A 57,128-nucleotide genomic window follows, 5' to 3' on the forward strand; every position below is an offset into this window, starting at 1 on the left:
AAAATGGAGCAGGGTTTCGACCGGGTCAAAGCGGCGAGTTATGCCTGGACCAGTACCGCGTTCCCGATGCTCACTGGTACGCTGATCACCGCGGCCGGCTTCCTGCCGATTGCCACGGCGCAATCGGGCACTGGCGAATACACCCGTTCGATCTTCGAGGTGGTCACCATCGCGTTGTTGGCGTCGTGGGTGGCCGCGGTGGTGTTCGTGCCGTACCTCGGGGAAAAACTCCTGCCGGACCTGGCGAAGATTCACGCCGCCAAGCACGGTGCCGGCCAGCCCGATCCGTATGCCACGCCGTTCTACCAGCGCGTCCGGCGTCTGGTGGAGTGGTGCGTGCGCTGGCGCAAAACCGTGATCCTGGCGACCGTATTGTTGTTCATTGGCTCCATCGTGCTGTTCCGCTTTGTGCCGCAGCAGTTCTTCCCGGCATCGGGTCGCCTGGAGTTGATGGTCGACCTGAAACTGGCCGAAGGCGCTTCGCTGAGCAACACCGCCGACGAGGTCAAACGCCTCGAAACGCTGCTCAAGGACAAGGCCGGGATCGACAATTACGTGGCCTACGTCGGTACCGGTTCGCCGCGTTTCTACCTGCCGCTGGATCAACAACTGCCGGCGGCGAGCTTCGCCCAGTTTGTCGTCCTGGCGAAAACCATCGAAGAACGGGAAGCCCTGCGCACCTGGTTGATCGCAACCCTCAACGAGCAATTCCCGGTGCTGCGTTCGCGGGTCACGCGCCTGGAAAATGGTCCGCCGGTTGGCTATCCGGTGCAGTTCCGCGTGACCGGGGAGCACATCGAGGAAGTGCGGGCGCTGGCGCGCAAAGTCGCGGCCAAGGTTCGCGAGAACCCGCATGTGGTCAACGTCCACCTGGATTGGGAAGAGCCGAGCAAGGTGGTGTACCTGAACATCGATCAGGACCGTGCGCGGGCGCTGGGCGTGAGCACGGCGAACCTGTCGAGGTTCCTGCAAAGCTCCCTGACCGGTTCCAGTGTCAGCCAGTACCGTGAAGACAACGAGTTGATCGAGATCCTGTTACGCGGCACCTTGCATGAGCGCACCGAGTTGTCGTTGCTGCCGAGCCTGGCGGTGCCGACCGATAATGGTCGCAGTGTCGCGCTGTCGCAGATCGCGACCCTGGAGTACGGCTTCGAGGAGGGCATCATCTGGCACCGTAACCGCCTGCCTAACGTGACGGTTCGCGCCGACATCTATGGCAAGGAACAACCGGCGACGCTGGTGCAGCAGATCATGCCGACCCTCGATTCGATCCGCGCTGAATTGCCGGATGGCTACTTGCTGGATGTCGGTGGCACGGTGGAGGACTCGGCGCGTGGACAGAACTCGGTGAAGGCCGGCGTGCCGTTGTTCATCGTGGTGGTGTTGACCTTGCTGATGCTGCAGCTGCGAAGTTTTTCGCGCACGGCGATGGTGTTCCTGACGGCGCCGCTGGGGTTGATTGGGGTGACGCTGTTTCTGTTGGTGTTTCGCCAGCCGTTCGGTTTCGTGGCCATGTTGGGGACCATCGCCTTGTCGGGGATGATCATGCGTAACTCGGTGATTCTGGTGGATCAGATCGAGCAGGATATCGTTGCGGGGTTGAAGCCTTGGCAGGCGATTATCGAGGCGACCGTGCGGCGGTTTCGGCCGATTGTGTTGACGGCGCTGGCGGCGGTGTTGGCGATGATTCCGTTGTCGCGCAGTGTGTTTTTCGGGCCGATGGCGGTGGCGATCATGGGGGGGTTGATTGTGGCCACGGCGTTGACGCTTTTGTTTTTGCCTGCCCTTTATGCTGCCTGGTTTCGGGTTAGGAAGGAGACCGTTTGAGCGGGTACATATCCATTTCTTCGGTAACGGCGGCTGGCGGTTTCGCCCTTACGGCGACTCACTTTTTTACAAGCGCCTAAAAAAGTAAGCAAAAAACGCTCGCCCCGAACGTACGGCCCCTCGCCTGGGCTCGGGGTTCCTTCGCTCCGGCATTCATCCGGGGGCATTGCCCTCCGGTCTGCTTCGCGACGACCTACATGCAATGAGTTCGACTGCGTCAAACGGCGCTGCGCGCCAATCCCCGGATAAACACCTCCACTCAGCCTCCCGAGGGGGCGGGTGGATCAAGATCAAGAGCTGCAGGCGAGCTAACGCTCGGCCTGTTGAGTGGTGAAAAGCGTCTGTGTACGCCGATCTGCCGTTGCTCTTCAGTGGGGGCGGCGCTGCGGCGATTCGACTTGCTCGCGATGGCGGCCTGCCAGCTGACCTGTCTCTTGCGAAAGTACTCGGTCAAATTGTGGGAGCTGGCTTGCCTGCGAAGGCGGCCTGCCAGCCAACAAATCCCTCTCAGATGTACCTGATCCAATTGTGGGAGCGAGCCTGCTCGCGATGACGGCTTATCAGTCAAAAGTGTTTATTGCTCAATCAAGCATTCAGACCATTCCCACAATACTTTCAGGTTGCCAGTCGGAAGGGCGATCCCTAGCCTTTGCCCGTCGCTGCCAATTCAGCGGCCGGGACTGCAAGCCCGCGAATAGTCGTTAGGCGCCTACTTTGGGAGTTTCGCAATGATCAAAGACAGTCCTGATTACTCTGCCTCCGAATCCGAAAAACAAACGAGAACTTCATACCGCCCCTGTCCAATTTTCGCTATCCGCCCAGGCATTAATTCCGAAACCCTGCTGGTCCACGCCTACGAAACCCTCGCCTCAGCCAACGTGATGGCGACCGAGTTGTCATCCAGCCTGATCGGCCCGACGTGCAATCTGGTGCTCGGTATTCAGCAGATGATTGTCCTGGCGCAACTGTCGGTGAGTGACGTGTTGGATCGCCTTGATCCGCAGTAATGGAGAACGGAAAAGCCCGCTGACCTTCACAGGTTCAGCGGGCTTTTCTGGTGTTGTGCGTGGGACCGTTCTCAGACGAGGCTGACCAGCACTTCCTGCCCTGTCAAATGATCGACTCCCAACACCACCGGATGATGTTGAGTGGTGGTAAAGACGAGGATTTTATCGTTGGTGATGCTCGCCCTGATCGCATAGGTATGACCATTCAGAACGTCTGCAAGCTTGTATGTCAGGTTGAAGTCCAGTCCGGCCTTTTCTGCATTGGGGGTGACCTGTACAGCCAGCTCTTTTGCGGGGGCGTCTGCCAGACTGATGTCCAGAAGGCGGACATGAAGTGTCGAGTTTGGCAGCAGCCCAATCCTTTCGAAGTAATGCACTTTGCCACCGATTGACTTAACGGGTTCGTTGTTCATATTGATTTCCTTATCAATGAATCGTCGGAAGTGACGAGTGCTCAACATAGCGCCAATATCACGATTTCCGTGTAGGGGGATTCCTGCGATCCGGAACGAAGAGGCAATGGTAGGAGTCAGAAGCATCCTTTGGTTTCGCCCCGAGGATCCTGTCCCTCGCTGAAGCTCGGCGTTCCTTCGCTCGGCATTCATCCGGGGGCATCGCCTCCACCCAGCCTCCCAAGGGGGCGGGCAGATCAAAAGCAACAGAGGCGGCCTACCGGCCAACCTGATTATCCGGGTGGGCACAGCACCTGTGGGAGCGGGCTTGCTCGCGATGACGGTGTATCAATCGAAGTTGATGTCGACGGACACAGCCTCATCGCGATCAAGTTCGCTCCTTCAATGGCTTCGCAGAGTTCAGAGCGTACCAAACACCTTCTTCGCCAAACTGGTCGCCGCAGATGCCGGGTTCTGGCGGATGGTTTCTTCCTGTTTGCCGATCATTTCGAACAATCCATTCAACGCCTGCTCGGTGACGTAGTTTTCGACGTTGGCATTCTTCGCATCCACTACGCCCATGGTCGCCGCTTGCCCGGCGAACGAGTTGTACTGTTGGGCCAGGCCAACCTTGTCGGTGGCTTGCTTGACGATCGGCAGGAACCTGGCGCGGATCTGTTCGCGGCTGGTCTTGTTCAGGTACTGGGTGGCCGAGTCGTTGCCGCCGTTGAGGATGCCCTTGGCATCTTCCACGGTCATTTTCTTCACGGCATCGACGAGGATGGGCTGGGCCTGGGTCACGGCGGTTTCGGCCGCCTTGTTCATGCTGGCTTCCAGTTCATCGACCTGGTCACCCATGCCGAACTGTTTCATCTTGCTCGCGACCTTGCCCAGCTTGCCCGGCAGTTCGATTTTTACGTCGGGGTTGTTGCTGAAACCACCCGGGGTGCCGAGTTGTTTGACGGCCAGTTGCGCGCCTTGGGTCAGTGCGTCCTTGAGCCCGCCGGTGGCGTCTTTCTGCGACAGGTCGGTGAGGGACAGCGCCAGGGCGTTGGCACAGATCATCAAGCCTGCGCACAGGCCGGCGAAGCGAAGGGTAGGGCGGAACATGACAGCTTCCTTGTTCAAAAAAGAGAATTAGCGAACGGCGTCGACGCGGATTTTCAGCGCTTGCGGGTCCTTGCCATCAAGCCGTACGGCATGGTTTTCGGTGGTGATGAACATCAGCTTGCCGTCGACTTCGATGCGCGCGCTGACCGAGTAGCGATGGCCTGGTTTGACCTGCGCCGGATCGTAACTCAGATGAAACGGCAGTGGCACCTGGCCTTTGACCTGACCTTTCTGTTCGTCGAGGACAATGGCCGGTGCGTCGGCCAGGGACACGTCTTGCAAGCTCACGCTCAGGGTGGCGGTGGGCGGCAGGGCAATGCGTTGCAGGTAGAAGACTTCGCCCTCGAGGCTGGCTTTCGGGGCCGGTTGCATGGATTGACAAGCGCTCAGTAAAGCGGCGAGTCCAAGGAGAGAGATTTTTTTCATGAGGCTGATCCTTGTCATTGGCGCCCGAAATGGACCGGCGCCAACGACAATTTAACGGATTTTTCCAGCAATATCGCTCAACACCCTGTTAATCGGTGGGTAACGAAGTTTTCGATCTAGGAAATGGCATGTCGCAGACAGGATCTACCCGTACTTCCTGTAGTTGCACGCAGCTACCATCCAGCGACACCGGATGGTTTTCAGTAGTCATGTACACCAATTCGGTGTAGTGGGCGATGCGTGCACTGATAGCATAACTATGACCGGGCAAGACATCGGATGCCTTGTACTTAAGAGTGAAGTCCAACCCTGCAACGTCTGCGTTGGGCTTCACGTGCACGGCGATTTGGGCGGGTGCGTCAGCCAGGCTGACATCCAGCAGTTCGACGCTTACCGTTGAGTAAGGCCCCAACTCGATCTCTTGCGGGCAGTACACTTTGCCGCTGATGGTTTTTGCTCGTTCGCTGCTCATTTTGATTTCCTTATCCAGTGATTCGTCGAAGATGACGAGGGCCAAGTGTAGGCATTGACCCCGCCAAATCCTTGTAGGCGAAATCTTCAAATCTACGACGAAAATCCTTGAGCATCTGTGTTCCGTTTCATCGTTGCCAAGAGATTCAGGGCGCGATCGACGGCACCTGATCCGCCGCATCTTCACTGCGATACAGTGCTTCCTGATTTGTTGCCTTGCGCGTGAGGGATTTGCTAATTGTAGGTGCGGGCCTTAAATCGCTTTTCGAGCAGTTTTCAGTGATTTTTTGGCTGATGAAGAGGCTGGTGTCTTGCTGCTGCCAGTTCAGTGTTTTTTAGTTAAACAATAAATACAGGTTTGAGGTAGATGTCCTCGTGATGACGAGTGCCATATTGGAAATCGATCGATAGAAGTTCATCGGCCTTGGCGAGAAGCGTCCCGTCGGGAAGAAAAACTTCTGCGACAATTCGGTATGTAGCGACAGCGCTTTCACTGGAGTCGCGTTCAACAATGAACTCAAATTCCCACCATTTATGCATCAGCGAGTTTTCTTCGTGTGTGTTGATGAGCTTGGATTCATTGTCACTGAGATGTTTGTAAAGACTGGTTTTGGTGGTGTAGTCCGTTTGTATTTCGAATGGGGTTTTGCTGAAAAGAACTTTTCCGGAAATGTGTTTGTTCATCTAACTATCCTTTTAGTTGAGCCTGGAATAGGCATGAAGGATGCTAGCTGATCATTGAAGTCTGGTATTTCGCAGAAATACATCCTTTTATTTCTGCGTGGAAACTCAAGTTGTTGATTATGTGTTCAGCGGGGCTTTTTCCGCCGCACTTTCATTGCCGTGCAACGCCACCTGCCGAATCGACAAACGAATCTCCGCCGGCAAGACCCGTTTGGCCGCGCCTTCGGCCAGTTCACCGAGCAGTTCGTGATAGCTCAGCTTGCCCGCTTCATCACGCTTGAGCACGTCGAGGTCGAGCATGGTCTGGATGAAGTGGCGGAACAGGCTCTTGTCGAAGAATTCCGGGGCGTTCAGGCCATGCAGGATCGACAGGCGCTGGGCCATGACCGTGCACAGGTCCTCCAGTTCTTCGGCGCTGATGCTGTTCTGGCCGCTGTTGAGCAGCAGGGACACGGTCATGTAGAAGCGCTGCAAGGTCTGGGCGATGCTTTTCGACAGCAAGGTCAGCAGCACGAAATGCCGCGAGCTTGGTGCCGGGCGCAGGTACACGTCGTTTTCGAAGCGCAGCAGGCCTTGTTCGACGAAGGCTTCCAGCCATTGATCGATCACCGCATCCAGTTCGTCCAGCGACCAGCGAATGAACAGCTCTGCTTGCAGGTAGGGATACAACGCTCGGGTGTAGCGCAGGATCTGTTCGCGGCTCATGCGCGAGGCGCTCTGGAAGAAGCTCGCCAGCAACGCCGGCAGTGCGAAGATGTGCAGCACGTTGTTGCGGTAGTAAGTCATCAGGACGGCGTTCTGTTCGTCCAGATAGAGAATCTTGCCCAAGGCATCACTCTGCTCGGACAGCAGGTCCATGCCCTTCACGTGCTCGATCAGCGCCCGGCCATCGCCTTCCGGCAAGGTGGTGTGCGGCGAATACGGGACCTTGCGCAGCAGCGCCAGGTACAGATCCAGCACCCGCGCCATGGCCCGGTCATCCAGCGCCAGTCGGGTGGTCGACAGCAGCGCCAGCGCCACCAGGTTGACCGGGTTGATCGCCGCCGCTTCGTTCAGATGCCGGGCGACTTTCTCGCCGAGGCGGTTGGTGGTTTCGTTGAGCCAGGCAGGTCTGAATTGCGGGCCGAGTTCCTGTTTGCGCCAGTCCGGCTGCTCGCCGTCGAGGAATTCCGCCAGTTTGATCGGCTCGCCGAAGTTCACCGCCACCTGGCCGAAGCGCTGCTTGAGTGCGCCAATGACTTTGAAGATGTCGAAGATCGACTCTTTCTTCTTGGCCGCACCGCGCAATTCACCAAGATAGGTTCGACCTTCCAGTACGCGCTCGTAGCCGATGTACACCGGCACGAACACGATCGGCATACGCGACGAACGCAGGAAGCTGCGCAGTGTGATCGCCAGCATCCCGGTCTTCGGTTGCAGCATGCGCCCGGTGCGCGAACGGCCGCCTTCGACGAAGTACTCCACCGGGAAGCCCTTGGTGAACAGGGTGTGCAGGTATTCGTTGAACACCGAGGTGTAGAGCGGGTTGCCCTTGAACGTGCGGCGCATGAAGAACGCGCCGCCGCGACGCAGCAGGCCGCCGATCACCGGCATGTTCAGGTTGATGCCGGCGGCGATGTGCGGCGGAGTCAGGCCGTTGCGGAACAGCAGATAGGACAGCAGTAGGTAATCGATGTGGCTGCGATGGCACGGCACGTAGATCACTTCGTGACCCTGGGCGACCTTCTGCACGCCCTCGATGTGATTGACCTTGATGCCATCGTAGATCTTGTTCCAGAACCAACTCAGCACCACTTCCATAAAACGGATCGCAGTGTAGGTGTAGTCCGAGGCGATTTCGTTGCCGTAGCGCAGCGCTTGAGCTTTGGCCTTCTCAGGTGAAATGTTCTCGCGCTCGGCTTCGTCGAGGATCGCTTGTTTGACTTGTGGCTGGTTCAGCAGGCCTTTGACCAGGTTGCGGCGGTGGGAAATGTCCGGGCCGATCACCGCAGCTTTCAGGTTGCGAAAGTGCACCCGCAGGATGCGTTGGGCCATGCGCACGGTACGCTCATGGCCCTTGTTGTGCTCGATCAGTTCGCGCAGGTGGATCGGTGCGGAAAACTGCACGCGGGTCTTGCGCCCCAGCACGATGACGCTCAGCAAGCGACGCAGGCGCCCGGTAACGGCCCAGCTGTCGGCGAACAGGAGTTTCCATGGGCTGTTTTCGCTGTCTGGCGACTGGCCCCAGAACACGCTGACCGGAATGATCTGCGCATCTTCGGCGGCGTTCTGGCTCAGGGCGCTGACCAGGCGGGTCAGTGTCGGCGGCGCGCCGCGCTTGTCCTGGCGGCCGAGCCAGTCCGGGTCCGGCGTCAGGTAGAAGAACGCGGCAGGTTCCAGCAGGTTGCCGACCGATACCGGTAGCACCGGGCGTGGCAGGCCGGCCTTGCTGCACTCGGTGTCGACCACGGCGAGGTCGGTCAGCGAAGGGTTTTGCAGGACGTAGAACACCGGACGACTGCGGTCGAGGTTGAGGGTGAACGACGACTGGTTGATCGTCTCGGAGCGAACCCAGAGGTACAACAGTCGGCGCAGGGTGCCAAACACAAGACGGCGGAACGGGGAGCGGGTCATACGGCTTCTGCGTGAGTGAATAAAACCGAGCGTTTGCTCGGCAGGCCGATAGTGTGCCGGATTCGCTGAAAATCGGCAAAAAAGCGCGAAAGTAAACTCTTGTTGAGAGTTTTAACGTCTGTCATATACTCGGCGCTCTGTCGCCGTTGCCCTCATGGGACCGGTATGCGCAGGCTGACGTTCCCGAGGCTTTCCTGCGAAAAGCCCGATCAATAATAAAAAGGGAGTATGAACAAATGGCAACACGCGAAACCGGCAACGTGAAGTGGTTCAACGACGCCAAGGGCTATGGCTTCATTCAGCGCGAGGACGGGGTGGACGTGTTCGTGCATTACCGCGCGATTCGCGGTGAAGGCCACCGTTCGCTGACCGAAGGCCAGCAGGTTGAATATGCGGTAGTCGAAGGGCAGAAGGGGTTGCAGGCTGAGGATGTTGTGGGGTTGTAATCCACTCTTCAGATCACACAAAACTACTGTGGGAGCGGGCTTGCTCGCGAAAGCGGTGTGTCAGTCAAAGTTGATGTTGACTGATGTACCGCTTTCGCGAGCAAGCCCGCTCCCACATTTATTCGGTGTCGCTTGCTGTTAAGCGGTTTTCCAGGTGATCTCTTCTTCACCATCGGCGCTGATGCGAATCCAGCGATCGGCGGTCTCTTCACCTTCTTCCTCGACCCAGGTGCCCGGCGCGCAACGCACTTCAACGTTCAGCGCGGCAAACGCAGCGCGGGCGCAGGCGATGTCGTCGTCCCATGGGGTCTGGTCGCTTTCCAGGTACAGGCTGTTCCACTTGCCGACGGCCTTTGGCAGCCAGGTCACTGGCACGTTGCCGGCCTTGCACTTGTAGGTCTGGCCCTTCTGGACCCAATCCGTGCACGGGCCCAAGGCCGCACCGAGCCAGGCGGAAATGGCCTTGTGGTCGACGTCGGCGTCTTTCAGGTAAATCTCGATATCGGGTTGGCGCATGGATGTCCTCACTGCGGGTCTGAAAAATCCATTCGCGGATTTAGCCGGTTTCGGGCACTCGCCCGGAACCAAAAGTTATTGAAGAACGAAATAATCGTAGCGCATTGATACGGTGGTCTCGAACGGCTCGGCCTGTTCGATCACCGCGGCACGACGCTCGGCACTGGCGCGCCAGCCGTGGGGCGTCATCGCGAGAAGATTGGCGCGGTCCTGTGGCTTGTCCAGCGTCAGCTTGAACGTCAGCGTCTCGCTGTGCGCCAGTGCCATGCCTTCCGGCACCAGGTCTAGATGCTTGTCGTCAATGTACTCCCGGACTTCGTCGTACAGCCGCTCACGCAGTTCCATCAGATGGCCGCTGGTCGGTCCGACTTTCATCAGGCCGCCGCCGGGGCTGAGCAGGCGCTTGGCTTCTTCCCAATCCAGCGGGCTGAAGACACTGGCCAGGAACTGGCAACTGCCGGAAGCCAACGGCACCCGTGCCATGCTGGCGATCAACCAGGTGAGCTGCGGGTTGCGTTTGCAGGCGCGTTTGACCGCTTCGCGGGAGATGTCCAGGGCATAACCTTCGGCATCCGGCAGGGCTTCGGCGATTTGCGCGGTGTAGTAACCCTCGCCACAACCGATGTCCAGCCAGTGCTGTGGCGCGTAGCCGGCCGCCAGTTCCGCCAGACGCTTGGCCACCGGGGCGTAGTGCCCGGCATTCAAAAAGTCGCGGCGGGCTTCGACCATCGCCTGGTTATCCCCAGGGTCGCGGCTGTTCTTGTGCTGCACCGGCAACAGGTTCAAGTAACCCTGGCGAGCGCGGTCGAAACGATGCCCGGCGGGGCAGGCCACGCCGTTGTCCACCGCATTCAGCGGCTCACTGCAGATCGGGCACGCAAGCATCAGGCGAGCAACTTGATCAGGGTCTGGTAGTAGATTTCGGTGAGCACGTCGAGATCGGCTGCCAGCACGCGTTCGTTGACCTGGTGGATGGTCGCGTTGACCGGGCCAAGCTCAACCACTTGGGTGCCCATGGTCGCGATGAAGCGGCCATCGGAGGTACCACCGCTGGTGGACGCCTTGGTTTCACGACCGGTGATGTCCTTGATGCTCGCCGACACCGCATCGAGCAGCGCGCCCGGTTCGGTGAGGAACGGCAGGCCGGACAGTGCCCAGTCGATGTGCCAGTCCAGGCCGTGCTTGTCGAGGATGTCGGCGACGCGCTTTTGCAGGCCTTCGACTGTCGATTCGGTGGAGAAGCGGAAGTTGAACACCGCCACCAGGTCACCCGGAATCACGTTGGTCGCGCCGGTGCCGGAGTTGACGTTGGAGATCTGGAAACTGGTCGGCGGGAAGAAATCGTTGCCATGGTCCCAGTGCTCGGCAGCCAACTCGGCCAGAGCCGGGGCAGCGAGGTGGATCGGGTTCTTGGCCAGGTGCGGATAGGCCACGTGGCCTTGCACACCGCGCACGGTCAACTTGGCGCCGAGGGAGCCGCGACGGCCGTTCTTGACCACGTCACCCACCAGGGTGGTGCTCGACGGTTCGCCGACGATGCACCAGTCCAGACGTTCCTTGCGCGCGGCGAGGCGTTCGACCACAGCCTTGGTGCCGTGGTGCGCCGGGCCTTCTTCGTCGCTGGTGATCAGGAAGGCGACTTTGCCCTTGTGATTCGGGTAGTCGGCGACAAAACGCTCGGAGGCGACGGTCATGGCGGCGAGGCTGCCTTTCATGTCGGCGGCGCCACGGCCGCAGAGCATGCCGTGTTCATCGATCAGCGCGTTGAACGGTTCGATCTGCCAGGCTGCCACCGGGCCGGTCGGGACCACGTCGGTATGGCCGGCGAAGCACAGCACCGGACCGTCGTCCTGGCCGTGGGTGGCCCAGAAGTTATCCACATCCTCGATGCGCATCGGTTCCAGGGTGAAACCGGCATCGCCCAGGCGCTGCATCATCTGCTTCTGGCAATCGGCGTCGATCGGCGTCACGGACGGACGGCGGATCAGGTCGATGGCGAGTTGGAGGGTCGGCGAAAGGTCGGCGTGGGCCGTCATGGAAAACTCCGGAAACATGAAATTGGGCATGGGCTTTAATGTGGGAGCGGCGGTTCGACGCTTCGACTTGCTCGCGAATGCGGTGTGTCAGTCAACATACTCCCCGACTGTTACAACCCATTCGCGAGCAAGCCCGCTCCCACAGGAATTGTGTGTGGTCAGTAAGACCTATATCACGCCAAGCCCCGCAAAATGGCGCTTATCTTAAAGCAAAACGGCGACCATTGGCCGCCGTTTAGTGCATCCGCAGAGATTTAGACGACAGGTGCCGTTTCCGGCTCGGCGACCGGTTTTGGCAGCGACGACAGGAACGCCATGATCAGCGCCGCCAGGTACGGCAGCGACTGCACCAGCAGCATGGTCACCCAGAAGCGCATGTCGTTGCTCGGCATGCCGTTCACCAGGAAGATCCCCAAGGCAGCGCCCCACAAAAGCAGCATGATGAACATCTCTTCCCGGGCTTCCGAAATCGCCACCCAGAAGCCGTGGTTATCGGCGTTTTTCGGCGTACGGAAGAACGGAATGCTGCTGGTGAAGAAGCCGTACAGCACCGCTTTGGCGATGGTGTGGGACAACGCCAGGCCGGCCAGCGCCGCGCAGAAGGCATCCTTCAAATTCACTCCAACCGCTCGGCGGTAGAGGAAGATGATCTTGGCGACCTTGAACACGAACAGCGCCAGCGGCGGGATTGCGAAGATCAGCAGCGGCGGATCGACCCGTTGCGGCACGATGATCATCGCCGCCGACCACAACAGCGCGCCGACGGTGAAGAAGATGTTCATGCCGTCCGCCACCCACGGCAACCAGCCCGCGAGGAAGTGGTAGCGCTGGCCACGGGTCAGTTCGGTGTCCTTGCCGCGCAGCAGGCTGGCGGTGTGGCGCTTGATGATCTGGATCGCTCCGTAGGCCCAGCGGAAACGCTGTTTCTTGAAGTCGATGAAGGTATCGGGCATCAGGCCTTTGCCGTAGCTGGTGTGGTAATACGCCGCCGACAGGCCTTTTTCAAATACCCGCAGGCCAAGCTCGGCGTCTTCACAGATGCACCAGTCGGCCCAGCCCAGCTCTTCGAGCACCGAGCGACGGGTCATGGTCATGGTGCCGTGCTGGATGATCGCGTCACGGTCGTTGCGGGTGACCATGCCGATGTGGAAGAAGCCCTTGTATTCCGCGTAGCAGAGCTTTTTGAAGGTGCTTTCGTTCTGGTCGCGGTAATCCTGCGGCGACTGCACCACGGCGATTTTCGGATCGGCGAAGTGCGGCACCATGTGCTTGAGCCAATTCGGGTGCACGCAGTAATCGGAGTCGATCACGGCAATCACTTCGGCATCCTTGGCGGTGTGCGGGATCAGGTAGTTCAGCGCGCCGCCCTTGAAGCCGGCCAGCGGTGCCACGTGGAAGAACTTGAAGCGCGGGCCGAGGGTTTCGCAGTAATCGCGCACCGGTTCCCAGACCGCCGGGTCCTTGGTGTTGTTGTCGATGATCAGGACTTCGAAATCCGGATAGTCGAGGTTGGCCAGGGCGTTGAGGGTCTGTTTGACCATCTCCGGCGGCTCGTTGTAGCAGGGCACGTGGATCGAGACTTTCGGTCGGTAGTCCGAATCGCCTACCACGGGCAGGAATTCACGCCGGCGTTTGTGGGTCCAGACGGTCTCGGCCAGTTCGTGGGCTTCGGTCAGCAACACGATAAACACCCCGAGCGCACCGAGGGCGAGCAAGAAGCCCACCGTCAGGCTGAACCAGGTGCTGTATTGCTGGCTGTAGTCGTAACCGATCCACACCAGTGCCGAACCACCGAGGAACGCGGTGAAGGTCAGGAAGGTCCGGCCGCGTTGACGCAGGGCCGAGCCGTCGATCATCAGCAGGGTCAGGGACAACAGCGCCAGTACCACGGAGCCGACCGCCAGTACCCGCCATTGCGGAATCGCAACGACCGGGCCTTCGAAGTTGAACTTCTGCTGGCGTGCGGCGTTGAACACGCCCCAATAGGCGCCAACGGAACCTTCGTCACTGGCTTTCCACGGCTGGTCAAACGCTTCGATCACGAAGTAGTTGAAGCCCTGGCGGTTGAGCTTGTTGACCAGGGTTCGCAGGTAGATCGCCTGGTCTGCCGGTGAGGCATCGGCGCCACCGCGCATGCGGCCGTTGCTCGGCCAGCCCACCTCGGACAGCAGCAGTGGCTTTTTCGGGAACATCTTCTTCAAGTCGCGGGCGCGGTCGAGGACGAACTGCCCGGCCTTGTCCATCGGGACGAACTCCCAGTAAGGCAGGATGTGCGCGGCGATCAGGTCGACGTGCTTGGCCAGTTCCGGGTGTTCTTCCCAGACGTGCCACTGTTCGGACGTGGTCACCGGCACTTTCACGGCAGCGCGCACGCGATCGAGCATGACGCTGAGTTCCTGGGCGGTGATTTCCTTGCGGTAAATGGCCTCGTTGCCGACCACCACGCGAACCACGCTGCGCGAGGCGTTGGCGATTTCAATGGCGCGGGTGATTTCCCGTTCGTTGCGTTCCTGGTCCGGGCTGATCCAGATCCCCAGGGTCACCCGCAAGCCGAACTCTTCCGCCAGTTTCGGGATGTTCTGCAGCGTGCCATCGACCGAGTAGATGCGGATGTTGTCCGTCAGCTTGCTCATGATCTCCAGGTCGCGACGCATCTGATCGTCGGTCGGGTACTGGTCCTTCTGCGGGAACTGGCCCTGTTGGAATGGCGAGTACGAGAAGCCGGAGATCTGTTCAGGCCAGTTGGGGGCGGTGACCGGGCGGTTGATCAGCGCCCAGAAGCCGGTAAACAAGGCAGCGATGGCGAGCACCACGACCAGGTTGAGTCCAAATTTACGCGATGACATAGTTATTTCGGGTTCCAAAGACTGTGGAACGAAGGAACGGTTGGCGGTCGCCAAGGGGCGCGCATCCTACACCGGGCATTCTCTGGTCGTACAGCGGACAGGGAATTGCCGGACATTGGGCAGTTAACTTTCACATAAGTTCTTACACTTGCAGCTTGAAGCTTAAAACTTGTAGCTGCATAGCCCTATAATGCGCGCCGGTTTTTGGGGTAATGGTCATGAGTACAGAAGATCCGCGGTTTGCTGGCATCGCCCGTTTGTATGGCATCGAAGGCCTTGAACGCCTGCGCGCGGCCCATGTGGCGATCGTCGGCGTCGGTGGTGTCGGTTCCTGGGCGGCGGAAGCCATGGCCCGTTGTGGCGTGGGCGAGATTTCCCTGTTCGACCTCGACGACGTCTGCGTCAGCAACGCCAACCGTCAGTTGCACGCGCTGGACAGCACGGTGGGCAAGCCAAAGGTCGAGGTGATGGCCGAGCGTCTGCGCGGGATCAACCCGGACTGCACAGTGCACGCGGTGCCTGACTTCGTCACCCGCGAGACCATGGCCGAGTACATCACGCCGAACATCGACTGCGTGATCGACTGCATCGACAGCGTCAACGCCAAGGCCGCGCTGATCGCCTGGTGCAAGCGGCGCAAGATCCAGATCATCACCACCGGCGGCGCAGGCGGGCAGATTGACCCGACGTTGATCCAGGTCTGCGACCTCAATCGCACGTTCAACGATCCGTTGGCGTCGAAAGTGCGCTCCACGCTGCGTCGCGACTACGGCTTCTCACGCACCGTGACTCGCCATTACAGCGTGCCGTGCGTGTTTTCCACCGAGCAACTGCGCTACCCGAAACCGGATGGCAGCATTTGCCTGCAGAAGAGTTTTGTCGGTGATGGGGTGAAGCTCGACTGTGCCGGCGGGTTTGGCGCGGTGATGATGGTGACGGCGACCTTCGGCATGGTCGCGGCGACCAAGGCTGTGGACAAGATTGTCGCGGGGGTGCGGCGGCCGGCGGATCGGGTCAAGCTTAAGGATTGAGGTTGTCGCTGATGGCCTCTTCGCGAGCAAGCCCGCTCCCACATTGGATTTCGGTCGTACACAAAAACTGTATTCACTGAAGATCAAATGTGGGAGCGGGCTTGCTCCGGGCGGCGATCCGACGAAGGCGATTAACCTGCCAACTCATTCATTCGCTGAAGTACGGCATTGAGGCCATTACTGCGGGACTCGGACAATTGCCGCCCCAACCCCAACTGATTGAACCAGTCCGGCAAATCCACCTGCTGCAACTCAGCCGCCGACAACCCGTTGACCCGCGCCAGCAGCAACGCCACCAACCCGCGAATCAACCGTGCATCGCTGTTGGCGCTGAATTGCCAATGGCCATCGCGCAATTCTCCCACCAGCCACACCTGGCTTTCACAGCCGTGCACCCGGTTGGCATCGCACATCTGCGCATCACTCAAGGCCGGCAGACGCTCACCCCATTGCATCAGCAGGCGTGCGCGTTGTTCCCAGCCGGCCGCTTTCTGAAAGATGTCCAGTGCCGTCACAGCATCGACGGGCAGGTTCATCGCAATAGCTCCAGCGCCTGATCCAAGGCTTCAAAGAACCGCTCCAGGTCTTCGGAATCGTTGTACAGCGCCAACGACACCCGAATCGCTCCGGCCAGTTCGAAGCGTTTGAGCAGCGGCATCGCACAGTGATGGCCGGCACGGACCGCGATCCCTTGTTCGGTCAGCAAATGCGCGAGATCGGAGTTATGCACACCCTCGACGGTGAAACTGGCCAGCGCCACTTGTGGCTTGCCCAGCAGGCGAATGCCGTTGCGCGCCTCCAGGCCCTTGAGCAGGCAGGCATGCAGCACCGCTTCATGGGCGGACACGGCGTCCTGATCGAGCCCGGCGAGGTAATCCAGGGTCGCTCCCAGGCCGATCACACTGGCAATCGGCGGCGTCCCGGCCTCGAAACCCAGCGGTGCCGGGCGAAAGCGTGCGTCGTGGTAATTGGCATCGAGCACCATTTCACCGCCGAACTGCCAGGGACGTAGCTGTTGCAACGCTGTATTGCGCCCGAACAGCACGCCCAGGCCATCTGGGCCGTAGAGCTTGTGGCTGGAGAACACATAAAAATCGCAGCCCAGCGCTTGCACGTCGTGGCGGCCATGGACTACGCCCTGGGCGCCGTCGATCACGGTCAGGGCATTGTGCGCCTTGGCCAGTGCCAGCAATTCAGGCAGCGGCTGCCACGCGCCGATCACGTTGGACAGTTGACTGACGGCCAACAGACGCGTGCGTGGGCCGATCAAACCGGCGGCGGCTTCAAGGTCGATCACGCCGTCGGCATCCAGCGGCAGGATCACCAGTTTCAGCTCGCGACGGTGCGCCAGTTGCTGCCACGGCAGCAGGTTAGCGTGGTGTTCCAGGGCGCTGATGACAATCTCGTCGCCCGGATTGAAAAGGTGTTCCAGGCCATAGGCCAGGAGATTCAGCGCGGACGTCGCGCCGTGGGTAAAGATGATCTGCCCGCAATCGCCAGTATTGAGCCATTGCGCGACTTTGCGGCGGCTGTCCTCGAACGCCTGGGTGGCGTGGGCACCGGGCAAATGCTGCGCCCGATGCACGTTGGCCGCGCCGTTGGCGTAGTAGTGCGCCAGGGCATCGAGCAGGGCTTGAGGTTTTTGCGTGGTGGCGGCGTTGTCCAGATAGGTCTGGTCTTGCCGTTGCAAGGCGGCGATGGCCGGAAAATCGGCACGCCAGGGAGAGAGAATCATCATGCTATCTGGCCCTGGTGAGGGTACGCCGTACCCTGTGGGAGCGGGCTTGCCCGCGAAGGCGTCCTAGCGGACGCCAAAAGCTTCGCGAGCAAGTCGAATCGTCGCACCGCCGCACCCACAGGTGGTCAATGTGCTGCTTAGTTGTGAGCGTGCAGCGCTTCGTTCAGTTCGATGGCCGATTTGTGGGTTTTGCATTCCACGGCACCGGTCTCCGAATTGCGACGGAACAGCAGGTCGGTCTGGCCAGCCAGTTCACGGGCCTTGACCACTTTGACCAGTTGATTGTTCTCGTCCAGCAGCGCGACTTTGGTGCCGGCGGTCACGTACAGGCCCGACTCGACGGTGTTGCGGTCGCCCAACGGGATACCGATACCGGCGTTGGCGCCGATCAGGCAGCCTTCGCCGACCTTGATCACGATGTTGCCGCCGCCCGACAGGGTGCCCATGGTCGAGCAGCCGCCGCCCAGGTCCGAACCTTTGCCGACGAATACGCCAGCGGATACGCGGCCTTCGATCATGCCCGGGCCTTCGGTGCCAGCGTTGAAGTTGATGAAACCTTCGTGCATCACGGTGGTGCCTTCGCCCACGTAAGCGCCCAGGCGCAGACGCGCAGCGTCAGCGATACGCACGCCGGCCGGAACCACGTAGTCGGTCATTTTCGGGAACTTGTCCACCGAGAACACTTCCAGCAGCTCGCCGCGCAGACGGGCTTCGAGTTGCAGTTCGGCCAGTTCGCTCAGGTCGACCGCGCCCTGGCTGGTCCAGGCCACGTTTGGCAGCAGCGGGAAGATCCCGGCCAGGTTCAGGCCGTGGGGCTTGACCAGGCGGTGGCTCAGCAGGTGCAGCTTGAGGTAGGCCTCAGGGGTGGACGACAACTGGGCGTCTTCAGCCAGCAAGGTGGCAACCAGCGGCTTGTGGCTCTCGGCCAGGCGGGTCAGCAGGGCAGCCTGGGCCGCGTCGACGCCTTTGAGCGCTTCAGCCAGTTGCGAGGCCTGGGCGGTGCTGAACGCGATGGCCTGATTGCCTTCGGTATAGCCCAGGATCGGTGCGATAGCGGCGAGGACTTCAACCGATGGCTTGAGTACCGGGGCGGCGTAGAACACTTCCAGCCATGCGCCTTGACGGTTTTGAGTGCCGACGCCGAAGGCCAGGCTGAACAGGGTAGTGGACATGTGTGTACCTCTAACAAAATTGAACGGGCTGCTTACTTGAGCGCGGCCGCGTAGATATCTGGCTTGAAGCCAATCAGGGTTCGGTCACCGAGATCGAGCACCGGGCGCTTGATCATCGAAGGTTGCGCGAGCATCAGTTCGATGGCTTTCGTCTGGTCGAGATCGGCTTTGCGTTCGTCGTCGAGCTTGCGAAAGGTCGTGCCTGCACGGTTCAACACCACTTCCCAACCGTGCTCGCTGCACCATTGGGTCAGGTGTTCACGGTCGATACCGACCGCTTTGTAATCATGAAAGTCATAGCTGACAGCGTGTTCATCGAGCCAGGTGCGCGCCTTTTTCATGGTGTCGCAGGCTTTGATGCCGAAAAGGTGCAACGTTTTGCTTGAAACGGTCAAGGAATTGCCCCCCTGCAGGTGCCGTAAATATAAAGGTGACGGATTATGCCATGTGCATTGAGTTAAAACGTAAAACCTGTGGGAGCAGGCTCACTCCCACAGGGATTGGCGCGGTCCGGATGCGACATAGGTGCAAGGGCCACTGGTAGTCTAAGCGGCTAATATGGCACTTCGATGCTGTCGATTGTCCGGGAATCACGCTTTAATGCAAACCGCCTACACCGTCCTGATCCTGTTGATGCTGGTCGGCGTTTCGCGCCTGATCGGACGGGTGGTGCCGCTGCCGTTGCCGTTGGTGCAGATTGCCGTCGGGGCCTTGCTTGCCTGGCCGACGCTCGGCCTGCATGTCGCCCTCGATCCCGAACTGTTCCTGTTTCTGTTCCTGCCGCCGCTGTTGTTCTCCGACGGCTGGCGCATGCCCAAGCGCGAATTCTGGCACCTGCGCGGCCCGATCCTGACCCTGACCCTGACCCTGACCCTGGCTGTGGGCTTGGTGCTGTTTACCGTGGTCGGTGTCGGCCATTTCCCGCAATCGACTGCCGACCCCGTTGATGCACATCTTGCAGGGCGAGGCGCTGATGAACGACGCCTCGGGCCTGGTGACGTTCAAGTTTGCCCTGGTGGCGGCGGTGACCGGCGTGTTCTCGCTGGCCAATGCCAGCCTGACGTTTGTGCTGGTCGCGCTGGGTGGCCTGGCCGTCGGGGTGGCCTTGAGCTGGCTGGTCGGCCGTCTGCGGGCGGGTGTGATGTCGATACCGATGCTCATGGGCGCCAGCGCGTTTCCCGAGCGCGACCTGCTGATATTCATCGCCGCCGGGGTGATTCTGCTGTCGTTGATTGCGGCCTGCATCGCGCTGCCACTGTTGTTGCGCGGCATCGAAGCCGGCCCGGACGACAAGCGGCGTAATGAAGTGCGCGATGCCTGGCGCAAGACCGCCGAAGCGGCCATTCATGCGCTTGAGACAGAAGAGGTCAATCCGCAGGACGCCGCCCAGTCCGCGCTGGCCGCTGAGCTCAAGGCGCGAATCATGTCCGAGTATCGCCACCAGTTGGAGGTGTTCAACGATTCCGCTGAAGCCCAGGCCCTGGCGTTTCAGATGGACTTGCTGGAACGGCGTTTGCGCTTGAAGGCGCTGCGGGCGCAACGCCTTGAACTCTATAGTTTGAGTCGTCATCACCAGATTGGTGATGACGTGTTGCGTGAGGTGTTGGGGGCGCTGGATTTGAGTGAGGCCAAGCTTGGAGCGGTGAAGTAATGTTGTGCGTGTTTTCATTGTTGCAATGCAGCGTACATAGAAGAGGCATTTAAAATAGCAGTTCTAAAGAGTCGATAAGTTTTATTGGGTAAGGGTTATCTTTGGAGTGTTTTAATTAGAGTTGCCAATGAATGGCGCCTTTATTTTGTTAAGTAGTTCAACACGGTGTGTGGTGCGCGTGTCGCCCTTTGAGGATAAATCTTGCGGATTACCTCCAGGTCTTTCTCGCTCAGCGTGAGGTTTGCTGGGCGGCTCCAGTTATTTAGAGTGAGCGTGCTATCTATTTCGTAGTGCATGATTGACAAGGGGTCGTAATCGCCATAGATATAATTTGTATAGCGAGGTAGTGGCAGGACGTCTGAGTCAACTTTTTCGCGCTCCCAGTTGTAATTTTCTTTATGCCATATGTAGACTTTTTTCAGGTCCCAAGGGATATCTGCGTCGGGGTGCTGATGTTCATGGTGGAGGCCGAGTGCGTGACCAAATTCATGTAATACGGTGCTTTCAAATTCATCATGTTCAAGAGGTGTTGCTATTCTCATAGTGGGTTCTTCAGGAGGGCGAGTCAGTGCGTCTGTGCCTAGAAAGGAGTAAGAGTCAATGGTTAGATCTGGCTCGATTTTTATGCGAATATCTCCCACTGCACCTGAAATGAATTCAAATTTTAAATTGGCATGCGCTAACCATTTGTTCGCAATGTTTTTTACTGTGTCGATGGTTTTCTGGTTTTTGTCGTACATGGCTATTTTCAGGGTGCGCCCAGGCTTCCAGAAAGTAGTATGCACGGCGACGCTTCTCTTGGTGCGTCCGGAAGTATTGGGTTTGACATTATCACTGCGTTCATTGATTGCAGCCTCGTAGGAGGCGACTGGATCAATGCTTCTAACGATGCTGCAAGCTCCATTTTTCATAGGGGTGGCGTCCATGTCTTTTATCGGTTGTGGTTTGTTGAAAATGAGGTTTGTTGGTTTTATTTGTTTGCGGGTTATTGGGGAGTAAAGGTTTTTGATATAACTTTGCATGGGGCTGAATGTGGCATTATCGCTCTACTTCTCGAGGGTTTAATCTAATCAATAGATTGGTTTCGAGTTGGAGAATATTTAAATGAATGCTGCGCTGTAAAGTTGCTGCTTGTTAGATGTTGTTGCCGATGGGCGGCCTGTACTGCGTTGCACAGTACAGGCCTTGTTAGTGTCAGTTGCGGCGAGTGATGAAGTCGCGAATGCGTTCTGCCGCTTCAAGGCATTCGGATAATGGCGCAACCAGTGCCATGCGTACTCGACCCGCGCCTGGATTCAAACCATCAACATCGCGGGACAGGTAAGACCCCGGAACCACGGTCACGTGCTCCTGTTCGAACAGGTCGCGGCAGAACGCTGCGTCGTCACCCGCCACGTTCGGCCACAGGTAGAAGCTGCCATCCGGCCGCTGTACGTCCATGACCGGGCTGAGGATTTCCAGTACCGCATCGAACTTCTCGCGATACAGCGCCCGGTTGGCGCGAACGTGCACTTCGTCATTCCACGCAGCAACGCTGGCCAGTTGGGTTTGAACCGGCATCGCGCAGCCGTGGTAGGTACGGTAGAGCAGGAAGCCTTTGAGGATGTCGGCGTCACCGGCGACAAAACCCGAGCGCAGGCCTGGCAGGTTCGAGCGCTTGGACAGGCTGTGGAACACTACGCAGCGCTTGAAGTCCTTGCGACCCAGTTCCGCGCAAGCGCTGAGCAGGCCCGGCGGCGGGGTTTGTTCGTCGAAGTACAGCTCGCTGTAGCACTCATCGGCGGCAATCACGAAGTCGTATTCATCGGCCAGGGCGATCAGCTTTTTCAGGGTTTGCACTGGAATCAAGGCGCCGGTCGGGTTGCCTGGCGAGCACAGGAACAGGATCTGGCAGCGTTTCCAGGTGTCCGGCGACACGGCGTCGAAATCCGGGTTGAAGCCGTTTTCGTCCAGGCACGGCAGGTAATGCGGCTTGGCCCCGGCGAGGAACGCCGCGCCTTCGTAGATCTGGTAGAACGGGTTCGGGCTGACAATCAGGGCGTCATCAGCACGGTTGACCACGGTCTGGGTGAAGGCGAACAGCGCCTCACGGGTACCGTTGACCGGCAGCACGTTGCGCGCCGGGTCGATCCAGCCCTTGGGGACATCGAAGCGCCGCTCGCACCATGCCGCAATGGCTTCACGCAGCTCCGGGATGCCTAGGGTGGTCGGGTACACGGCCATTTTTTCCAGATTGCTGGCCAGGGCCTCGGCGACAAAGCTTGGCGAACGGTGTTTCGGCTCGCCGATGGACAGCGCGATCGGACGCTTGTCCGGGTTGGGCGTCACGCTGCCGAGCAGGGCGCGGAGTTTCTCGAACGGGTAGGGCTGGAGCTGGGACAGAGCGTTGTTCATCGGGGGCCTCGTTCAATGTGGGAGCGGGCTTGCTCGCGAAAGCAGTGTGTCAGTCAACACACACTTCACTGATGCACCGCTTTCGCGAGCAAGCCCGCTCCCACAGGGGAAAATTGTTCAATTCAGATGCTGATGCGCGACAGTTTGATATCAGGTTCCTGGTTGACGCTCAGTTGCTCGACGATCGCATCCTGCAGGCGGCTGCACAGCAGCGGGTCGGACAACGGCTGATTATTGGCGTCGGTGATGAAGAACACGTCCTCCACGCGCTCGCCGAGGGTGGCGATCTTGGCGTTCTGCAACGACAGATCGAACTCCAGGAAGATCGTGCCAATCCGCGCCAGCAGGCCCGGGCGGTCGGGCGCCGTGAGTTCCAGCACCGTCACCGGGCGCTGGGCGTCGTTGTGGATCGTCACCTGTGGCGCAAAGGCGAAATGCTTGAGTTGACGCGGCACCCGGCGCTGGATGATGGTCGGGTAGTCGTCCGGGTTGCGCAGGGCTTCGGTCAGGCCGTCGCGGATCTGTTTGACCCGCGCCGGGTTGTCGCCAATCGAGTCGCCGTCAGTGTCGAGCACGATATAGGTGTCGAGCGTGAACTGGCTGCTGGAGGTGATGACCCGGGCGTCGTGAATGTTCAGGTTGAGCTGGTCCATCGCGGCCACGGTCACGGCAAAGAAGTCGTGCTGGTCCGGGGCATAGATGAAGATCTGCGTACCACCTTCGAACTCACGCTGGGTGGTTTCCTTGATCAGCACCAGTGGCCCGCCGTCGGCCGGTTGCTGGAGGATCGCGTCACTGTGCCAGGCGACATCGCCAGCGGTGTGACGCAGGAAATAGTCATCACCCAACTGCGCCCATAACTGCTCGACATCGTCCGGGTCGGTGCCGCCGCGCACCAGGATATCCAGGGCGGCGCTCTGGGTCTGGCGGATCTGCTCTTCGCGATCCACCGGGTTTTCCAGGCCGCGACGCAGGGCGCGCTTGGTCTCGGTGTAGAGCTGGCGCAGCAGGCTGGCGCGCCAGGAATTCCATAGGGTCGGGTTGGTCGCGTTGATGTCGGAGACGGTCAGCACATACAGGTAGTCGAGGCGGGTTTCGTCGCCGACGATCTGGGCGAAATCGTGGATCACCTGCGGGTCGGACAAGTCCTTGCGCTGGGCGGTGGTCGACATCACCAGGTGGTTTTGCACCAGCCACACGACCAGGCGGCTGTCCCACACGGGGAGCTGATGGCGCTGGCAGAACGCCTCGGCGTCAACGGCGCCGATATCCGAATGATCGCCATGCCGGCCCTTGCCGATGTCATGGTACAGACCGGCCAGGTAGATCAATTCGGGTTTGGGTAACTTGCCCATGAGTTTGCTGGCCAGCGGGAATTTTTCCGACACCTGGGTGTACTGCAATTTGCGCAGGTGTTTGATCAGATTCAGGGTGTGCGCATCGACCGTATAGATGTGAAACAAATCGTGCTGCATTTGCCCGACGATAAAGCCGAACTCCGGCAGATAACGCCCGAGAATGCCGTAGCGGTTCATCCTGCGCAGATTGCGGTGAATGCCGATCTTGCACTTGAACAGCTCGATGAACAGGCTGGTGTTACGGATGTCGTTGCGGAAATCGTCATCGATCAAATGACGGTTTTCGCGCAGCAGACGGATGGTGTCGGCGCGCACGCCCTTGATTTCCGGCTGCTGGGCCATCAGCACGAAGATTTCGAGCATGGCGAACGGCGTGCGGCGGAATACGTTGTCGTTGCGTGCCTCGATGTAGCCGTCATGCAACTGGAAGCGCGAGTTGATCGGCTGCGATGGCGCTTCGTCTTCCGGTGCGAGGATGACTTCCTCGAAGTGCTGGATGATCAGGTCGCTGAGCTGGGCGATGCTCATGACCACCCGGTAATACTGCTGCATGAAGTTTTCGATGGCTTGCTTGGCGTCGTCGCCTTTGAAGCCCAGCAGCCCGGCAATGGTGCGCTGGTGATCGAACAGCAGGCGGTCTTCGGAGCGGCCGGCCAGCATGTGCAGGGCATAGCGAACCTTCCACAGGAACTCCTGGGAGGAGGCGAGCAGGGCGTTTTCACTCTCGACCAGGAATCCTTCGCCAGCCAGTGCCCGCAGGTTCAGGGTGCCGTACTCGCGACGGGCCACCCACAGAATCGTCTGGATATCCCGCAGGCCGCCGGGTGAGCCTTTGACGTTGGGTTCCAGGTTGTATTCGGTGTCGTTGTACTTGTGGTGGCGGGCCTTTTGTTCGGCGCGCTTGGCCAGGAAGAAGTCCTTGCTCGGCCACATGTGCCCGGTGCTGGTGACGTCCAGCATGCGCTGGCGCAGATGTTCGGGGCCGGCGATGGTGCGGCTTTCCATCAGGTTGGTGACGACCGTCAGGTCGGCGCGGGCCTCGACGGCGCATTCGTCGACCGAGCGAACGCTCTGACCGACCTCCAGGCCGATGTCCCACAACAGCGTCAGAAAACGCTCGATGGAATCGCGGAAAACCTCGTGGTCGGCACTGTCCAGCAGGATCAGCAAGTCGATATCGGAATATGGGTGCAATTCGCCACGGCCGTAGCCGCCGACCGCGACCAGCGCGATGTCGGCGTCCTCGCTCCAGTTGAACTGCTCCCAGGCCTTTTGCAGGATGTTATCGACGAACCAGGCGCGATCCTCGATCAGCCGGCGAATGTCCCGGCCGCTGCGAAAACGTGCGTCGAGCACCTCGCGAGCCTGGCGGATCGCCTTCTTGAAGGCCGCGATCGGGCTTGCCTTCAGGGCCAGCTCAGCCTGGAACTGGCCTCGGTCGAAGAGTTCGGGATCCACCTGCGGCATCGATTGGCTTTCCTTTCTATAGGCGAGGTTCGGTGGCGGGATCAGGCCGAAACGCGAGGGATGGTGTCATCACTGCGCAGGGTGAAGATCTCGTAACCGGTTTCGGTCACCAGCAGGGTGTGTTCCCACTGTGCCGAGAGCTTGCGGTCCTTGGTGATCGCGGTCCAGCCGTCGCCCAGTACCTTGGTGTCGGCACGGCCCTGGTTGATCATCGGCTCGATGGTGAAGGTCATGCCGGCCTTGAGTTCCATGCCGGTGCCAGCACGGCCGTAGTGCAGGATCTGCGGCTCTTCGTGGAACACCTTGCCGATACCATGACCGCAGAATTCGCGAACCACCGAGAATCCGTTCTTTTCCGCGTGCTTCTGGATGATTTCGCCGATGTCGCCCAGGCGGCAACCTGGCTTGACGATTTCAATCGCCTTGTACATGCATTCCTGGGTCACTTGGGACAGGCGCTCGGCCCAGACCGGCACGGTGCCGAGGTGGAACATGCGGCTGGTGTCGCCGTGGTAGCCGTCCTTGATGACGGTGACGTCGATGTTCAGGGTATCGCCATCTTTGAGCGGCTTGTCGTTCGGGATGCCATGGCAGACCACGTGGTTGATCGACGTGCAGATCGACTTCGGATAGCCCTTGTAGTTGAGCGGGGCAGGAATGGCTTTCTGCTCATTGACGATGTAGTCGTGGCAGATCTGGTTCAGTTGATCGGTGGTAACGCCTGGCTTGACATATTCGGCAATCATTTCCAGCACATCGGCGGCCAGTTTGCCGGCGATACGCATTTTGGCGATATCCTCGGGGGTTTTGAGGGTGACGGTCATACAGGCTCTCTCTGCGCCCGACGGCGCTTGCTAAACGGAAAGGGCATTGCGCGATCGAACTTCGCGGCCCTGAAAAATGCGATTCTACCAGACGATCAGCGCAAATCTGCGCCTGTGTGCATCGCTTCTCTCTATAGAATGGTGCATTCTTGGCGGATTCCAAGGGATGGAGCAAAGCGCTCGCCAGGATTTCAGAATCCGGGTTCCGTTTTGCCCTGCCTTGTGATATAAAATGCGCCGCTTTCCGGGGATGTCCCGTAAAGCCTAAATCCACACACGTGTCGACACGATGACCTGGGTGCCTTCAGCTGATGCTGCTGGTTGGTCATTGGGATACGTGGAGGCCAAACCCGACTTATTAAGGAACTATCATGTCCCAAGTCAACATGCGCGATATGCTGAAGGCCGGTGTGCACTTCGGTCACCAGACCCGTTACTGGAACCCGAAAATGGGCAAGTACATTTTCGGCGCGCGTAACAAGATCCACATCATCAACCTTGAAAAAACCCTGCCAATGTTCAACGAAGCTCTGACTTTCGTAGAGCGTCTGGCCCAGGGCAAAAACAAGATTCTGTTCGTCGGCACCAAGCGTTCCGCTGGCAAGATCGTTGCTGAAGAAGCAGCACGTTGCGGTTCGCCGTACGTCGACCACCGCTGGTTGGGCGGCATGCTGACCAACTTCAAAACCATCCGTGCTTCCATCAAGCGTCTGCGTGACCTTGAAGTTCAAGCCGAAGACGGTACTTTCGCCAAGCTGACCAAGAAAGAAGCGCTGATGCGCACTCGTGACCTGGAAAAGCTGGATCGTTCCCTGGGTGGTATCAAGGACATGGGCGGTCTGCCAGACGCTCTGTTCGTTATCGACGTTGATCACGAGCGCATCGCGATCACCGAAGCCAACAAGCTGGGCATCCCGGTTATCGGCGTAGTCGATACCAACAGCAGCCCGGAAGGCGTTGACTACATCATCCCAGGCAACGATGACGCAATCCGCGCTATCCAGCTGTACATGGGTTCGATGGCTGACGCTGTAATCCGTGGTCGCAACAACGTTGCCGGCGGCACCGTAGAGTTCGCAGCTGAAGAAACTCAGGCTGCAGCTGAGTAATTGACGCCCTGGCGTTGACTCAGTAAGCAAAAAGGGGGCTTGGCCCCCTTTTTGCCACCTCGAAAACCATTTGTCTGCGCCCACCGCTCTATCTGTAACGTGCGGCAGCTAACAAGGGTGGTTGGGGAAGAATTGATCGCCCGTTCGATCGGGTGGAATGGTTGAAAACCTATCCAAGAGGATTTTGAAATGGCAGAGATTACTGCAGCGTTGGTCAAAGAACTGCGCGAGCGTACTGGCGAAGGCATGATGGACTGCAAAAAGGCCTTGACCAAGGCTGGCGGCGACATCGAGAAAGCCATTGATGACATGCGTGCTTCGGGCGCCATCAAGGCGGCCAAGAAAGCTGGCAACGTTGCCGCTGAAGGCGCTATCGCTCTGAAGGAAGACGGTAAATCCGCCGTTTTGCTGGAAGTGAACTCGCAGACCGACTTCCTGGCCCTGCAGGACGACTTCAAGGAATTTGTTGCAGCAAGCGTTGAAAAAGCGTTCGCCGACAAGTTGACTGATGTTGCTCCGCTGATCGAAGCTCAAGAAACTGCTCGCCTGGTACTGGTCGGCAAGGTTGGCGAAAACGTCAACATCCGTCGTCTGGCACGCGTTGAAGGTGACGTTGTCGGTGGCTACCTGCACGGCAACAAGATCGGTGTTGCAGTTGTCCTGAAAGGCGGCAGTGTCGAGCTGGCCAAGGACATCGCTATGCACGTAGCGGCTACCAATCCTGAATTCCTGCTGCCATCGGAAGTTTCCGCTGAAGCGATCGAGCGCGAGAAAGGCGTGTTCCTGACGCTGAACGCTGACAAGATCGCCGGCAAGCCGGAAAACATCGTTGAAAACATGGTCAAAGGCCGTATCAGCAAGTTCTTGGCCGAAGCCAGCCTGGTTGAGCAGGCTTTCGTCAAGAACCCTGAAATCAAGGTCGGCGAACTGGCCAAGAAAGCCGGCGCTGAAATCGTTTCCTTCACTTACTTCAAAGTAGGCGAAGGCATCGAGAAGCCAGTGGACAACTTCGCAGAAGAAGTTGCTGCCCAGCTGGCTGCCGCCAAGCAATAAGACGGTTTTTGACTGTCGCCCAGAAGAGGCTGCCCGCTCACGCGCGCAGCCTCTTTTCAGATGGGGCACCAATTTTTAATTGGTTTCCTTTTGGAACTGGCTTACAAAGCCATGTTCCGATGGCGCTGAAGCAGCGCCAAGCAAGAGTGAACGCCAGCTGTAAACAGCTCGCAAAGAATTTTTAAAATACGCCGCAGGAGAGATTCGCAATGGCTCAGCAGGGCAGTGGTTATCAGGCTCGCTATAAACGCATTCTACTCAAGCTTAGCGGCGAGGCCCTGATGGGCTCGGAAGAGTTCGGGATCGACCCGAAAGTTCTGGATCGCATGGCATTGGAAGTTGGCCAGCTGGTCGGCATCGGTGTTCAGGTCGGTCTGGTTATCGGTGGTGGCAACCTGTTCCGCGGTGCAGCGCTGAGCGCGGCCGGCATGGACCGGGTCACCGGCGACCACATGGGCATGCTGGCCACTGTGATGAATGCCCTGGCCATGCGCGACGCCCTTGAGCGCGCCAACATCTCGGCCATCGTGATGTCCGCTATTTCCATGGTTGGCGTGACCGATCACTACGATCGTCGCAAGGCCATGCGTCACTTGAACTCCAAGGACGTGGTGATTTTCGCGGCCGGTACCGGCAACCCGTTCTTTACGACGGATTCGGCTGCCTGCCTGCGTGCAATCGAAATCGATGCCGATGTCGTGCTCAAGGCGACCAAGGTCGATGGCGTCTACACCGCTGACCCGTTCAAAGACCCGCATGCCGAGAAGTTCGATCATCTGACCTACGATGAAGTGCTGGATCGCAAGCTGGGTGTGATGGATCTGACGGCCATTTGCCTGTGCCGCGACCACAAGATGCCGCTACGCGTATTTAACATGAACAAGCCCGGCGCCCTGCTGAACATCGTGCATGGCGGCGCTGAAGGAACCCTGATCGAGGAAGGCCAACAATGATCAACGAAATCAAGAAAGACGCTCAAGAGCGCATGCAGAAGTCCGTGGAGTCGCTGGCCCACAACTTCGGCCGCATTCGTACCGGCCAGGCGCACCCGAGCATCCTGGAAGGCGTGATGGTGCCGTACTACGGTTCCGACACCCCGATCAAGCAAGTGGCCAACATCACCGTCAAGGACGCCCGTACCCTGCAAGTCGTTGCTTTCGAACGCAATATGCTGGGTGCCGTCGACAAGGCGATCGGTAGCGCGGGTCTGAACCTGAACCCGACCAACCTCGGCGAGCTGCTGTTGATCTCCATGCCTGCCCTGACCGAAGAAACCCGCAAGGGTTTCACCAAGCAGGCTCGTGACGTCGCTGAAGATGCCCGTGTTGCCGTGCGCAACATCCGTCGTGATGCCAACAGCCAGCTCAAGGATCTGGTGAAGGAAAAAGAGATCAGCGAAGACGAAGAGCGTCGTGCGACTGGCGAGATTGACGATCTGACCAAGAAGTTCGTGGCTAAAATCGACGCGGATCTGGCGCAGAAAGAAAAAGACCTGATGGCCGTATAAGGGTCGCGTTTTCATGGATAAGACAAAGCAGACTGCACCGTCCGCGGTGCCGCGCCATGTCGCGATCATCATGGATGGTAACAATCGCTGGGCGAAAAAACGCTTTATGCCGGGTGTCGCCGGGCATAAAGCGGGCGTGGATGCGGTACGTGCGGTCATCGAGGTTTGTGCCGAGGCCAAGGTCGAAGTGCTGACCTTGTTCGCCTTTTCCAGCGAGAACTGGCAACGTCCGGCCGATGAGGTCAGCGCTTTGATGGATCTGTTCTTCAGGGCGCTACGTCGTGAGGCCAAGCGCCTCAATGACAACAACATCAGCCTGCGCATCATTGGTGACCGCTCGCGCTTTCATCCCGAGCTGCAGGCCGCCATGCGTGAAGCAGAAGCCATGACGGTTGGCGCCAATCGTTTCGTGCTGCAGATCGCTGCCAATTACGGCGGTCAGTGGGATATCGCGCAAGCTGCGCAACGACTGGCGCGAGAAGTTCAGGCCGGACACTTGCGTCCGGAGGACATCACGCCTGGTCTGCTGCAGACCTGCCTGGTCACAGGCGACCTGCCGTTGCCGGACTTGTGTATCCGTACCGGTGGTGAGCACCGCATCAGCAACTTCCTGCTCTGGCAACTTGCCTATGCCGAGTTGTATTTCTCCGACCTGTTCTGGCCGGACTTCAAACACGATGCCATGCGCAATGCGCTGGCCGATTTCGCTTCCCGCCAGCGCCGCTTCGGTAAAACGAGCGAGCAGGTCGAGGCTGGAGCCCGGGTTTAATGCTTAAACAACGAATCATCACCGCACTGATCCTGCTGCCGATTGCCCTGTGCGGGTTTTTCCTGCTTGAAGGCTCCGGTTTTGCACTGTTCATCGGGCTGGTCGTAACCCTGGGTGCCTGGGAGTGGGCGCGTCTGGCGGGTTTCGCCGATCAGGTGTTCCGCGTCGGTTATGCCGCTGTGGTCGCCTTGGTGCTGTTCGTCATGTACATCCTGCCCGGCCTCGCGCCTTGGGTGTTGGGCGCTTCGGTGCTGTGGTGGGCGGTGGCGACGTATCTGGTGTTGACCTATCCGCGCTCGAGCGAGCATTGGTCCAATGCGGCGACCAAGTTGGTGATCGGTCTGTTGATTCTCCTGCCGGCCTGGCAAGGTCTGGTGCAGATCAAGCAATACCCGCTGGGTAACTGGCTGATCATGGCGGTGATGGTGTTGGTCTGGGGTGCCGATATCGGTGCGTACTTTTCTGGTCGGGCCTTCGGCAAGCGCAAGCTCGCACCGCAGGTCAGTCCGGGCAAAAGCTGGGAAGGCGTTTACGGTGGTCTGGCGCTGAGCCTGGTGATTACCACAATCGTTGCTCTGGTACGCGACTGGACGGTGGCCGAGCTGCTCAAAGGGCTGATCGGCGCTGCGCTTATCGTGTTTGTCTCGGTGGTGGGCGATCTCACTGAAAGCATGTTCAAGCGTCAATCCGGGATCAAGGACAGCAGTAATCTGCTTCCGGGTCACGGCGGCGTGCTGGATCGTATCGACAGCCTGACGGCAGCGATTCCGGTGTTTGCCGTGCTGCTGTGGATGGCGGCGCCATGAGCCGCCCGCAACAGATTACCGTTCTGGGTGCGACCGGCTCGATTGGCCTGAGTACGCTCGATGTCATCGGTCGTCACCCTGATCGATATCAGGTCTTTGCCTTGAGTGGCTTCACTCGCTTGAGTGAATTGCTGGCGTTGTGCGTGCGGCATGTCCCACGATTTGCCGTGGTGCCTGAGGTCGCGGCTGCCCGTACCTTGCAGGATGATTTGCGCGCGGCGGGACTTTCGACCCGTGTTCTGGTGGGTGAGGAAGGTTTGTGTCAGGTCGCTTCCGATCCGGAAGTCGAGGCGGTCATGGCGGCCATCGTCGGTGCGGCGGGATTGCGCCCGACACTGGCGGCGGTCGAGGCTGGCAAGAAGATTCTCCTGGCCAATAAAGAAGCGCTGGTCATGTCCGGTGCGTTGTTCATGCAGGCGGTGCGCAAGAGCGGTTCGGTGTTGCTGCCGATCGATAGCGAGCACAACGCGATTTTTCAGTGCATGCCGCTCGATTATGCCCGTGGCCTTGAGGCGGTCGGCGTACGCCGGATTTTGCTGACGGCCTCCGGTGGTCCGTTCCGCCAGACGCCAATGGCTGAACTGGCGCATGTTTCTCCCGATCAGGCGTGTGCTCACCCGAACTGGTCCATGGGGCGAAAAATCTCCGTTGACTCGGCCAGCATGATGAACAAGGGGCTTGAGTTGATCGAAGCCTGCTGGCTGTTCGATGCCAAGCCATCCCAGGTTGAGGTGGTGATTCACCCGCAAAGCGTGATTCATTCGCTGGTCGACTATGTCGATGGTTCTGTCCTGGCGCAGTTGGGTAATCCGGACATGCGCACGCCCATCGCCAATGCCCTGGCCTGGCCTGAGCGGATTGATTCGGGTGTGGCACCGCTGGATCTGTTCGCCATTGCGCGCCTGGATTTCCAGGCGCCCGATGAAGAGCGTTTCCCATGCCTGCGTCTGGCCCGTCAGGCGGCCGAAGCGGGTAACAGCGCGCCGGCCATGCTCAATGCGGCGAACGAAGTGGCAGTGGCGGCATTTCTCGACGAACGGGTTCGTTACCCGGAAATCGCGAGTATCATCGAGGAAGTACTGAATCTGGAGCCCGTAGTGGCAGTGGATGACCTCGATGCAGTGTTCACGGCAGATGCGAAGGCGCGATTGCTGGCCGGACAATGGTTGAGCCGTCACGGGCGGTAAATGCTGCGGATAGTCGACACAGGCAGCAGCGGATAGGAATGCGGAGAAAGTAGATGAGCGCGCTCTATATGATTGTCGGCACCCTGGTCGCTCTGGGTGTGCTGGTTACCTTCCACGAGTTCGGCCATTTTTGGGTCGCGCGTCGCTGTGGGGTCAAAGTGCTGCGCTTCTCCGTAGGCTTCGGCATGCCTTTGCTGCGCTGGCACGACAAGCAAGGTACCGAATTCGTCGTCGCGGCGATCCCGTTGGGCGGCTACGTCAAAATGCTCGACGAGCGCGAGGGGGAAGTGCCACTCGATCAACTCGACCAGGCCTTCAATCGCAAATCCGTTCGTCAGCGCGTTGCCATCGTAGCGGCAGGGCCGATAGCCAACTTCCTGCTGGCATTTGTGTTTTTCTGGGCATTGGCAATGCTCGGCAGCGAGCAGGTGCGTCCGGTCATCGGGGCTGTCGAGTCTGGCAGTATCGCGGCCCGGGCGGGATTGAGCCCCGGCCAGGAAATCGTGGCCATTGATGGCGAGGCGACTTCCGGCTGGGCAGCGGTGAATCTGCAACTGATTCGTCGCCTGGGCGAAAGCGGTTCGTTGCAGATATTGGTTCGCGAGCAAGGCTCCACGGCCGATTCTCCTCGTGAACTTGCGCTGGATAAATGGCTCAAAGGGGCTGACGAGCCTGACCCCATCCATTCATTGGGGATTCGTCCGTGGCGTCCGGCATTGCCGCCTGTCCTGGCCGAACTCGATCCAAAGGGGCCGGCCCAGGCTGCCGGCCTGAAGACCGGTGACCGGTTGCTGGCGCTCGATGGTCGTACGCTGGATGACTGGCAGCAGGTCGTCGATACCGTCCGTATGCATCCTGATACCAAAATCATGCTGCGGGTTGAGCGCGACGGTGCTCAAATCGACGTCCCGGTGACGCTGGCCGCTCGCGGCGAGCGCAAGTCACCCAGCGGATACCTGGGGGCGGGGGTGAAGGCTGTCGATTGGCCGCCGGAGATGATCCGCGAAGTCAGTTACGGGCCGTTGGCAGCGATTGGCGAGGGGGCTCGACGCACCTGGACCATGAGCGTACTGACCCTCGATTCACTGAAGAAAATGTTGTTCGGTGAGCTCTCGGTAAAAAACTTGAGTGGACCGATAACCATTGCTAAAGTGGCGGGCGCTTCGGCCCAGTCGGGTGTTGCTGATTTCCTGAATTTCCTTGCTTATCTGAGTATTAGCCTGGGCGTTCTGAATTTGTTGCCCATTCCGGTACTGGATGGGGGGCATTTGTTGTTTTATCTGATCGAGTGGGCGCGTGGTCGTCCCTTGTCAGATCGGGTGCAAGGTTGGGGGATACAGATCGGTATCAGTTTGGTGATCGGGGTGATGTTGCTTGCTTTGGTCAATGATCTGGGTCGACTGTAACGCTTCGCTGAATTGCGAATCTGCCGCATTTTGCGGCAGTTTGTTTATTGCCAGTTGGAATAAGAAAGGACTTCATGAAACGTCTGCTGCTAACTGCGGTTCTCACCGTATTGATGATCGCCGAAGTTCACGCCGAGTCCTTCACTATCTCTGATATTCGCGTCAATGGCCTCCAGCGGGTCTCCGCGGGTAGCGTCTTTGGTGCTTTGCCGTTGAACGTCGGTGAACAGGCGGATGATCGCCGCCTGGTGGAATCCACTCGTGCGTTGTTCAAAACCGGTTTCTTTCAAGATATCCAGCTGGGCCGTGATGGCAACGTCCTGGTCATCACTGTAGTCGAGCGCCCGTCGGTCGCCAGTATCGAGATCGAAGGTAACAAGGCGATCTCTACCGAAGACCTGATGAAAGGCCTCAAGCAATCCGGTCTGGCCGAAGGCGAGATCTTCCAGCGTGCCACCCTTGAAGGTGTGCGTAACGAACTGCAGCGCCAGTACGTCGCCCAGGGTCGCTACTCGGCTACCGTCGACACCGAAGTGGTGCCACAGCCGCGTAACCGCGTCGGCCTGAAGGTCAACATCAACGAAGGTACCGTTGCGGCTATCCAGCACATCAACGTGGTGGGCAACACGGTCTTTCCCGATGAAGACCTGATCGACCTGTTCGAACTCAAGACCACCAACTGGTTGTCGTTCTTCAAGAACGACGACAAGTACGCCCGTGAAAAACTGTCCGGTGACCTGGAACGCCTGCGTTCCTACTACCTGGACCGTGGCTATATCAACATGGATATCGCTTCGACCCAGGTCTCCATTACGCCAGACAAGAAGCACGTCTACATCACCGTCAACGTCAACGAAGGCGAGAAGTACACCGTTCGTGACGTCAAGCTCAGCGGTGACCTGAAAGTCCCTGAAGACCAGGTCAAGTCCCTGCTGCTGGTGCAAAAAGGCCAGGTGTTCTCGCGCAAGCTGATGACCACTACCTCCGAATTGATCACCCGTCGCCTGGGTAACGAAGGTTATACCTTCGCCAACGTCAACGGCGTGCCTCAACCGCACGATGAAGATCACACCGTAGACATCCTGTTCGCAGTCGATCCGGGCAAGCGTGCTTACGTGAACCGCATCAACTTCCGTGGCAACACCAAGTCCGAAGACGAAGTGCTGCGTCGTGAAATGCGTCAGATGGAAGGCGGCTGGGCTTCAACCTACCTGATCGACCAATCCAAGACCCGACTGGAACGTCTGGGCTTCTTCAAGGAAGTCAACGTTGAGACCCCGGCCGTACCGGGTGTCGATGACCAGGTGGACGTCAACTACAGCGTTGAAGAGCAAGCTTCCGGTTCGATTACCGCCAGCGTCGGTTTCGCCCAGAGCGCCGGCCTGATCCTCGGTGGTTCGATCACCCAGAACAACTTCCTGGGTACCGGTAACAAGGTCAGCGTCGGCTTGACCAAAAGCGAATACCAGACCCGCTATAACTTCGGTTATGTCGACCCCTACTGGACTGCTGATGGTGTGAGCCTGGGTTACAACGCGTTCTACCGCACCACTGACTATGACGACCTCGATGTCGACGTAGCGAGCTATGCCGTAGACAGCCTGGGTGCAGGCGTGAGCGTCGGCTACCCGATCAGCGAGACTTCGCGTCTGACCTTTGGCCTGACTGCGCAACAGGACAAGATCAAGACCGGTCAATACACCGTCGACGAGATTTTCGACTTCGTTAACCGTGAAGGCGATGAGTACCTGAACTTCAAGGCTTCGGCCGGCTGGTCCGAATCCACCCTGAACAAAGGTGTATTGGCGACCCGCGGTCATTCTCAAAGCTTGACGGCGGAAGTCACCGTACCGGGTAGTGACCTGTCGTTCTTCAAGCTCGATTACCGTGGCCAGTTGTTCCAGCCACTGAGCGAAAACTACACCATGCGCCTGCACACCGAATTGGGTTATGGCGACGGTTACGGTTCGACCGATGGCTTGCCATTCTATGAAAACTACTATGCTGGTGGTTTCAACTCGGTTCGTGGCTTCAAGGACAGTACATTGGGGCCGCGTAGTACTCCAAGCCGCGGCACACTCAGTACTGGCAACCCGGGTACTCTTGCTGACCCGGACCAGGATCCACTGCCGTTCGGTGGTAACGTCCTGATTCAAGGTGGTGCAGAGATTCTGTTCCCGCTGCCGTTCGTCAAGGATCAACGATCCCTGCGTACCTCGGTATTCTGGGATGTGGGTAACGTATTCGACTCCAAGTGCGAGCAGACGACCAATACCAACCCTGCGTCGAAGTCCAATACGCAGTGTAACGATGTCAGTCTGAGCAACCTGGCCAGTTCCGTCGGTGTGGGTGTGACATGGGTTACCGCGCTGGGTCCTCTGAGCTTTGCCTTGGCCATGCCAGTAAAAGAACCGGATAACGCTGAAACCCAGGTGTTCCAATTCTCTCTTGGCCAGACGTTCTAAGCGTCTGTCCCAAAATAACGACAATGGATTTTGTAGGAGTGCATCGTGCGTAAGTTGACTCAATTGGTTCTCCTGGCGACCGTACTGGTAGCAGGTCCGGCGTTCGCCGACATGAAAATTGCTGTTCTGAACTATCAGATGGCTCTGCTGGAGTCCGACGCGGCCAAGAAATACGCCGTGGATGCCGAGAAGAAGTTCGGTCCTCAGCTGACCAAGCTCAAGTCGCTGGAAACCAGCGCCAAGGGCATTCAGGATCGCCTGATGGCCGGTGGCGACAAAATGCAGCAGGGCGAGCGCGAGCGTCTGGAGCTTGAATTCAAGCAAAAGGCCCGTGACTTCCAGTTCCAGTCCAAGGAGCTGAACGAAGCCAAAGCCGTTGCCGACCGTGAAATGCTGAAGCAGCTCAAGCCGAAACTGGACAGCGCTGTGGAAGAAGTCATCAAGAAAGGTGCTTTTGACCTGGTCTTCGAGCGTGGCGCAGTGATTGATGTCAAGCCTCAGTACGACATCACTCGCCAGGTTATCGAGCGCATGAATCAGCTGAAGTAACCCATGACCGTGACCATTAAGCTCGGCCAGCTGGCCGAGTTCCTCGGCGCCACGCTACGTGGCGACCCCGAGAAAGTAATTACTGGGCTAGCCACCTTGCAGGAGGCTGGCCCAGCTCAGTTGAGCTTTCTCGCAAACCCCCAATACCGCAAGTACCTGGCAGGCAGTCAGGCTGCAGCCCTGTTGCTCAAGGCCGCTGACGCCGAAGGTCATTGCGGGGATGTGCTGGTGGTGCCGGATCCATACGCAGCCTACGCGCGTGTTTCTCACCTGTTCGATCCCAAGCCCAAGGCGGCAGCCGGGATTCATCCGACGGCGGTGATCGCGGCGGATGCGGTTGTCGATCCAGCGGCGAGTATCGGCGCTTTCGTGGTGATCGAAAGCGGTGCGCAAGTTGCAGCCGGTACGACTGTCGGCGCGCATTGCTTCATTGGCGCTCGCAGCGTGGTGGGTGAGGGTGGCTGGCTCGCGCCGCGTGTAACCTTGTATCACGACGTTCGCGTCGGCAAGCGGGTCGTCATTCAGTCGGGTGCAGTGCTTGGCGGCGAAGGCTTCGGCTTTGCCAATGAAAAAGGCATCTGGCAGAAAATCGCCCAGATCGGTGGTGTGCTGATCGGCGATGATGTTGAAATCGGCGTGAACACGGCTATAGATCGCGGCGCCTTGGCCGATACCGTCATCGGTAACGGCGTGAAGCTCGATAACCAGATTCAGATTGCCCACAACGTTCAGGTGGGCGATCACACTGCCATGGCGGCGTGCGTCGGGATCTCCGGCAGTACCAAAATCGGTAAGCATTGCATGCTCGCCGGTGGTGTAGGGCTGGTGGGACACATCGACATTTGTGACAACGTTTTCATTACCGGGATGACCATGGTGACTCACTCGATTACCGAGCCAGGCGCCTATTCTTCCGGTACGGCCATGCAGCCGGCAGCCGAGTGGCGCAAAAGCGCGGCACGTATTCGTCAGCTCGATGACATCGCGCGACGTTTGCGCCAGCTGGAAAAGCAGGCAGGGGAAGTGACCCCTGACGGTAATGCTTCATCAGATGGCTGATACCATTTCCATATCAAGTGTGCACAGCCGCTAGACTTGCGTCCTTGATTTGCTAGCGGAGCGTGCGCCAGTCGCGCGCCCCCAATCTTTACATAGGCTTCCCCCCGAAATGATGGACATCAACGAGATTCGCGAATACCTGCCTCACCGTTACCCGTTCCTGCTGGTGGACCGGGTAGTGGAGCTGGATGTTGAAGGCAAGCGCATTCGTGCCTACAAGAATGTCAGCATCAACGAACCGTTCTTCAATGGTCACTTCCCTGCGCATCCAATCATGCCGGGCGTATTGATCATTGAGGCAATGGCTCAGGCTGCCGGGATCCTTGGTTTCAAAATGCTCGACGTGAAACCGGCCGACGGCACGCTCTATTACTTCGTCGGTTCCGACAAGCTGCGCTTCCGCCAGCCGGTATTGCCGGGTGATCAGCTGATCCTTGAAGCCAAGTTCATCAGCTGCAAGCGTCAGATCTGGAAATTCGAATGCCAGGCTTCGGTCGATGGCAAGCCGGTCTGCTCGGCTGAAATCATCTGTGCGGAACGCAAACTATGAGTTTGATTGACCCTCGCGCAATCATCGATCCGACAGCCGTTCTGGCTGACGGCGTCGAGGTCGGCCCATGGTCGATCGTCGGCGCAGGTGTGGAAATCGGCGAGGGGACAGTCATCGGGCCGCACGTGATTCTCAAGGGCCCGACCCGAATCGGTAAACACAATCGCATCTACCAGTTTTCCTCGGTGGGTGAAGATACGCCTGACCTGAAGTACAAGGGCGAGGAAACCCGCCTGGTGATTGGTGATCACAACGTTATCCGTGAAGGCGTGACGATTCACCGTGGCACCATCCAGGACCGTTCGGAAACGACCCTGGGTGATCACAACCTGATCATGGCGTATGCCCACATCGGCCACGACAGCGTTATCGGCAACCACTGCATCCTGGTGAACAACACCGCTCTGGCAGGCCATGTGCATGTGGAAGACTGGGCAATCCTCTCCGGTTTTACCCTGGTTCACCAGTATTGCCACATTGGCGCCCACAGCTTCTCAGGCATGGGTACGGCGATCGGCAAGGATGTTCCTGCGTATGTCACGGTGTTCGGTAACCCTGCCGAAGCCCGTAGCATGAACTTCGAGGGCATGCGCCGTCGGGGTTTCAGCGAAGATGCGATCCACGCGCTACGTCGTGCCTACAAGGTGGTGTACCGCCAGGGCCTGACCGTGGAACAGGCGCTCGTCGAACTGGCCGAGCCTTCTGCGCAGTTCCCGGAAGTAGCGGTGTTCCGCGACTCCATCCAGTCTTCGACCCGCGGCATCACCCGCTAATCATGGCTAATCTGCGTATTGCGCTGGTAGCGGGTGAGGCTTCCGGTGACATTCTGGGTGCGGGTCTCATGCGCGCGCTCAAGGTTCGTCATCCTGCTGTCGAGTTCATCGGTGTCGGTGGTCCGTTGATGCAGGCTGAAGGCCTGACCTCGTATTTCCCGATGGAGCGTCTGTCCGTCATGGGCCTGGTGGAAGTGCTGGGCCGGCTGCGTGAGCTGCTGGCTAGGCGCAAGAAGCTGGTCGCTGATTTGATCGAGGCGAAACCCGATGTGTTCATCGGTATCGACGCGCCGGACTTCAACCTCAATATTGAACTCAAGCTGCGCCAGGCCGGGATCAAGACCGTGCATTACGTCAGCCCGTCGGTCTGGGCCTGGCGGCAGAAACGCGTGCTGAAGATTCGCGAAGGCTGCGACCTGATGCTCACGCTGTTCCCGTTCGAAGCCCGATTCTACGAAGAGAAAGGCGTGCCGGTGCGGTTCGTCGGCCATACCCTGGCCGATGCCATTCCACTCGAAGCCGATCGCGCTGCTGCGCGGGCCGAACTCGGTTTGCCCGACGGGCCGCTGGTGGCATTGATGCCCGGCAGCCGTGGCGGTGAAGTTGGCCGGCTCGGTGCTTTGTTTCTCGATACAGCGCAGCGCCTGCGGGCAATGCGTCCGGGTGTGCGATTTGTCATGCCTTGCGCCAGTCCTCAACGCCGGACCCAGATCGAAGCATTGCTGGCCGGTCGCGATTTGCCACTGACCTTGCTCGATGGCAAATCCCATCTGGCCTTGGCCGCGTGCGATGCGGTGTTGATTGCCTCCGGCACCGCAACGCTTGAAGCGCTGCTGTACAAGCGGCCGATGGTGGTCGCCTATCGCCTGGCGCCGCTGACGTTCTGGATTCTCAAGCGCATGGTGAAAAGCCCCTACATTTCGTTGCCGAACCTGTTGGCCCAGCGTCTGTTGGTGCCCGAGTTGTTGCAGGACGATGCCACGGTCGAAGCGCTGGCCCAGACCTTGTCGCCGCTGATCGAGGGTGGGGAAGAGCAGACCCGCGGTTTTGACGAGATTCACCGGACCCTGCGTCTGGATGCCTCCAACCAGGCTGCTGACGCAGTGCTGAACCTGATCGGCCAAGTAAAATGAGTAAAACGAATATGCAGATGGGGCTGGATTTCACCTTGGTCGCTGAAATCGAAGAGTTGGTTGCCGGTGTCGATGAAGTCGGTCGCGGCCCGCTCTGTGGCGCGGTGGTGACGGCGGCAGTGATCCTTGATCCGAACCGCCCGATCCTCGGCCTGAACGACTCGAAGAAACTCACCGAAGCCCGTCGCGAAAAGCTCTACGACGAAATCTGCGAAAAAGCCCTGAGCTGGTGCATCGCTCGCGCCGAAGTCGAAGAAATCGACGAACTGAATATCCTGCACGCCACCATGCTGGCCATGCAGCGTGCGGTCGCCGGGCTGCACGTTCAGCCGAAGCTGGCGATGATCGACGGCAACCGTTGCCCGAAACTGCCGATGCGCTCCGAGGCCGTGGTCAAGGGCGATAGCAAGGTTCCAGCCATCGCCGCCGCATCGATTCTGGCCAAGGTCAGTCGTGATCGGGAAATGGCCGCATTCGAATTGATCTACCCGGGTTACGGCATTGGCGGGCATAAAGGCTATCCGACCCCCGTTCATCTGGAAGCGCTGGCACGGCTTGGGCCGACCCCGATTCATCGGCGTTCGTTTGCCCCGGTGCGGTTGGCGTATGAGGCGCTAGAGAGCGCCGTAGAGAGTTAGTCGCAAGGCTGATTTTTTTTACCAAGGCCCGGTACAATCCGGGCCTTGTTGTCTTCATGTTTATAGACAGGATCACTATGCCGGCTTCATTCGTTCACCTACGCCTGCACACTGAATACTCCCTGGTCGACGGTCTGGTGCGGATCAAACCGCTGGTCAAGACCCTGGTCGGCATGAACATGCCTGCCGTAGCGGTCACCGACCAGAACAACATGTGTTCCCTGGTCAAATTCTATAAAAACGCCATGGGTGCCGGGATCAAGCCGATCTGCGGCGCCGACCTGTGGCTGTCGAACAAGGATCCGGACAACCCGCTGAGCCGGATCAGCCTGCTGGTGATGAACGCCGAAGGCTATCGCAACCTTACCGAACTGATTTCCCGCGGTTTTATCGATGGTCAGCGCAATGGCGCGATCATCATCGAACGCGAATGGGTTGCTGAAGCCAACTCGGGCTTGATCATGCTGTCGGCGGCCAAAGAAGGCGAGATCGGCCAGGCCATGCTCAGCGGCAACCCCGCCGAGGCCGAAACCCTGGCCCGCGAATGGATGGAAGTGTTTCCGGATCGTTTCTATCTGGAAATCCAGCGCACCAACCGCCCCAACGATGAAGAACAACTGCACGGCGCCGTGGCCCTGGCCGAGAAGCTCGGTGCGCCGCTGGTCGCGACCAACGATGTGCGCTTCATCAAGCAGGAAGACTTCGCCGCCCACGAAACCCGCGTTTGCATCGGTGAGGGCCGCGCCCTTGACGATCCGCGGCGTTCGAAGAATTACAGCGATCAGCAGTACCTCAAAAGCGCCGAGGAAATGGCCGAGCTGTTCAGCGACATTCCCGAGGCTCTGGAAAACACCGTCGAGATCGCCAAGCGCTGCAACATCGAAGTGAAGCTGGGCACGCACTTCCTGCCCAACTTCCCGATCCCCGATGGCATGACCATCGACGAGTACTTCCGCAAGGTGTCCTTCGACGGCCTGGAAGAGCGCCTTAGTGTACTGCTGCCCAAAGACACCACCGAAGACTACGAGGCCAAGCGTCAGGTCTATGTCGACCGGCTGAATTTCGAGCTGGATATCATCATCCAGATGGGGTTCCCCGGCTACTTCCTGATCGTGATGGACTTTATCCAGTGGGCCAAGAGTAACGGTGTACCCGTGGGCCCAGGCCGTGGATCGGGTGCCGGATCGCTGGTGGCCTACGTACAGAAGATCACCGACCTCGATCCGCTGGAATATGACCTGCTGTTCGAACGATTCCTTAACCCGGAACGGGTATCGATGCCCGACTTCGACGTCGACTTCTGCATGGACGGTCGTGACCGGGTAATCGACTACGTAGCCGAGAAGTATGGCCGCAACGCGGTAAGCCAGATCATCACCTTCGGTTCCATGGCGGCGAAGGCTGTGGTCCGCGACGTGGCGCGGGTGCAGGGCAAGTCCTATGGCCTGGCGGATCGTCTGTCGAAGATGATTCCGTTCGAAGTCGGCATGACCCTGGAAAAGGCCTACGAGCAGGAAGAGATCCTGCGTGACTTCATCAAGGTCGATGAAGAGGCCGCGGAAATCTGGGAGATGGCCCGCAAGCTCGAAGGCGTTGTGCGTAACGTCGGCAAGCACGCCGGTGGTGTGGTGATCGCACCGACCAAGCTGACCGACTTCTCGCCGATCTATTGCGACGAAGCCGGCGACGGCCTGGTAACCCAGTTCGATAAGGATGATGTCGAGGCGGCCGGCCTGGTGAAGTTCGACTTCCTCGGTCTGCGGACCCTGACGATCATTGACTGGGCGCTGAAAACCATCAACCGCGAGCGCGCCAAGGTCAACGAACCGCCGCTGGATATCGCGTTCATCCCGCTGGATGACAAACCGACCTACACCTTGCTGCAAAAAGCCGAAACCACGGCCGTGTTCCAGCTCGAATCCCGGGGCATGAAGGAGCTGATCAAAAAGCTCAAGCCCGACTGCCTGGAAGACTTGATCGCACTGGTGGCGCTGTTCCGTCCGGGGCCGCTGCAATCGGGCATGGTGGACGACTTCATCAACCGTAAGCACGGCCGCGCCGAGCTGGCGTATCCGCACTCGGACTACCAGTACGAAGGCCTCAAACCTGTACTGGCACCGACTTACGGCATCATCCTGTATCAGGAACAGGTGATGCAGATTGCCCAGGTCATGGCCGGTTACACCCTCGGTGGTGCGGACATGCTGCGTCGAGCCATGGGTAAGAAAAAACCCGAGGAAATGGCCAAACAGCGTGGTGGCTTCATTGAAGGTTGCGCCACCAACAACATCGATGCGGACCTCGCCGGTAACATCTTCGACCTGGTAGAAAAGTTCGCCGGTTACGGCTTCAACAAATCCCACTCCGCCGCCTATGGCCTGGTGTCGTACCAGACCGCGTGGCTGAAGGCGCACTACCCGGCGCCGTTCATGGCCGCGGTACTCTCGGCGGATATGCACAACACCGACAAGGTCGTGACCTTGATCGAAGAAGTGCGGACCATGAAGCTGCGTCTCGACGCGCCGGACGTGAACACCTCCGAATTCAAGTTCACGGTGAACGACGAAGGCCGGATCATTTACGGTCTTGGTGCGATCAAGGGCGTGGGCGAAGGCCCGGTCGAGGCGATCACCGAAGCGCGTCTGGCCGGTCCGTTCAAGGATCTGTTCGATTTCTGCGCACGGGTCGACCTCAAGCGTATCAACAAGCGCACCCTCGACGGTTTGATCCGCAGCGGTGCCCTGGATCGCCTCGGGCCGTATTTCCACGATGAGCAGAAAGCCTACCAGGCCAACATCGACCGCAATCGCGCGGTGCTGCTGACGGCCATGGAAGAAGCGATCAAGGCGGCCGAACAGACCGCGCGCACCCAGGACAGCGGTCACTCCGACCTGTTTGGCGGTCTGTTTGTCGAAGAGGACGCCGACGTCTACGCCAATCACCGCAAGGCCAAGGAGCTGACCCTCAAGGAGCGCCTGAAAGGGGAGAAAGATACCCTCGGCCTGTACCTGACCGGTCACCCGATTGACGAATATGAAGGTGAAATCCGTCGCTTCGCCCGCCAGCGCATCATCGACCTGAAGCCGGCGCGTGATACCCAGACTGTTGCCGGGATGATCATTGCCTTGCGGGTGATGAAGAACAAAAAGGGCGACAAGATGGGGTTCATCACCCTCGACGACCGCTCCGGACGGATCGAGGCCTCGCTGTTTTCCGAGGCGTTCCATTCCGCGCAGTCGCTGTTGCAGACCGACGCGATGGTGGTGGTCGAAGGCGAGGTCAGCAATGACGACTTCTCCGGTGGCCTGAAGTTGCGGGTCAAGCGGGTGATGAGCATGGAGGATGCGCGCACCAATCTGGCCGAGAGCCTGCGCTTGAAGTTGCATGCCAAGGACCTCAAGGGCGATCAGCTACGCTGGCTGGGTGAACTGTTGAAGCGTCACCGCGGTGCGTGCCCGATCACCATGGACTACACCAGTCCCGATGCGAAGGCCTTGTTGCAGTTCGGCGAAGGCTGGCGAATCGATCCGGCGGATGCGTTGATTCAAGCCCTGCGTGACCAGTTCGGGCGAGACAACGTCTTCCTCCAATACCGTTGACGGTCAGTGCTATCAGATTGCCCTGACCTTGACCTGAATTTTTAATCTCGACCTCAACGCGCCCGTCCCTTAAGGTAGGGCGCGAATAGACAACCGGCCGGCCCAAGAACCCTTGGGACTCGACCCAAGACGGACGCCTATGAACCCGAATTTTCTAGATTTCGAACAGCCGATCGCCGACCTGCAAGCCAAGATCGAAGAGTTGCGCTTGGTCGGTAATGACAATTCGCTGAATATCGGCGATGAGATCTCCCGCCTGCAGGACAAGAGCAAAACGCTGACCGAAGACATCTTCGGCAAGCTGACCAGCTGGCAGATCGCACGTCTGGCGCGTCACCCGAAACGTCCGTATACCCTGGACTACATCGAACACATCTTCACCGAGTTCGACGAACTGCACGGTGACCGTCACTTCTCGGACGACGCTGCCATCGTTGGCGGTATTGCCCGTCTGGACGACAAGCCGGTGATGATCATCGGTCACCAGAAAGGCCGTGAAGTGCGCGAGAAGGTTCGCCGCAACTTCGGCATGCCGCGTCCGGAAGGCTACCGCAAGGCTTGCCGCCTGATGGAAATGGCCGAACGTTTCAAAATGCCGATCCTGACCTTCATCGACACCCCGGGCGCTTACCCTGGCATCGACGCTGAAGAGCGTAACCAGAGTGAAGCGATTGCCTGGAACCTGCGTGTCATGGCCCGCCTGAAAACCCCAATCATCGCCACCGTGATCGGTGAGGGTGGTTCCGGTGGTGCACTGGCGATCGGTGTCTGCGATCAGTTGAACATGCTGCAATACTCGACCTACGCGGTGATCTCGCCGGAAGGTTGCGCTTCGATTCTGTGGAAAACCGCCGAGAAAGCACCGGATGCCGCGGAAGCAATGGGCATTACCGCCGAGCGCCTCAAGGGCCTGGGCATCGTGGACAAGGTGATTGGCGAGCCATTGGGCGGCGCGCACCGTGACCCGGCGGCTGCTGCCGCATCGATTCGTGCTGAGCTCAGCTCGCAACTGGCGATGCTGAAGAAGTTCGATAACGACGCGCTGCTGACCCGTCGTTATGAGCGTCTGATGAGCTACGGTCTCTGATCTGACGCTGTTTCCCGGCTGACAATAGAAACCCCTGTGGGAGCGGGCTTGCCCGCGAAAGCGATGTAACATTCAACGAATTTGTTGGCTGTTCCGCCGCCTTCGCGGGCAAGCCCGCTCCCACATTGATTTGGGTGAAGTGTTCAATATGAGTCAGCCAAAGATTGATTTGCCTTCCAGGCTTTTGCTGAATCTGAAACCATGGCGCAATGCTGCGACCTGGCGCATCGCCTTCTCCGGCGGCCTCGACTCCACCGTCCTGCTGCACCTTCTTGCACACCTGGCAAAAACCGAATCCCTGCCGGCGCTCAGCGCCATCCATGTCCATCACGGCCTTCAAACCGTGGCCGATGCGTGGCCGGAACATTGTCGTACTGTGTGCGCTGCGCTGGGCGTGCCGCTGCAAGTGGTTCGCGTGCAGGTGCAACCGGGTGCCAGCCTTGAACGTGCAGCCCGGGATGCGCGGTATCACGCCTTCACTGAAACCGTTCAGGCCAACGAAGTGCTGCTGACTGCCCAGCACCGCGACGATCAGGCGGAAACCCTGTTGTTTCGCTTGTTGCGCGGAGCGGGCGTGCGCGGATTGTCCGCAATGCCGCGTCAGCGCCCGTTGGGCAAGGGGCATTTGCTGCGGCCATTGCTTGATGTCACGCGCGCTGAACTGGAGGCTTATGCCAGTGCGCATGGCTTGAGCTGGATCGAAGATCCCTCGAACCAGGATCGGCAGTACTCGCGCAATTACCTGCGGCATCAAGTCATGCCCGTGCTGATCCAGCGCTGGCCGCAAGCGGTGGCAACCATGGCCCGCAGCGCGGCGCATTTGACTGAAGCGCAGGGGCTGCTCGAAGAACTGGCGGACATGGATTTGCGTGAGGCCAGCTCTGCCAGTGAGTTTGCCTGGCTGGGCTTGCGATCCCTTGAACTGGCGCCGCTTGCGCAATTGTCTGATGCCCGGCAGCGCAATGCCTTGAGTCACTGGCTCGAACCGCTGACCCGCCTGCCGGATACCGACCATTGGTCGGGTTGGGAAAATCTGCGCGACGCCACCGGCGATGCCTGCCCGGTGTGGCGGCTGGCGGATGGCGAACTGCACCGTGCAGGCGGACGCATTTGGTGGCTGTCCGGTTGCTGGCTGCGCACTGTGCCTTCTGCTGGGGCGTGGCAAAGTCCAGCATCGCCTCTGATATTGCCGGATAACGGTGTACTGAGTGTCACCGGGCAAATCCCCGATGGCCCGCTGCATATCCGCTATCGTGAAGGGGGAGAGGTCATGGCATTGCCAGGCCGCGGTCATCGGGACCTGAAACGTTTGCTCAATGAAAGCGCTGTACCGTCCTTCGTGCGCGGCAGATTGCCGCTGCTCTACAAAGACGGGCAACTGCTGGCGGTAGCGAACCTCAAGGGACTCGATGGTGGTGCGCTCGGCGACTGGCATTTGCATTGGCAGCCACTGAACGAAGATCAAGGTTTGAGCTGAAAGGGGCTTTCCGGTAGACTACGCTCCCTTCTTGATACAACTTCTGTGGATTCGCCTGAATTGCAGGAGTTGCCGATTACCAAGCAGTCTTTGCTGGGCGATTCCAAAAAATGTGTAGCGAGCAACGAACCGGTGTTTCATTTTCCGGTCTGTCCCAACGCGGCGGTTTTTTCGAAAGGTGCACTGTGATTAATGCAGGTGATCGGGGGCTTCGGCCTTCCTTCGCTTTCCCCGGCGGCTCGGACCGCTTTAACGCAGACTTCTAGGGTTTTTCATGACGCGCTACATATTCGTCACGGGCGGTGTTGTTTCTTCATTGGGGAAAGGCATTGCATCGGCATCATTGGCGGCCATCCTGGAGGCGCGGGGACTTAAGGTCACCATGCTGAAGCTGGACCCGTACATCAACGTCGACCCGGGCACCATGAGCCCGTTCCAGCACGGTGAAGTGTTCGTCACTCATGACGGCGCCGAGACCGACCTGGACCTGGGCCACTACGAGCGGTTCATCCGCACGACCATGACCCAGAACAACAACTTCACCACTGGCCGTGTCTACGAACACGTCCTGCGCAAAGAACGCCGTGGTGACTACCTGGGTGCAACCATCCAGGTGATCCCGCACATTACCGACGAAATCAAGCGCCGCATCATCAAGGGTGCTGGTGACGCTGACGTGGCAATGGTCGAGATCGGTGGCACCGTGGGTGACATCGAGTCGCAACCGTTCCTCGAGGCGATCCGCCAACTGCGTTTCGAAGTCGGCGCCAAACGCGCGATGCTGATGCACCTGACACTGGTGCCGTACATCGCCACTGCCGGCGAAACCAAGACCAAGCCAACCCAGCACTCGGTGAAGGAACTGCGTTCCATCGGCCTGCAACCAGACGTGCTGGTCTGCCGCTCCGACCACCCGATCGATGTGTCGTCGCGTCGCAAGATCGCGCAGTTCACCAACGTTGAAGAACGTGCGGTGATCGCGCTGGAAGACGCCGATACCATCTACAAGATCCCGGGCATCCTGCACTCCCAGGGCCTGGACGATTTCGTCGTCGAGCGTTTCGGCCTGCAATGCGGCGGTGCCGATCTGTCCGAGTGGGAAGCCGTGGTCGACGCCAAGCTCAACCCTGAGCACGAAGTCACCATCGCCATGGTCGGCAAGTACATGGAGCTGCTGGACGCCTACAAGTCGCTGATCGAAGCGATGAGTCACGCCGGCATCAGCAACCGTACCAAGGTCAACCTGCGCTACATCGATTCCGAAGACATCGAGAACCAGGGCACCGCGCTGCTCGAAGGCGTCGACGCCATCCTGGTACCAGGCGGCTTCGGTCTGCGTGGCGTTGAAGGCAAGATCACTGCCGTTCAATACGCTCGCGAAAACAAGGTTCCGTACCTGGGTATCTGCCTGGGCATGCAAGTGGCCGTTATCGAGTTCGCACGTAACGTGATGGGCTGGAAAGACGCCAACTCCACCGAGTTCGATCGTGCAAGCGGTCACCCGGTCGTGGGCCTGATCACCGAGTGGGAAGATGCCACCGGCGCTGTCGAAACCCGTACCGAAACCTCCGATCTGGGCGGCACCATGCGCCTGGGCGCGCAGGATTGCCTGCTGGAGCCGGGTTCCCTGGTCCACGGTTGCTACGGCAAGGACGTGATTGTCGAGCGTCATCGTCATCGCTACGAAGTGAACAACAACCTGCTGCCGAAAATCATGGAAGCCGGTTTGAAAATCTCCGGTCGTTCCGGTGATGGCGCACTGGTTGAAGTGGTTGAAGCTCCGGATCACCCATGGTTCGTCGCTTGCCAGTTCCACCCTGAGTTCACCTCGACGCCGCGTGACGGTCATCCGCTGTTCAGCGGTTTCGTCAAGGCAGCGTTGGTTCAACACCAGAAGAAGGCGTAACCCCGATGGCACAGAAGATCATCCGCGTCGGCGACATCGAGATTGCCAACGACAAACCCATGGTGCTGTTCGGCGGCATGAACGTGCTGGAAAGCCGTGACATGGCCATGCAGGTTTGCGAAGAGTATGTGAAGGTCACCGAAAAGCTCGGTATCCCTTACGTGTTCAAGGCCAGTTTCGACAAGGCCAATCGGTCTTCTGTGACCTCCTATCGTGGTCCTGGCCTGGAAGAGGGCATGCGCATCTTCCAGGACATCAAGCAAGCCTTCGGCGTGCCGATCATCACCGACGTCCACGAGCCTGATCAGGCTGCAGTCGTCGCTGAAGTCTGCGACATCATCCAGTTGCCGGCCTTCCTGTCGCGCCAGACCGACCTCGTGGTCGCGATGGCCAAAACGGGCGCTGTGATCAACATCAAGAAAGCCCAGTTCCTCGCCCCTCAGGAAATGAAGCACATCCTGAACAAGTGCGTGGAAGCGGGTAACGATCAGTTGATCCTCTGCGAGCGTGGTTCGAGCTTTGGCTACAACAACCTGGTCGTCGACATGCTCGGCTTCGGCATCATGAAGCAGTTCGAATACCCGGTGTTCTTCGACGTGACCCACGCGCTGCAAATGCCTGGTGGTCGCTCCGATTCCGCCGGCGGTCGTCGCGCCCAGGTCCTCGATCTGGCAAAAGCCGGCATGAGCCAGTCCCTGGCTGGCTTGTTCCTCGAAGCTCACCCGGATCCGGACAACGCCAAATGCGACGGTCCTTGCGCCTTGCGCCTGGACAAACTGGAGCCATTCCTGGCCCAGCTCAAGGCTTTGGACGAACTGGTGAAGAGTTTTCCGACGGTAGAAACCGCGTAATCCTCAATTCTCCGGTAAAGTACCGCACGATTTAACGCTCAGGCCCTCGGGCCTGAGCCTTGTCGTCTGCAAGACTGCCCGCTGCACCCACTTGCCGACGATCAAAGATTTCCTACAGCTGCGTCGTTTTCGTCAACTTTGGAGTGTTTACAACAATGGCTAAAATCGTCGACATCAAAGGTCGTGAAGTTCTCGACTCCCGTGGCAATCCCACCGTGGAAGCGGACGTGCTTCTCGACAACGGCATCATCGGCAGTGCCTGCGCGCCGTCCGGTGCTTCCACTGGCTCGCGTGAAGCGCTCGAGCTGCGTGATGGCGACAAGAGCCGTTACCTGGGCAAGGGCGTCCTGAAGGCCGTAGCCAACATCAACGGTCCGATCCGCGACCTGTTGAAAGGCATGGACCCAAGCGACCAGAAAGCGCTCGATCTGGCAATGATCAAGCTCGACGGTACCGAGAACAAAGGTTCCCTGGGCGCCAACGCGATCCTCGCCGTTTCCCTGGCCGCGGCCAAGGCAGCAGCACAGGACCAGGACCTGCCGCTGTACGCTCACATCGCCAACCTGAACGGCACTCCGGGTGTCTACTCGATGCCGGTTCCGATGATGAACATCATCAACGGCGGCGAGCACGCCGATAACAACGTCGACATCCAGGAATTCATGGTTCAGCCGGTTGGCGCCAAGTCTTTCTCGGAAGGCCTGCGCATGGGCACCGAGATTTTCCACCATCTCAAAGCCGTGCTGAAGGCCCGTGGCCTGAGCACTGCCGTCGGTGACGAAGGTGGTTTCGCGCCGAACCTGGCTTCCAACGAAGACGCACTGAAAGTGATCTCCGAAGCCGTGGCCAACGCCGGCTACAAGCTGGGCACCGACGTGACCCTGGCCCTGGACTGCGCGGCCAGCGAATTCTACGAAGACGGCAAGTACAACCTGTCCGGCGAAGGCCAGGTGTTCACCGCTGAAGGTTTCGCTGATTACCTGAAAGGCCTGACCGAGCGTTACCCGATCATCTCCATCGAAGATGGCCTGGACGAGTCCGACTGGGCTGGCTGGAAGATCCTCACCGACAAGATCGGCGAGAAGACCCAGTTGGTAGGCGACGACCTGTTCGTGACCAACACCAAGATCCTGAAAGAAGGCATCGATAAAAAGATCGCCAACTCGATCCTGATCAAGTTCAACCAGATCGGCACCTTGACCGAAACCCTGGAGGCCATCCAGATGGCCAAGGCTGCCGGTTACACTGCCGTGATCTCGCACCGCTCCGGCGAAACCGAAGATTCGACCATTGCCGACCTGGCCGTGGGCACCTCGGCTGGCCAGATCAAGACCGGCTCCCTGTGCCGTTCCGACCGCGTTTCCAAGTACAACCAACTGCTGCGTATCGAAGAGCAGTTGAACGGCAAAGCCAAGTACAACGGTCGCAGCGAGTTCCGCGGTTAAGCGGTAACTCGTAAAAAAGACACCGGATTGTGTCGAAAAATCGCTACAGCGACGTTTTTGCCACTAATCTGATGCCTTATATGCACAAGCCTGGTTCTTCCAGGCTTCGTGCTATCAGAAGCTTCACGTTTTGGCATGGCTGTCTTTTTTCACTGGATACCCGATATTCGATGCGCAGTCCCAATTGGTTGTTCCTCATCCTGCTTTTGTTGCTGGCTGGCCTGCAGTACCGCCTGTGGGTGGGAAACGGCAGTCTGGCGCAAGTGGCCGAGTTGACTCAGCAGATTGCGGATCAGCAGGCTGAGAACCAGGCATTGCTGGAACGTAATCGGGTGATGGACGCCGAAGTCAGTGAGTTGAAAAAAGGCATGGAGACCGTTGAAGAACGGGCTCGCCATGAGTTGGGCATGGTCAAGGACGGTGAAACCCTTTACCAGTTGGCCCAATGATTAATTCGTTACCGGCCTTCTGGGCCGTGATCCCTGCCGCGGGCGTCGGTGCCCGTATGGCCGCGGACCGTCCCAAGCAATACTTGCAACTGGGCGGGCGCACTATTCTCGAACACAGCCTTGGCTGTTTCCTTGATCATCCATGCCTGAAAGGTCTGGTGGTCAGTGTTGCTGTTGATGATCCTTATTGGCCGAACCTGGCGTGTGCCAGTGATCCGCGTATTGCCCGGGTCGAGGGCGGCGCCGAACGATCCGGGTCGGTGCTCAATGCCTTGCTGTACTTGCATGCGCAGGGCGCCGATGATGAGGATTGGGTACTGGTTCACGATGCCGCACGGCCGAACCTCAGTCGTGACGATCTGGACAAGCTGCTGGCTGAACTGGCTGACGATCCCGTGGGCGGGCTGCTGGCGGTTCCGGCGCGGGATACGCTCAAGCGAGTCGACAAGCACGGTCGTGTGGTCGAAACCGTGGACCGCAGCGTGATCTGGCAGGCCTACACGCCGCAGATGTTTCGCCTTGGGGCGTTGCATCGGGCTTTGGCGGACAGTCTGGTGGCCGATGCCGTTATTACCGACGAAGCCTCGGCGATGGAGTGGGCCGGTTCGGCACCACGCCTGATCGAAGGGCGATCCGATAACCTCAAGGTTACGCGTCCTGAAGACCTTGAATGGTTGAGGCAGCGTTGGGCCAATCGCCACTGATTGACATTGGTTTTGTGCTGCCCCCAATCGCGAGCAAGCTCGCTCCCACAGGGTTTGCTGGCGTTTACAAGATTTGTGTTCGACCTCGTCCACTGTGGGAGCGAGCTTGCTCGCGATAGCGGTAGTCCGGGCGCTGAGATCTTGCTGACGCGCCAGCTAGCTTCGATACTCCGGCCGCTCGGCCAATCCCACCTTCAAAAAATCCACCAGCTTGCGCACCTTCGGCGACAAATGCCGTTGCTGCGGATACAACGCCCAAACCGCCGTGTTCGGCGGTTGATGTGCCTCCAGCAGCGAAATCAACGCGCCGCTATTCAAATGCTCCAGCACGTAATAGTCCGGTAACTGACATAACCCTACGCCTTGTAGCGCAGCATCCAGCACCGCTTGCCCACTGTTGCAGCGCCAGTTTCCTTGCACTCGTTGCGAAAATTCCCTCCCGTTCTGCTCCAGTTGCCAGAGGTCCGAGCTGCCGATCAGGCAGTTGTGGCGGCTCAGCTCCGACAGGCTGTGCGGGCGACCGTAGCGTTCAAGGTAGGAGGGCGATGCACAGAGAAACATGCGTCGCGGCGCGAGGCGGGTGGCGACCAGCCGTGAATCCTGCAAGCGCCCGAGGCGAATCGCCAGATCCAGGCCTTCGTGCACCAGGTCAAGCTGGCGATTGCTCAGTTCGATGTCGATGCGCAGTTGCGGATACAGCCCCATGAAGCGGGTCACCAGCGGCACGATGAAGCGCTCGCCGTAAGCCACGGCGCAGGTCATGCGCAGCATGCCCTTGGGTTCGCTGGTCAGGTCGCCGACCGCTCGCAATGCCTCTTCGCGGCCATCCTGCAAACGCTGGCAATGTTGCAGGAAGGTTTGCCCGGCCTCGGTCAGCGTGACCCGGCGGGTACTGCGGTAGAGCAGGCGAGTTTGCAGGCGTTCTTCGAGGCGTACGATTTGTCGACTGATATGGGAGGAAGAAACCCCCAGGCGTTGCGCAGCAGCGGTGAACTGGCTGCATTCGGCAACGGCGACAAACTCGTCGATCCCTTCCCAGCGATTTTCGGACATCAATGATTATCCCTGTGCGGCAATAATATTTTGCATTTGCATCGATTATTCATCGTTGAGCCATGTATTACACTCACTGTCTCGTTTAAATTCACCGGAGAGTCACCATGATCAAGTCGCGCGCCGCCGTTGCCTTCGAGGCCAAGAAGCCCCTCGAAATCGTTGAAGTCGATGTCGCCATGCCCAAGGCCGGCGAAGTCTTGCTGCGCGTGGTGGCCTCTGGTGTCTGCCATACCGATGCCTACACCTTGTCCGGTGCTGATCCGGAAGGCATCTTCCCGTCGATCCTCGGCCATGAAGGGGGTGCGATCGTGGAAGCGATTGGCGAGGGCGTGACTTCCGTTGCGATCGGCGACCATGTGATCCCGCTGTACACTCCGGAATGCCGTCAATGCAAATTCTGCCTGTCGGGTAAAACCAACCTCTGCCAGGCAATTCGCGCGACCCAGGGCAAAGGCCTGATGCCGGACGGCACCTCGCGTTTTTCCTACAAGGGCCAGCCGATTTTCCACTACATGGGCACTTCCACGTTCTCCGAGTACACCGTGCTTCCGGAGATTTCCGTTGCGAAAATCGCCAAGGAAGCGCCACTGGAAAAAGTCTGCCTGCTGGGCTGCGGTGTCACCACCGGCATCGGCGCGGTACTCAACACGGCCAAAGTGAAACCGGGTGATACCGTGGCCATTTTCGGCCTCGGCGGCATCGGTCTGTCGGCTGTCATCGGTGCTGTCAAAGCCAAGGCTGCCCGCATCATCGCCATCGACATCAACCCGGCGAAATTCGAGATCGCTAAACAGCTGGGTGCAACCGATTGCGTGAACCCGAAAGACTTCGATCGCCCGATCCAGGAAGTCATCGTCGACATGACCGACGGCGGCGTGGATTTTTCCTTCGAGTGCATCGGCAACGTGCAACTGATGCGTGCGGCACTGGAGTGCTGCCACAAGGGCTGGGGCGAATCGGTCATCATCGGCGTTGCCGGTGCCGGTCAGGAAATCTCGACCCGTCCGTTCCAGCTGGTCACCGGCCGCGTCTGGCGGGGTTCGGCGTTCGGCGGCGTGCGCGGCCGTACCGAGTTGCCAAGCTATGTGGAAATGGCCGAGACCGGTGAGATTCCGCTGGATACCTTCATCACCCACACCATGGGCCTGGAAGATATCAACAAGGCGTTTGACCTGATGCATGAAGGAAAAAGCATCCGCTCCGTCATCCATTTCTGAGGTCCGCCATGAGCCTGGAAAACATCTCCTGCCAGAAAAGCTTCGGCGGCTGGCACAAACGCTATCGCCATCGCTCGGAAGTGCTCGGCTGTGACATGGTGTTCGCCGTGTACCTGCCTCCTCAAGCGGAGCAGGGCGGCAAGCTGCCGGTGTTGTACTGGTTGTCCGGCCTGACCTGCACCGACGAGAACTTCATGCAAAAGGCTGGCGCCATGCGCATGGCCGCCGAGTTGGGACTGATCATCGTCGCACCGGACACCAGCCCTCGCGGTCCTGATGTGCCGGGCGATCCGGATGGCACCTGGGACTTCGGTCTCGGCGCCGGGTTTTACCTGAATGCCACCCAGGAGCCTTGGTCGCGCCACTATCGGATGCATGACTATGTCGTGCAGGAATTGCCGACCTTGGTCGAAGCCCATTTTCCGGCGTCGGACAAGCGCGGCATCAGTGGCCATTCCATGGGCGGCCATGGTGCGCTGGTCTGCGCATTGCGCAATCCGGGGCGCTATCTGTCGGTGTCGGCGTTCTCGCCAATCAACAACCCGATGGATTGCCCGTGGGGGCAGAAAGCCTTCTCCCGTTATCTGGGAGAGGACCGTTCGAAATGGCGCGAGTGGGATGCCTGCGCGTTGATTGCCGAGGCCGATGAAAAGTTGCCGCTGTTGGTCGACCAGGGTGATCGCGACGATTTCCTCGCCAGCCAGCTCAAGCCGGAAGCCCTGCAGCAGGCGGCCAAACTGGCGGGTCACCCGCTGACGTTGCGCCTGCAACCGGGCTATGACCACAGCTATTTCTTCATTGCCAGTTTCATAGACGACCACTTGCGGCATCACGCGCATGCTCTAGGTGCCTAATGCAGGTAGAATCACGCCCTGACAAAAATCGGGGCGTTTTTTTATGCGTATTGGCCACGGCTATGATGTGCACCGTTTCGCTGAAGGCGATTTCATCACTCTGGGCGGCGTGCGCATTGCACACAGCTTCGGGCTGCTCGCTCACTCTGACGGTGACGTCCTCTTGCACGCCTTGAGCGATGCCTTGCTCGGCGCCGCGGCGCTGGGCGACATCGGCAAGCACTTCCCGGATACCGACCCGCAATTCAAGGGCGCTGACAGCCGTGCGCTGTTGCGTCACGTCGTCGCACTGGTCCATGCCAAAGGCTGGAAAGTCGGCAACGTCGATAACACCATCGTCGCCCAGGCGCCGAAAATGGCCCCGCATATCGAATCGATGCGCGCGCTGATTGCCGCGGATCTTCAAGTAGAGTTGGATCAAGTGAACGTGAAAGCTACCACCACCGAAAAGCTCGGCTTTGTCGGTCGCGAAGAAGGCATTGCCGTGCACTCCGTTGCCTTGTTGCTGCGCGCATGAACGAACTGCAACTGCTCGGCCCGCGGGCCTATGGTGAACCCCTCGGCACCGCGGTACTGAAAGCCATTGCGGAAGATTTCCAGGTCGACGAAGTCCTCGACATTCCCCTCAGTGGCGAAGGCGAACACCTGTGGATCTGGGTGGAAAAGCGTGGTTTGAACACAGAAGAAGCGGCGCGGCGGATTGCCAAGGCTGCCGGCGTGCCTTTGCGCACCGTCAGTTATGCCGGGCTCAAGGACCGTCAGGCGTTGACTCGCCAGTGGTTCAGCGTGCAATTGCCGGGCAAGGCCGACCCTGATCTGTCGGCCGCGCAAAACGATACGCTGACGATCCTCAAGACCGCCCGCCACAAACGCAAACTGCAACGCGGTGCGCACTCGGCCAACGGTTTTACGTTACGCCTGACGCAATTCGCTGGCGACAAGGCTGCGCTTGAAGAGCGTCTGCAACTGATCGCCAAACAAGGCATCCCCAATTATTTTGGCGCCCAGCGTTTCGGCCATGACGGCGGCAACGTCGTCGATGCTCGCGCCTGGGCCGCGCGCAAGGCCTTGCCGGAGCAGCGCAATGTGCGCTCGCGTCTGCTCTCCACGGCGCGCAGTTTTCTGTTCAATCAGGTGCTGGCCGCGCGTGTCGCCGATGGCACCTGGCAGCGTGCCCAGGTGGGCGATCTGCTGGCCTTCACCGACAGTCGCAGCTTTTTCCCGGCAGGCGAAGCCGAGTGCAGCGACCCGCGCCTGGCGATTCTCGATCTGCACCCGACCGGTCCGCAGTGGGGCGAAGGTGACTCGCCGGCCACGGGCGTTGTCCATGAACTGGAGCAGGCTATCGCCGCACGCGAAGCGGATTTGCGTGACTGGTTGATCAACGCCGGTATGAGCCACGAACGTCGCATCCTGCGGCTGCCCATTGGCGGGCTGACGTGGCATTATCCCGAGCCTGACATTCTGCAA

At 59.1% G+C, this 57,128-nt stretch carries 50 protein-coding genes and 1 pseudogene (2 of these 51 only partly in view); 32 read left to right on the forward strand and 19 right to left on the reverse strand.

What is annotated here, in order from left to right; genetic code table 11:
* Together AC3IT6_RS05520 and AC3IT6_RS05525 are read left to right on the forward strand one after the other, a co-directional pair.
* Positions 1–1,827: the 3' portion of an efflux RND transporter permease subunit gene (locus AC3IT6_RS05520; protein ID WP_489354560.1), read on the forward strand. It extends 1,239 nt beyond the left edge of the window; 1,827 of the gene's 3,066 nt are visible here — the last part of the coding sequence; the start codon falls outside the window, past its left edge; it ends in the stop codon at positions 1,825–1,827.
* A 728-nt stretch (positions 1,828–2,555) separates the two neighbouring features.
* Entirely contained in the window at positions 2,556–2,834 is a 279-nt protein-coding gene (locus AC3IT6_RS05525; RefSeq protein ID WP_489354561.1) for a DUF6124 family protein, read from the forward strand.
* A 71-nt stretch (positions 2,835–2,905) separates the two neighbouring features.
* Here the strand turns inward: AC3IT6_RS05525 and AC3IT6_RS05530 are convergent, their stop codons facing one another.
* The 6 genes from AC3IT6_RS05530 to plsB form a co-directional block, all read right to left on the reverse strand.
* On the reverse strand, positions 2,906–3,247 hold the full coding sequence (locus tag AC3IT6_RS05530; protein WP_489354562.1) for a YbaY family lipoprotein: 342 nt from the start codon (positions 3,245–3,247) through the stop codon (positions 2,906–2,908).
* A gap of 399 nt (positions 3,248–3,646) precedes the next feature.
* Positions 3,647–4,336: a DUF4197 domain-containing protein gene (locus AC3IT6_RS05535; RefSeq protein WP_489354563.1), complete on the reverse strand. Its 690-nt coding sequence runs from the start codon at positions 4,334–4,336 to the stop codon at positions 3,647–3,649.
* A gap of 27 nt (positions 4,337–4,363) precedes the next feature.
* Positions 4,364–4,762: a YbaY family lipoprotein gene (locus tag AC3IT6_RS05540; RefSeq protein ID WP_489354564.1), complete on the reverse strand. Its 399-nt coding sequence runs from the start codon at positions 4,760–4,762 to the stop codon at positions 4,364–4,366.
* 88 nt (positions 4,763–4,850) lie between these two features.
* The gene (locus AC3IT6_RS05545) at positions 4,851–5,234 is read right to left on the reverse strand and encodes a YbaY family lipoprotein (RefSeq protein WP_489354565.1); all 384 of its coding nucleotides are present in this window, start codon (positions 5,232–5,234) and stop codon (positions 4,851–4,853) included.
* A 338-nt stretch (positions 5,235–5,572) separates the two neighbouring features.
* Positions 5,573–5,917 carry a hypothetical protein gene (locus tag AC3IT6_RS05550; RefSeq protein ID WP_489354566.1) on the reverse strand — a complete coding sequence of 115 codons (345 nt, stop codon included), beginning with the start codon at positions 5,915–5,917 and terminating at the stop codon, positions 5,573–5,575.
* Between the two features lie 117 nt (positions 5,918–6,034).
* Positions 6,035–8,530, reverse strand: a complete 2,496-nt coding sequence (gene plsB, locus AC3IT6_RS05555; RefSeq protein ID WP_489354567.1) for a glycerol-3-phosphate 1-O-acyltransferase PlsB — start codon at positions 8,528–8,530, stop codon at positions 6,035–6,037.
* A 236-nt stretch (positions 8,531–8,766) separates the two neighbouring features.
* On the opposite strand from plsB, the gene AC3IT6_RS05560 reads away from it, so the two are divergent.
* The gene (locus AC3IT6_RS05560; RefSeq protein WP_007954750.1) at positions 8,767–8,976 is read left to right on the forward strand and encodes a cold shock domain-containing protein; all 210 of its coding nucleotides are present in this window, start codon (positions 8,767–8,769) and stop codon (positions 8,974–8,976) included.
* 138 nt (positions 8,977–9,114) lie between these two features.
* On the opposite strand, the gene AC3IT6_RS05565 is transcribed toward AC3IT6_RS05560, so the two are convergent.
* The 4 genes from AC3IT6_RS05565 to AC3IT6_RS05580 all read right to left on the reverse strand — a co-directional run bounded on the left by AC3IT6_RS05565 (position 9,115) and on the right by AC3IT6_RS05580 (position 14,374).
* Positions 9,115–9,492, reverse strand: coding sequence for a hypothetical protein (locus AC3IT6_RS05565; protein WP_046041100.1), 378 nt, complete (start codon positions 9,490–9,492; stop codon positions 9,115–9,117).
* Between the two features lie 75 nt (positions 9,493–9,567).
* Entirely contained in the window at positions 9,568–10,377 is an 810-nt protein-coding gene (locus AC3IT6_RS05570) for a putative RNA methyltransferase (protein ID WP_489354568.1), read from the reverse strand.
* The gene (gene dapE / locus AC3IT6_RS05575) at positions 10,377–11,528 is read right to left on the reverse strand and encodes a succinyl-diaminopimelate desuccinylase (protein ID WP_223458812.1); all 1,152 of its coding nucleotides are present in this window, start codon (positions 11,526–11,528) and stop codon (positions 10,377–10,379) included. The genes AC3IT6_RS05570 and dapE overlap by 1 nt, the downstream gene beginning before the upstream one ends.
* 254 nt (positions 11,529–11,782) lie before the next feature.
* Positions 11,783–14,374 (reverse strand): glycosyltransferase, encoded by a 2,592-nt coding sequence (locus tag AC3IT6_RS05580; RefSeq protein WP_489354569.1) that lies wholly within the window; start codon positions 14,372–14,374, stop codon positions 11,783–11,785.
* Positions 14,375–14,592: 218 nt separating this feature from the next.
* Between AC3IT6_RS05580 and tcdA the strand changes: the two genes are divergently transcribed.
* Positions 14,593–15,405 (forward strand): tRNA cyclic N6-threonylcarbamoyladenosine(37) synthase TcdA, encoded by an 813-nt coding sequence (gene tcdA / locus AC3IT6_RS05585; RefSeq protein ID WP_489354570.1) that lies wholly within the window; start codon positions 14,593–14,595, stop codon positions 15,403–15,405.
* 131 nt (positions 15,406–15,536) lie between these two features.
* Here the strand turns inward: tcdA and AC3IT6_RS05590 are convergent, their stop codons facing one another.
* The 4 genes from AC3IT6_RS05590 to AC3IT6_RS05605 all read right to left on the reverse strand — a co-directional run bounded on the left by AC3IT6_RS05590 (position 15,537) and on the right by AC3IT6_RS05605 (position 18,656).
* The gene (locus AC3IT6_RS05590) at positions 15,537–15,941 is read right to left on the reverse strand and encodes a SufE family protein (RefSeq protein ID WP_489354571.1); all 405 of its coding nucleotides are present in this window, start codon (positions 15,939–15,941) and stop codon (positions 15,537–15,539) included.
* Complete coding sequence (locus AC3IT6_RS05595) at positions 15,938–17,143, reverse strand: aminotransferase class V-fold PLP-dependent enzyme (RefSeq protein ID WP_489354572.1); 1,206 nt, start codon at positions 17,141–17,143, stop codon at positions 15,938–15,940. Before AC3IT6_RS05595 ends, AC3IT6_RS05590 begins: the two co-directional genes overlap by 4 nt.
* Positions 17,144–17,280: 137 nt before the next feature.
* Positions 17,281–18,315, reverse strand: a complete 1,035-nt coding sequence (dapD, locus tag AC3IT6_RS05600) for a 2,3,4,5-tetrahydropyridine-2,6-dicarboxylate N-succinyltransferase (RefSeq protein ID WP_489354573.1) — start codon at positions 18,313–18,315, stop codon at positions 17,281–17,283.
* Between the two features lie 32 nt (positions 18,316–18,347).
* Positions 18,348–18,656 carry an arsenate reductase gene (locus tag AC3IT6_RS05605; protein ID WP_236709756.1) on the reverse strand — a complete coding sequence of 103 codons (309 nt, stop codon included), beginning with the start codon at positions 18,654–18,656 and terminating at the stop codon, positions 18,348–18,350.
* 259 nt (positions 18,657–18,915) lie between these two features.
* On the opposite strand from AC3IT6_RS05605, the pseudogene AC3IT6_RS05610 reads away from it, so the two are divergent.
* A pseudogene (locus AC3IT6_RS05610) lies at positions 18,916–19,966 on the forward strand (cation:proton antiporter domain-containing protein).
* A gap of 140 nt (positions 19,967–20,106) precedes the next feature.
* Here AC3IT6_RS05610 and AC3IT6_RS05615 read toward each other — a convergent pair.
* The 4 genes from AC3IT6_RS05615 to map all read right to left on the reverse strand — a co-directional run bounded on the left by AC3IT6_RS05615 (position 20,107) and on the right by map (position 26,009).
* Entirely contained in the window at positions 20,107–20,892 is a 786-nt protein-coding gene (locus AC3IT6_RS05615; protein ID WP_489354574.1) for a M12 family metallopeptidase, read from the reverse strand.
* Positions 20,893–21,160: 268 nt separating this feature from the next.
* Positions 21,161–22,360: a succinyldiaminopimelate transaminase gene (gene dapC / locus AC3IT6_RS05620; protein WP_489354575.1), complete on the reverse strand. Its 1,200-nt coding sequence runs from the start codon at positions 22,358–22,360 to the stop codon at positions 21,161–21,163.
* Between the two features lie 122 nt (positions 22,361–22,482).
* Positions 22,483–25,185, reverse strand: a complete 2,703-nt coding sequence (locus tag AC3IT6_RS05625) for a [protein-PII] uridylyltransferase (RefSeq protein ID WP_489354576.1) — start codon at positions 25,183–25,185, stop codon at positions 22,483–22,485.
* A 41-nt stretch (positions 25,186–25,226) separates the two neighbouring features.
* Entirely contained in the window at positions 25,227–26,009 is a 783-nt protein-coding gene (map, locus tag AC3IT6_RS05630) for a type I methionyl aminopeptidase (RefSeq protein WP_489354577.1), read from the reverse strand.
* Between the two features lie 371 nt (positions 26,010–26,380).
* On the opposite strand from map, the gene rpsB reads away from it, so the two are divergent.
* The 23 genes from rpsB (at position 26,381) to ispD (ending at position 52,531) form a co-directional block, all read left to right on the forward strand.
* Positions 26,381–27,118: a 30S ribosomal protein S2 gene (gene rpsB / locus AC3IT6_RS05635; protein ID WP_008052780.1), complete on the forward strand. Its 738-nt coding sequence runs from the start codon at positions 26,381–26,383 to the stop codon at positions 27,116–27,118.
* Between the two features lie 189 nt (positions 27,119–27,307).
* A complete protein-coding gene (gene tsf, locus AC3IT6_RS05640) occupies positions 27,308–28,171 on the forward strand; it encodes a translation elongation factor Ts (RefSeq protein WP_108216655.1) in 864 nt (287 codons plus the stop codon).
* Positions 28,172–28,380: 209 nt separating this feature from the next.
* On the forward strand, positions 28,381–29,124 hold the full coding sequence (gene pyrH, locus AC3IT6_RS05645) for a UMP kinase (RefSeq protein WP_095077480.1): 744 nt from the start codon (positions 28,381–28,383) through the stop codon (positions 29,122–29,124).
* Positions 29,121–29,678, forward strand: a complete 558-nt coding sequence (frr, locus tag AC3IT6_RS05650; protein ID WP_008000041.1) for a ribosome recycling factor — start codon at positions 29,121–29,123, stop codon at positions 29,676–29,678. Before pyrH ends, frr begins: the two co-directional genes overlap by 4 nt.
* 13 nt (positions 29,679–29,691) lie before the next feature.
* Entirely contained in the window at positions 29,692–30,447 is a 756-nt protein-coding gene (gene uppS, locus AC3IT6_RS05655; RefSeq protein ID WP_150727687.1) for a polyprenyl diphosphate synthase, read from the forward strand.
* Positions 30,447–31,253: a phosphatidate cytidylyltransferase gene (locus AC3IT6_RS05660; protein ID WP_150727686.1), complete on the forward strand. Its 807-nt coding sequence runs from the start codon at positions 30,447–30,449 to the stop codon at positions 31,251–31,253. Before uppS ends, AC3IT6_RS05660 begins: the two co-directional genes overlap by 1 nt.
* Positions 31,250–32,440, forward strand: coding sequence for a 1-deoxy-D-xylulose-5-phosphate reductoisomerase (gene ispC / locus AC3IT6_RS05665; RefSeq protein WP_489354578.1), 1,191 nt, complete (start codon positions 31,250–31,252; stop codon positions 32,438–32,440). The genes AC3IT6_RS05660 and ispC overlap by 4 nt, the downstream gene beginning before the upstream one ends.
* Positions 32,441–32,493: 53 nt before the next feature.
* Complete coding sequence (rseP, locus tag AC3IT6_RS05670; protein WP_223442759.1) at positions 32,494–33,846, forward strand: sigma E protease regulator RseP; 1,353 nt, start codon at positions 32,494–32,496, stop codon at positions 33,844–33,846.
* Positions 33,847–33,920: 74 nt separating this feature from the next.
* A complete protein-coding gene (gene bamA / locus AC3IT6_RS05675; protein WP_223442768.1) occupies positions 33,921–36,311 on the forward strand; it encodes an outer membrane protein assembly factor BamA in 2,391 nt (796 codons plus the stop codon).
* A 45-nt stretch (positions 36,312–36,356) separates the two neighbouring features.
* Positions 36,357–36,860, forward strand: coding sequence for an OmpH/Skp family outer membrane protein (locus AC3IT6_RS05680; RefSeq protein ID WP_150727682.1), 504 nt, complete (start codon positions 36,357–36,359; stop codon positions 36,858–36,860).
* A gap of 3 nt (positions 36,861–36,863) precedes the next feature.
* Positions 36,864–37,919: a UDP-3-O-(3-hydroxymyristoyl)glucosamine N-acyltransferase gene (gene lpxD, locus AC3IT6_RS05685; protein ID WP_489354579.1), complete on the forward strand. Its 1,056-nt coding sequence runs from the start codon at positions 36,864–36,866 to the stop codon at positions 37,917–37,919.
* Positions 37,920–38,028: 109 nt separating this feature from the next.
* Positions 38,029–38,469, forward strand: coding sequence for a 3-hydroxyacyl-ACP dehydratase FabZ (gene fabZ, locus AC3IT6_RS05690; RefSeq protein ID WP_007978374.1), 441 nt, complete (start codon positions 38,029–38,031; stop codon positions 38,467–38,469).
* A complete protein-coding gene (lpxA, locus tag AC3IT6_RS05695) occupies positions 38,466–39,242 on the forward strand; it encodes an acyl-ACP--UDP-N-acetylglucosamine O-acyltransferase (protein WP_046041139.1) in 777 nt (258 codons plus the stop codon). Before fabZ ends, lpxA begins: the two co-directional genes overlap by 4 nt.
* A gap of 2 nt (positions 39,243–39,244) precedes the next feature.
* On the forward strand, positions 39,245–40,375 hold the full coding sequence (lpxB, locus tag AC3IT6_RS05700) for a lipid-A-disaccharide synthase (RefSeq protein WP_489354580.1): 1,131 nt from the start codon (positions 39,245–39,247) through the stop codon (positions 40,373–40,375).
* 11 nt (positions 40,376–40,386) lie between these two features.
* Positions 40,387–41,013 (forward strand): ribonuclease HII, encoded by a 627-nt coding sequence (rnhB, locus tag AC3IT6_RS05705; RefSeq protein WP_150812975.1) that lies wholly within the window; start codon positions 40,387–40,389, stop codon positions 41,011–41,013.
* Between the two features lie 77 nt (positions 41,014–41,090).
* On the forward strand, positions 41,091–44,612 hold the full coding sequence (dnaE, locus tag AC3IT6_RS05710; RefSeq protein WP_223442772.1) for a DNA polymerase III subunit alpha: 3,522 nt from the start codon (positions 41,091–41,093) through the stop codon (positions 44,610–44,612).
* A 139-nt stretch (positions 44,613–44,751) separates the two neighbouring features.
* Entirely contained in the window at positions 44,752–45,699 is a 948-nt protein-coding gene (locus tag AC3IT6_RS05715) for an acetyl-CoA carboxylase carboxyltransferase subunit alpha (protein WP_489354581.1), read from the forward strand.
* A 148-nt stretch (positions 45,700–45,847) separates the two neighbouring features.
* Complete coding sequence (tilS, locus tag AC3IT6_RS05720; RefSeq protein ID WP_489354582.1) at positions 45,848–47,176, forward strand: tRNA lysidine(34) synthetase TilS; 1,329 nt, start codon at positions 45,848–45,850, stop codon at positions 47,174–47,176.
* A gap of 274 nt (positions 47,177–47,450) precedes the next feature.
* Entirely contained in the window at positions 47,451–49,082 is a 1,632-nt protein-coding gene (pyrG, locus tag AC3IT6_RS05725) for a CTP synthase (RefSeq protein ID WP_489354583.1), read from the forward strand.
* A gap of 5 nt (positions 49,083–49,087) precedes the next feature.
* Positions 49,088–49,933 carry a 3-deoxy-8-phosphooctulonate synthase gene (gene kdsA / locus AC3IT6_RS05730; protein WP_056720954.1) on the forward strand — a complete coding sequence of 282 codons (846 nt, stop codon included), beginning with the start codon at positions 49,088–49,090 and terminating at the stop codon, positions 49,931–49,933.
* A 155-nt stretch (positions 49,934–50,088) separates the two neighbouring features.
* Positions 50,089–51,378 (forward strand): phosphopyruvate hydratase, encoded by a 1,290-nt coding sequence (gene eno / locus AC3IT6_RS05735; protein WP_056720952.1) that lies wholly within the window; start codon positions 50,089–50,091, stop codon positions 51,376–51,378.
* A 170-nt stretch (positions 51,379–51,548) separates the two neighbouring features.
* Positions 51,549–51,827: a cell division protein FtsB gene (gene ftsB / locus AC3IT6_RS05740; RefSeq protein WP_007970710.1), complete on the forward strand. Its 279-nt coding sequence runs from the start codon at positions 51,549–51,551 to the stop codon at positions 51,825–51,827.
* The gene (gene ispD, locus AC3IT6_RS05745; protein WP_489354584.1) at positions 51,824–52,531 is read left to right on the forward strand and encodes a 2-C-methyl-D-erythritol 4-phosphate cytidylyltransferase; all 708 of its coding nucleotides are present in this window, start codon (positions 51,824–51,826) and stop codon (positions 52,529–52,531) included. Before ftsB ends, ispD begins: the two co-directional genes overlap by 4 nt.
* 156 nt (positions 52,532–52,687) lie before the next feature.
* Here ispD and AC3IT6_RS05750 read toward each other — a convergent pair whose 3' ends face one another.
* The gene (locus AC3IT6_RS05750) at positions 52,688–53,584 is read right to left on the reverse strand and encodes a LysR family transcriptional regulator (RefSeq protein ID WP_489354585.1); all 897 of its coding nucleotides are present in this window, start codon (positions 53,582–53,584) and stop codon (positions 52,688–52,690) included.
* Positions 53,585–53,691: 107 nt separating this feature from the next.
* On the opposite strand from AC3IT6_RS05750, the gene AC3IT6_RS05755 reads away from it, so the two are divergent.
* The 4 genes in view from AC3IT6_RS05755 to truD are tightly spaced (at most 43 nt apart) and all read left to right on the forward strand, a layout consistent with a single transcriptional unit that may run on beyond the window.
* Positions 53,692–54,804, forward strand: coding sequence for an S-(hydroxymethyl)glutathione dehydrogenase/class III alcohol dehydrogenase (locus tag AC3IT6_RS05755; protein WP_489354586.1), 1,113 nt, complete (start codon positions 53,692–53,694; stop codon positions 54,802–54,804).
* 8 nt (positions 54,805–54,812) lie between these two features.
* Positions 54,813–55,658, forward strand: a complete 846-nt coding sequence (gene fghA, locus AC3IT6_RS05760; protein ID WP_489354587.1) for an S-formylglutathione hydrolase — start codon at positions 54,813–54,815, stop codon at positions 55,656–55,658.
* Between the two features lie 43 nt (positions 55,659–55,701).
* Positions 55,702–56,175, forward strand: coding sequence for a 2-C-methyl-D-erythritol 2,4-cyclodiphosphate synthase (gene ispF, locus AC3IT6_RS05765; protein WP_007970721.1), 474 nt, complete (start codon positions 55,702–55,704; stop codon positions 56,173–56,175).
* On the forward strand, positions 56,172–57,128 hold the 5' portion of the coding sequence (truD, locus tag AC3IT6_RS05770) for a tRNA pseudouridine(13) synthase TruD (RefSeq protein ID WP_489354588.1). It continues 102 nt past the right edge of the window; 957 of the gene's 1,059 nt are visible here — the first part of the coding sequence; its start codon is at positions 56,172–56,174; its stop codon lies off the right edge, out of view. The genes ispF and truD overlap by 4 nt, the downstream gene beginning before the upstream one ends.

This window comes from Pseudomonas sp. KH_017, from assembly GCF_057840285.1.

Bases quoted from the DNA above. Each gene is read 5' to 3' on its own strand.
- AC3IT6_RS05525 (WP_489354561.1), top strand. From the start codon at position 2,556: ATGATCAAAGACAGTCCTGATTACTCTGCCTCCGAATCCGAAAAACAA.
- AC3IT6_RS05530 (WP_489354562.1), bottom strand. From the start codon at position 3,247: ATGAACAACGAACCCGTTAAGTCAATCGGTGGCAAAGTGCATTACTTC.
- AC3IT6_RS05535 (WP_489354563.1), bottom strand. From the start codon at position 4,336: ATGTTCCGCCCTACCCTTCGCTTCGCCGGCCTGTGCGCAGGCTTGATG.
- AC3IT6_RS05540 (WP_489354564.1), bottom strand. From the start codon at position 4,762: ATGAAAAAAATCTCTCTCCTTGGACTCGCCGCTTTACTGAGCGCTTGT.
- AC3IT6_RS05545 (WP_489354565.1), bottom strand. From the start codon at position 5,234: ATGAGCAGCGAACGAGCAAAAACCATCAGCGGCAAAGTGTACTGCCCG.
- AC3IT6_RS05550 (WP_489354566.1), bottom strand. From the start codon at position 5,917: ATGAACAAACACATTTCCGGAAAAGTTCTTTTCAGCAAAACCCCATTC.
- plsB (WP_489354567.1), bottom strand. From the start codon at position 8,530: ATGACCCGCTCCCCGTTCCGCCGTCTTGTGTTTGGCACCCTGCGCCGA.
- AC3IT6_RS05560 (WP_007954750.1), top strand. From the start codon at position 8,767: ATGGCAACACGCGAAACCGGCAACGTGAAGTGGTTCAACGACGCCAAG.
- AC3IT6_RS05565 (WP_046041100.1), bottom strand. From the start codon at position 9,492: ATGCGCCAACCCGATATCGAGATTTACCTGAAAGACGCCGACGTCGAC.
- AC3IT6_RS05570 (WP_489354568.1), bottom strand. From the start codon at position 10,377: ATGCTTGCGTGCCCGATCTGCAGTGAGCCGCTGAATGCGGTGGACAAC.
- dapE (WP_223458812.1), bottom strand. From the start codon at position 11,528: ATGACGGCCCACGCCGACCTTTCGCCGACCCTCCAACTCGCCATCGAC.
- AC3IT6_RS05580 (WP_489354569.1), bottom strand. From the start codon at position 14,374: ATGTCATCGCGTAAATTTGGACTCAACCTGGTCGTGGTGCTCGCCATC.
- tcdA (WP_489354570.1), top strand. From the start codon at position 14,593: ATGAGTACAGAAGATCCGCGGTTTGCTGGCATCGCCCGTTTGTATGGC.
- AC3IT6_RS05590 (WP_489354571.1), bottom strand. From the start codon at position 15,941: ATGAACCTGCCCGTCGATGCTGTGACGGCACTGGACATCTTTCAGAAA.
- AC3IT6_RS05595 (WP_489354572.1), bottom strand. From the start codon at position 17,143: ATGATGATTCTCTCTCCCTGGCGTGCCGATTTTCCGGCCATCGCCGCC.
- dapD (WP_489354573.1), bottom strand. From the start codon at position 18,315: ATGTCCACTACCCTGTTCAGCCTGGCCTTCGGCGTCGGCACTCAAAAC.
- AC3IT6_RS05605 (WP_236709756.1), bottom strand. From the start codon at position 18,656: ATGAAAAAGGCGCGCACCTGGCTCGATGAACACGCTGTCAGCTATGAC.
- AC3IT6_RS05615 (WP_489354574.1), bottom strand. From the start codon at position 20,892: ATGGACGCCACCCCTATGAAAAATGGAGCTTGCAGCATCGTTAGAAGC.
- dapC (WP_489354575.1), bottom strand. From the start codon at position 22,360: ATGAACAACGCTCTGTCCCAGCTCCAGCCCTACCCGTTCGAGAAACTC.
- AC3IT6_RS05625 (WP_489354576.1), bottom strand. From the start codon at position 25,185: ATGCCGCAGGTGGATCCCGAACTCTTCGACCGAGGCCAGTTCCAGGCT.
- map (WP_489354577.1), bottom strand. From the start codon at position 26,009: ATGACCGTCACCCTCAAAACCCCCGAGGATATCGCCAAAATGCGTATC.
- rpsB (WP_008052780.1), top strand. From the start codon at position 26,381: ATGTCCCAAGTCAACATGCGCGATATGCTGAAGGCCGGTGTGCACTTC.
- tsf (WP_108216655.1), top strand. From the start codon at position 27,308: ATGGCAGAGATTACTGCAGCGTTGGTCAAAGAACTGCGCGAGCGTACT.
- pyrH (WP_095077480.1), top strand. From the start codon at position 28,381: ATGGCTCAGCAGGGCAGTGGTTATCAGGCTCGCTATAAACGCATTCTA.
- frr (WP_008000041.1), top strand. From the start codon at position 29,121: ATGATCAACGAAATCAAGAAAGACGCTCAAGAGCGCATGCAGAAGTCC.
- uppS (WP_150727687.1), top strand. From the start codon at position 29,692: ATGGATAAGACAAAGCAGACTGCACCGTCCGCGGTGCCGCGCCATGTC.
- AC3IT6_RS05660 (WP_150727686.1), top strand. From the start codon at position 30,447: ATGCTTAAACAACGAATCATCACCGCACTGATCCTGCTGCCGATTGCC.
- ispC (WP_489354578.1), top strand. From the start codon at position 31,250: ATGAGCCGCCCGCAACAGATTACCGTTCTGGGTGCGACCGGCTCGATT.
- rseP (WP_223442759.1), top strand. From the start codon at position 32,494: ATGAGCGCGCTCTATATGATTGTCGGCACCCTGGTCGCTCTGGGTGTG.
- bamA (WP_223442768.1), top strand. From the start codon at position 33,921: ATGAAACGTCTGCTGCTAACTGCGGTTCTCACCGTATTGATGATCGCC.
- lpxD (WP_489354579.1), top strand. From the start codon at position 36,864: ATGACCGTGACCATTAAGCTCGGCCAGCTGGCCGAGTTCCTCGGCGCC.
- fabZ (WP_007978374.1), top strand. From the start codon at position 38,029: ATGATGGACATCAACGAGATTCGCGAATACCTGCCTCACCGTTACCCG.
- lpxA (WP_046041139.1), top strand. From the start codon at position 38,466: ATGAGTTTGATTGACCCTCGCGCAATCATCGATCCGACAGCCGTTCTG.
- lpxB (WP_489354580.1), top strand. From the start codon at position 39,245: ATGGCTAATCTGCGTATTGCGCTGGTAGCGGGTGAGGCTTCCGGTGAC.
- rnhB (WP_150812975.1), top strand. From the start codon at position 40,387: ATGCAGATGGGGCTGGATTTCACCTTGGTCGCTGAAATCGAAGAGTTG.
- dnaE (WP_223442772.1), top strand. From the start codon at position 41,091: ATGCCGGCTTCATTCGTTCACCTACGCCTGCACACTGAATACTCCCTG.
- AC3IT6_RS05715 (WP_489354581.1), top strand. From the start codon at position 44,752: ATGAACCCGAATTTTCTAGATTTCGAACAGCCGATCGCCGACCTGCAA.
- tilS (WP_489354582.1), top strand. From the start codon at position 45,848: ATGAGTCAGCCAAAGATTGATTTGCCTTCCAGGCTTTTGCTGAATCTG.
- pyrG (WP_489354583.1), top strand. From the start codon at position 47,451: ATGACGCGCTACATATTCGTCACGGGCGGTGTTGTTTCTTCATTGGGG.
- kdsA (WP_056720954.1), top strand. From the start codon at position 49,088: ATGGCACAGAAGATCATCCGCGTCGGCGACATCGAGATTGCCAACGAC.
- eno (WP_056720952.1), top strand. From the start codon at position 50,089: ATGGCTAAAATCGTCGACATCAAAGGTCGTGAAGTTCTCGACTCCCGT.
- ftsB (WP_007970710.1), top strand. From the start codon at position 51,549: ATGCGCAGTCCCAATTGGTTGTTCCTCATCCTGCTTTTGTTGCTGGCT.
- ispD (WP_489354584.1), top strand. From the start codon at position 51,824: ATGATTAATTCGTTACCGGCCTTCTGGGCCGTGATCCCTGCCGCGGGC.
- AC3IT6_RS05750 (WP_489354585.1), bottom strand. From the start codon at position 53,584: ATGTCCGAAAATCGCTGGGAAGGGATCGACGAGTTTGTCGCCGTTGCC.
- AC3IT6_RS05755 (WP_489354586.1), top strand. From the start codon at position 53,692: ATGATCAAGTCGCGCGCCGCCGTTGCCTTCGAGGCCAAGAAGCCCCTC.
- fghA (WP_489354587.1), top strand. From the start codon at position 54,813: ATGAGCCTGGAAAACATCTCCTGCCAGAAAAGCTTCGGCGGCTGGCAC.
- ispF (WP_007970721.1), top strand. From the start codon at position 55,702: ATGCGTATTGGCCACGGCTATGATGTGCACCGTTTCGCTGAAGGCGAT.